Source organism: Streptomyces sp. NBC_01476 (assembly GCF_036227265.1).
Taxonomy (GTDB): domain Bacteria; phylum Actinomycetota; class Actinomycetes; order Streptomycetales; family Streptomycetaceae; genus Actinacidiphila.
The window spans coordinates 2818806-2874958 of record NZ_CP109446.1 but is presented as its reverse complement, the minus strand read 5'-3'; the positions used below and the strand labels follow the sequence as shown (position 1 = coordinate 2874958).

Annotated in this window: 55 protein-coding genes and 3 tRNA genes (2 of these 58 cut by a window edge); 37 read left to right on the top strand and 21 right to left on the bottom strand. The window is 72.5% G+C overall.

All coding sequences use genetic code 11. The annotated features are described in order from the left end of the window. Window positions 1–50, bottom strand: partial view of a nicotinate phosphoribosyltransferase gene (locus tag OG552_RS12875; RefSeq protein WP_329132374.1) — the beginning only. Its footprint begins 1279 nt before the window's first position; the window shows 50 of its 1329 coding nt (coding positions 1–50); the start codon lies at window positions 48–50; the stop codon falls past the left edge of the window. A gap of 135 nt (window positions 51–185) precedes the next feature. On the opposite strand from OG552_RS12875, the gene clpS reads away from it, so the two are divergent. The 11 genes from clpS (at window position 186) to rdgB (ending at window position 7442) form a co-directional block, all read left to right on the top strand. Beyond that, entirely contained in the window at window positions 186–497 is a 312-nt protein-coding gene (clpS, locus tag OG552_RS12870; RefSeq protein WP_329132372.1) for an ATP-dependent Clp protease adapter ClpS, read from the top strand. Next, the gene (locus OG552_RS12865; RefSeq protein WP_329132370.1) at window positions 497–1060 is read left to right on the top strand and encodes a DUF2017 domain-containing protein; all 564 of its coding nucleotides are present in this window, start codon (window positions 497–499) and stop codon (window positions 1058–1060) included. The genes clpS and OG552_RS12865 overlap by 1 nt, the downstream gene beginning before the upstream one ends. 46 nt (window positions 1061–1106) lie before the next feature. Then, window positions 1107–2567, top strand: coding sequence for an amino acid permease (locus tag OG552_RS12860; protein WP_329132368.1), 1461 nt, complete (start codon window positions 1107–1109; stop codon window positions 2565–2567). 27 nt (window positions 2568–2594) lie between these two features. Beyond that, complete coding sequence (locus OG552_RS12855) at window positions 2595–3005, top strand: M67 family metallopeptidase (protein WP_329132366.1); 411 nt, start codon at window positions 2595–2597, stop codon at window positions 3003–3005. 59 nt (window positions 3006–3064) lie between these two features. Further along, the gene (locus OG552_RS12850) at window positions 3065–3190 is read left to right on the top strand and encodes a hypothetical protein (protein ID WP_329132365.1); all 126 of its coding nucleotides are present in this window, start codon (window positions 3065–3067) and stop codon (window positions 3188–3190) included. Window positions 3191–3248: 58 nt separating this feature from the next. Then, window positions 3249–3536, top strand: a complete 288-nt coding sequence (locus OG552_RS12845) for a MoaD/ThiS family protein (protein ID WP_329132362.1) — start codon at window positions 3249–3251, stop codon at window positions 3534–3536. Beyond that, the gene (locus tag OG552_RS12840; protein ID WP_329132360.1) at window positions 3536–4486 is read left to right on the top strand and encodes a PLP-dependent cysteine synthase family protein; all 951 of its coding nucleotides are present in this window, start codon (window positions 3536–3538) and stop codon (window positions 4484–4486) included. The genes OG552_RS12845 and OG552_RS12840 overlap by 1 nt, the downstream gene beginning before the upstream one ends. Before the next feature lie 340 nt (window positions 4487–4826). Continuing rightward, window positions 4827–5579, top strand: coding sequence for an MBL fold metallo-hydrolase (locus OG552_RS12835; RefSeq protein ID WP_329132357.1), 753 nt, complete (start codon window positions 4827–4829; stop codon window positions 5577–5579). 147 nt (window positions 5580–5726) lie between these two features. Further along, entirely contained in the window at window positions 5727–5960 is a 234-nt protein-coding gene (locus OG552_RS12830) for a PTS glucose/sucrose transporter subunit IIB (protein WP_329132355.1), read from the top strand. 56 nt (window positions 5961–6016) lie between these two features. Next, on the top strand, window positions 6017–6751 hold the full coding sequence (gene rph / locus OG552_RS12825) for a ribonuclease PH (protein WP_329132353.1): 735 nt from the start codon (window positions 6017–6019) through the stop codon (window positions 6749–6751). Window positions 6752–6836: 85 nt separating this feature from the next. Continuing rightward, on the top strand, window positions 6837–7442 hold the full coding sequence (gene rdgB / locus OG552_RS12820) for an RdgB/HAM1 family non-canonical purine NTP pyrophosphatase (protein ID WP_329132351.1): 606 nt from the start codon (window positions 6837–6839) through the stop codon (window positions 7440–7442). Between the two features lie 73 nt (window positions 7443–7515). Here the strand turns inward: rdgB and OG552_RS12815 are convergent. Beyond that, window positions 7516–7599, bottom strand: a tRNA-Leu gene (locus OG552_RS12815). A 47-nt stretch (window positions 7600–7646) separates the two neighbouring features. Then, the gene (gene bcp, locus OG552_RS12810; protein WP_329132349.1) at window positions 7647–8126 is read right to left on the bottom strand and encodes a thioredoxin-dependent thiol peroxidase; all 480 of its coding nucleotides are present in this window, start codon (window positions 8124–8126) and stop codon (window positions 7647–7649) included. Window positions 8127–8226: 100 nt separating this feature from the next. On the opposite strand from bcp, the gene OG552_RS12805 reads away from it, so the two are divergent. Both OG552_RS12805 and OG552_RS12800 read left to right on the top strand, forming a co-directional pair. Next, window positions 8227–8553, top strand: coding sequence for a DUF3618 domain-containing protein (locus OG552_RS12805; protein WP_329132348.1), 327 nt, complete (start codon window positions 8227–8229; stop codon window positions 8551–8553). Between the two features lie 49 nt (window positions 8554–8602). After that, the gene (locus OG552_RS12800; RefSeq protein ID WP_329140780.1) at window positions 8603–8905 is read left to right on the top strand and encodes a GroES family chaperonin; all 303 of its coding nucleotides are present in this window, start codon (window positions 8603–8605) and stop codon (window positions 8903–8905) included. Window positions 8906–8972: 67 nt separating this feature from the next. Here the strand turns inward: OG552_RS12800 and OG552_RS12795 are convergent, their stop codons facing one another. Beyond that, window positions 8973–11306, bottom strand: coding sequence for a transglycosylase domain-containing protein (locus OG552_RS12795; RefSeq protein ID WP_329132346.1), 2334 nt, complete (start codon window positions 11304–11306; stop codon window positions 8973–8975). Between the two features lie 289 nt (window positions 11307–11595). Between OG552_RS12795 and OG552_RS12790 the strand changes: the two genes are divergently transcribed. The 3 genes from OG552_RS12790 (at window position 11596) to OG552_RS12780 (ending at window position 14303) form a co-directional block, all read left to right on the top strand. Continuing rightward, entirely contained in the window at window positions 11596–12399 is an 804-nt protein-coding gene (locus OG552_RS12790; RefSeq protein WP_329132344.1) for an ABC transporter permease, read from the top strand. 124 nt (window positions 12400–12523) lie between these two features. Further along, window positions 12524–13288 carry an ABC transporter permease gene (locus tag OG552_RS12785; protein WP_329140778.1) on the top strand — a complete coding sequence of 255 codons (765 nt, stop codon included), beginning with the start codon at window positions 12524–12526 and terminating at the stop codon, window positions 13286–13288. 7 nt (window positions 13289–13295) lie between these two features. Continuing rightward, window positions 13296–14303, top strand: coding sequence for an ABC transporter ATP-binding protein (locus OG552_RS12780; RefSeq protein ID WP_329132342.1), 1008 nt, complete (start codon window positions 13296–13298; stop codon window positions 14301–14303). Between the two features lie 113 nt (window positions 14304–14416). Here OG552_RS12780 and OG552_RS12775 read toward each other — a convergent pair whose 3' ends face one another. Together OG552_RS12775 and OG552_RS12770 are read right to left on the bottom strand one after the other, a co-directional pair. Continuing rightward, entirely contained in the window at window positions 14417–15571 is a 1155-nt protein-coding gene (locus OG552_RS12775) for a N(5)-(carboxyethyl)ornithine synthase (RefSeq protein ID WP_329132340.1), read from the bottom strand. A 91-nt stretch (window positions 15572–15662) separates the two neighbouring features. Continuing rightward, window positions 15663–16487: a helix-turn-helix transcriptional regulator gene (locus OG552_RS12770; RefSeq protein WP_329132338.1), complete on the bottom strand. Its 825-nt coding sequence runs from the start codon at window positions 16485–16487 to the stop codon at window positions 15663–15665. A 54-nt stretch (window positions 16488–16541) separates the two neighbouring features. Here OG552_RS12770 and OG552_RS12765 point away from each other — a divergent pair, with 54 nt between their 5' ends. Beyond that, the gene (locus OG552_RS12765) at window positions 16542–17810 is read left to right on the top strand and encodes an MFS transporter (protein ID WP_329132336.1); all 1269 of its coding nucleotides are present in this window, start codon (window positions 16542–16544) and stop codon (window positions 17808–17810) included. Between the two features lie 8 nt (window positions 17811–17818). Here OG552_RS12765 and OG552_RS12760 read toward each other — a convergent pair whose 3' ends face one another. After that, entirely contained in the window at window positions 17819–18940 is a 1122-nt protein-coding gene (locus tag OG552_RS12760) for an aminotransferase class V-fold PLP-dependent enzyme (RefSeq protein WP_329132334.1), read from the bottom strand. A 161-nt stretch (window positions 18941–19101) separates the two neighbouring features. On the opposite strand from OG552_RS12760, the gene OG552_RS12755 reads away from it, so the two are divergent. Further along, on the top strand, window positions 19102–20400 hold the full coding sequence (locus OG552_RS12755; protein WP_443071162.1) for a DUF445 domain-containing protein: 1299 nt from the start codon (window positions 19102–19104) through the stop codon (window positions 20398–20400). Between the two features lie 134 nt (window positions 20401–20534). After that, on the top strand, window positions 20535–21389 hold the full coding sequence (locus OG552_RS12750; protein WP_329132331.1) for a fumarylacetoacetate hydrolase family protein: 855 nt from the start codon (window positions 20535–20537) through the stop codon (window positions 21387–21389). Between the two features lie 113 nt (window positions 21390–21502). Here the strand turns inward: OG552_RS12750 and OG552_RS12745 are convergent, their stop codons facing one another. Together OG552_RS12745 and OG552_RS12740 are read right to left on the bottom strand one after the other, a co-directional pair. Further along, window positions 21503–22018, bottom strand: coding sequence for a heme-degrading domain-containing protein (locus OG552_RS12745; RefSeq protein ID WP_329132329.1), 516 nt, complete (start codon window positions 22016–22018; stop codon window positions 21503–21505). Next, a complete protein-coding gene (locus OG552_RS12740) occupies window positions 22015–23097 on the bottom strand; it encodes a Gfo/Idh/MocA family oxidoreductase (protein WP_329132327.1) in 1083 nt (360 codons plus the stop codon). The genes OG552_RS12745 and OG552_RS12740 overlap by 4 nt, the downstream gene beginning before the upstream one ends. Window positions 23098–23243: 146 nt before the next feature. Here OG552_RS12740 and OG552_RS12735 point away from each other — a divergent pair, with 146 nt between their 5' ends. From OG552_RS12735 to OG552_RS12705, 7 genes are all read left to right on the top strand, one after another. Beyond that, on the top strand, window positions 23244–24341 hold the full coding sequence (locus OG552_RS12735) for an ROK family transcriptional regulator (protein ID WP_329140776.1): 1098 nt from the start codon (window positions 23244–23246) through the stop codon (window positions 24339–24341). Between the two features lie 531 nt (window positions 24342–24872). After that, window positions 24873–25928 carry a hypothetical protein gene (locus OG552_RS12730; protein WP_329132325.1) on the top strand — a complete coding sequence of 352 codons (1056 nt, stop codon included), beginning with the start codon at window positions 24873–24875 and terminating at the stop codon, window positions 25926–25928. A 127-nt stretch (window positions 25929–26055) separates the two neighbouring features. Beyond that, the gene (locus OG552_RS12725; RefSeq protein ID WP_443071161.1) at window positions 26056–26796 is read left to right on the top strand and encodes an HAD-IIA family hydrolase; all 741 of its coding nucleotides are present in this window, start codon (window positions 26056–26058) and stop codon (window positions 26794–26796) included. Between the two features lie 141 nt (window positions 26797–26937). Continuing rightward, a complete protein-coding gene (locus OG552_RS12720) occupies window positions 26938–27570 on the top strand; it encodes a hypothetical protein (RefSeq protein ID WP_329132323.1) in 633 nt (210 codons plus the stop codon). A 6-nt stretch (window positions 27571–27576) separates the two neighbouring features. After that, window positions 27577–28248 carry a class F sortase gene (locus tag OG552_RS12715; protein ID WP_329132321.1) on the top strand — a complete coding sequence of 224 codons (672 nt, stop codon included), beginning with the start codon at window positions 27577–27579 and terminating at the stop codon, window positions 28246–28248. 64 nt (window positions 28249–28312) lie between these two features. Further along, on the top strand, window positions 28313–28891 hold the full coding sequence (locus tag OG552_RS12710; protein WP_329132319.1) for a Uma2 family endonuclease: 579 nt from the start codon (window positions 28313–28315) through the stop codon (window positions 28889–28891). 126 nt (window positions 28892–29017) lie between these two features. After that, window positions 29018–31927 carry an FAD-binding and (Fe-S)-binding domain-containing protein gene (locus OG552_RS12705; protein ID WP_329132317.1) on the top strand — a complete coding sequence of 970 codons (2910 nt, stop codon included), beginning with the start codon at window positions 29018–29020 and terminating at the stop codon, window positions 31925–31927. A gap of 70 nt (window positions 31928–31997) precedes the next feature. Here the strand turns inward: OG552_RS12705 and OG552_RS12700 are convergent, their stop codons facing one another. Then, complete coding sequence (locus OG552_RS12700; RefSeq protein ID WP_329132315.1) at window positions 31998–33155, bottom strand: PP2C family protein-serine/threonine phosphatase; 1158 nt, start codon at window positions 33153–33155, stop codon at window positions 31998–32000. A gap of 270 nt (window positions 33156–33425) precedes the next feature. On the opposite strand from OG552_RS12700, the gene OG552_RS12695 reads away from it, so the two are divergent. The 3 genes from OG552_RS12695 to OG552_RS12685 all read left to right on the top strand — a co-directional run bounded on the left by OG552_RS12695 (window position 33426) and on the right by OG552_RS12685 (window position 35876). Further along, on the top strand, window positions 33426–34820 hold the full coding sequence (locus tag OG552_RS12695) for a M1 family metallopeptidase (protein ID WP_329132313.1): 1395 nt from the start codon (window positions 33426–33428) through the stop codon (window positions 34818–34820). Between the two features lie 72 nt (window positions 34821–34892). Then, window positions 34893–35729, top strand: coding sequence for a pentapeptide repeat-containing protein (locus OG552_RS12690; protein ID WP_329132311.1), 837 nt, complete (start codon window positions 34893–34895; stop codon window positions 35727–35729). Window positions 35730–35802: 73 nt separating this feature from the next. Beyond that, window positions 35803–35876: transfer RNA gene (locus tag OG552_RS12685), tRNA-Lys, on the top strand. A gap of 63 nt (window positions 35877–35939) precedes the next feature. Here OG552_RS12685 and OG552_RS12680 read toward each other — a convergent pair. After that, window positions 35940–36695 (bottom strand): IclR family transcriptional regulator, encoded by a 756-nt coding sequence (locus OG552_RS12680; RefSeq protein ID WP_329132309.1) that lies wholly within the window; start codon window positions 36693–36695, stop codon window positions 35940–35942. Between the two features lie 325 nt (window positions 36696–37020). Here OG552_RS12680 and OG552_RS12675 point away from each other — a divergent pair, with 325 nt between their 5' ends. Further along, on the top strand, window positions 37021–38145 hold the full coding sequence (locus OG552_RS12675; RefSeq protein ID WP_329132307.1) for an LLM class flavin-dependent oxidoreductase: 1125 nt from the start codon (window positions 37021–37023) through the stop codon (window positions 38143–38145). 324 nt (window positions 38146–38469) lie between these two features. Further along, entirely contained in the window at window positions 38470–40215 is a 1746-nt protein-coding gene (locus OG552_RS12670; protein WP_329132305.1) for a glycosyl hydrolase family 18 protein, read from the top strand. Between the two features lie 110 nt (window positions 40216–40325). Here OG552_RS12670 and OG552_RS12665 read toward each other — a convergent pair whose 3' ends face one another. Next, entirely contained in the window at window positions 40326–42224 is a 1899-nt protein-coding gene (locus tag OG552_RS12665; protein WP_443070920.1) for a putative bifunctional diguanylate cyclase/phosphodiesterase, read from the bottom strand. A 481-nt stretch (window positions 42225–42705) separates the two neighbouring features. Between OG552_RS12665 and OG552_RS12660 the strand changes: the two genes are divergently transcribed. After that, the gene (locus OG552_RS12660) at window positions 42706–43920 is read left to right on the top strand and encodes a M6 family metalloprotease domain-containing protein (RefSeq protein WP_443071160.1); all 1215 of its coding nucleotides are present in this window, start codon (window positions 42706–42708) and stop codon (window positions 43918–43920) included. Window positions 43921–43924: 4 nt separating this feature from the next. Then, window positions 43925–45169, top strand: a complete 1245-nt coding sequence (locus OG552_RS12655; RefSeq protein ID WP_329132303.1) for a M6 family metalloprotease domain-containing protein — start codon at window positions 43925–43927, stop codon at window positions 45167–45169. Between the two features lie 11 nt (window positions 45170–45180). On the opposite strand, the gene OG552_RS12650 is transcribed toward OG552_RS12655, so the two are convergent. Continuing rightward, on the bottom strand, window positions 45181–45609 hold the full coding sequence (locus OG552_RS12650) for an OsmC family peroxiredoxin (protein WP_329132301.1): 429 nt from the start codon (window positions 45607–45609) through the stop codon (window positions 45181–45183). A gap of 81 nt (window positions 45610–45690) precedes the next feature. After that, on the bottom strand, window positions 45691–46485 hold the full coding sequence (locus OG552_RS12645) for a polysaccharide deacetylase family protein (RefSeq protein WP_329132299.1): 795 nt from the start codon (window positions 46483–46485) through the stop codon (window positions 45691–45693). 151 nt (window positions 46486–46636) lie between these two features. Here OG552_RS12645 and OG552_RS12640 point away from each other — a divergent pair, with 151 nt between their 5' ends. Beyond that, window positions 46637–48097: an alpha/beta hydrolase gene (locus OG552_RS12640; RefSeq protein ID WP_329132297.1), complete on the top strand. Its 1461-nt coding sequence runs from the start codon at window positions 46637–46639 to the stop codon at window positions 48095–48097. Here the strand turns inward: OG552_RS12640 and OG552_RS12635 are convergent. From OG552_RS12635 to OG552_RS12605, 7 genes are all read right to left on the bottom strand, one after another. Continuing rightward, entirely contained in the window at window positions 48071–50710 is a 2640-nt protein-coding gene (locus OG552_RS12635) for a phosphatidylglycerol lysyltransferase domain-containing protein (protein ID WP_329132295.1), read from the bottom strand. The two genes, OG552_RS12640 and OG552_RS12635, sit on opposite strands and share 27 nt — an antisense overlap. A 57-nt stretch (window positions 50711–50767) precedes the next feature. Beyond that, window positions 50768–50841, bottom strand: a tRNA-Lys gene (locus OG552_RS12630). A 56-nt stretch (window positions 50842–50897) separates the two neighbouring features. Further along, entirely contained in the window at window positions 50898–51575 is a 678-nt protein-coding gene (locus tag OG552_RS12625) for a bifunctional DNA primase/polymerase (protein ID WP_443071159.1), read from the bottom strand. 91 nt (window positions 51576–51666) lie between these two features. Continuing rightward, complete coding sequence (locus OG552_RS12620) at window positions 51667–52026, bottom strand: hypothetical protein (protein ID WP_329132293.1); 360 nt, start codon at window positions 52024–52026, stop codon at window positions 51667–51669. Between the two features lie 73 nt (window positions 52027–52099). Next, entirely contained in the window at window positions 52100–52573 is a 474-nt protein-coding gene (locus OG552_RS12615) for a hypothetical protein (protein ID WP_329132292.1), read from the bottom strand. A 3-nt stretch (window positions 52574–52576) separates the two neighbouring features. Continuing rightward, window positions 52577–53899 (bottom strand): AAA family ATPase, encoded by a 1323-nt coding sequence (locus tag OG552_RS12610; RefSeq protein WP_329132290.1) that lies wholly within the window; start codon window positions 53897–53899, stop codon window positions 52577–52579. Between the two features lie 26 nt (window positions 53900–53925). Beyond that, window positions 53926–54375: an ATP-binding protein gene (locus tag OG552_RS12605; RefSeq protein WP_329132288.1), complete on the bottom strand. Its 450-nt coding sequence runs from the start codon at window positions 54373–54375 to the stop codon at window positions 53926–53928. Window positions 54376–54538: 163 nt separating this feature from the next. Between OG552_RS12605 and OG552_RS12600 the strand changes: the two genes are divergently transcribed. The 3 genes from OG552_RS12600 to OG552_RS12590 all read left to right on the top strand — a co-directional run. After that, window positions 54539–55411, top strand: coding sequence for a helix-turn-helix domain-containing protein (locus OG552_RS12600; RefSeq protein ID WP_329132286.1), 873 nt, complete (start codon window positions 54539–54541; stop codon window positions 55409–55411). Next, entirely contained in the window at window positions 55408–55653 is a 246-nt protein-coding gene (locus OG552_RS12595) for a DUF397 domain-containing protein (protein WP_329132285.1), read from the top strand. Before OG552_RS12600 ends, OG552_RS12595 begins: the two co-directional genes overlap by 4 nt. A 197-nt stretch (window positions 55654–55850) precedes the next feature. After that, window positions 55851–56153, top strand: partial view of a hypothetical protein gene (locus OG552_RS12590; RefSeq protein WP_329132284.1) — the 5' portion only. The gene runs 63 nt beyond the window's last position; only the first 303 of its 366 coding nucleotides appear in the window; the start codon lies at window positions 55851–55853; the stop codon falls past the right edge of the window.

Genomic DNA, 56153 nt, shown 5'->3' with positions numbered 1-56153 from the left:
AGTGCGGTGGACGGCACGTCCACCGGCAGTCCCAGGTCTGCTGTGCTCATGGCCAGGATGCTACCCCTGATTTCGTCAGACTGACGAGATGTCGGGCGTGTGGGCGCCCTCACACGGGTGCCGTCCGGGGCCGCCGCTTCCCGGGGCGCGGGCCCATTTGTGCCAGGACCCCGGGGAGCGGCAGCATGGGAGACGTGAGTGTCGCACCAGTCGAGATCGAACGTCCCGAGTCGAGCGAAGCGCCGTTCCAGGTTCCCGAGCCGGACGTCCCGTGGGTGACTCTGGTGCACAACGACCCGGTCAACCTGATGAGCTACGTGACGTACGTCTTCCAGAGCTACTTCGGCTACTCCAAGAGCAAGGCCACCAAACTGATGAAGGACGTCCACTACAAAGGACGGGCCGTGGTCTCCAGCGGTACCCGCGAGGAGATGGAGCGCGACGTGCAGGCCATGCACGGCTACGGCCTGTGGGCGACCCTCTCGCAGGACCGCTGATGGCCCGCCGGCGTGCCCGCCTCGGCGTCTTCGAACCGGTCCGCGGCGGTGGTGCCTCCATCGCGCTCGACGAGGTCGAGATCTCCATCCTGCGCAGCCTGCTGGTCCAGCTGCTGGAGCTGATCGGCCCGGGCACCCAGAGCGCCGACGCCTCCGAGGACCCGCTCGCCGCGCTCTTCGCCGAGGGCCCCAGCAAGCCGCCGGAGGACCCGGCGCTGGCCCGGCTCTTCCCGGACGCCTACGAGCAGACCGAGGACGCCTCGGAGTTCCGCCGCTTCACCGAGAACGACCTGCGGACCCGTAAGCGCGACGACGCCCTGGCCATGATCCGCGGCCTGGACTCCGGCGGCCCGGTGCTCCGGATCACCCCCGACGAGTCCCGGCAGTGGCTGGGCGCCCTCAACGATCTGCGGCTGACGCTCGGCGCCCGGCTGGAGGTCACCGAGGACGCCGAGGATTCCCTCTACCGGCTGCCGGACGACGACGAACGCAAGCCGCTGGTCATGGCGTATCTGTGGCTCGGCGGGCTGCAGGAGTCGCTGGTCGAGACGCTGATGAAGTAGCCGCCCCGGCGTGCCGGGCGCCCGCCTCCGTGGTACGAATCCGCTTATGACGGACGTAACGGGCGGATCCCCTGCCCCCGAGGCAGCGGCGGCGGAGGAGGGCTACGCCCGCGGCCTGGGCAGCCGGCAGATCCAGATGATCGCCATCGGCGGCGCCATCGGCACCGGCCTCTTCCTCGGCGCCGGCCGCGCCATCCACCAGGCGGGCCCCAGTCTGATCCTGATGTACGCGATCGCCGGCGCGGTGATCTTCGTCATCATGCGGGCGCTGGGCGAACTGCTCACCTACCGCCCGGTCTCCGGGTCCTTCGCCGACTACGCCCGCGAGTTCCTCGGCCCGTTCGCCGGTTACGCGACCGGCTGGACGTACTGGCTGATGTGGGTGGTCACCGGCATGGCCGAGGTGACCGCGGCGGCCACCTACCTGGCCTACTGGTGGCCGGCGGTCCCGCAGTGGCTGGCGGCGCTGGGCTTTCTGGCCGTGCTCTTCCTGGCCAACCTGATCTCGGTGAAGCTCTTCGGCGAGGTCGAGTTCTGGCTGTCGATGATCAAGGTGACCGCGATCCTCGGCATGATCCTGATCGGCGTCGGCGTCCTCACCCTCGGGGTCTCGGCGGCCGGCGACACCGCGACGGTCACCCATCTGTGGCGCGACGGCGGGGTGTTCCCCAACGGCGTGGGCCGCTCGCTGCTGACCCTGCAGATCGTGATGTTCGCCTATGTGGCCGTCGAACTGGTCGGCGTCACCGCCGGCGAGGCGCAGAACCCCCGCGAGACGCTGCCCAAGGCCATCAACACCCTGCCGTGGCGGATCGTGCTCTTCTACGTCGGCGCGCTCGCGGTCATTCTCTGCGTGGTGTCGTGGACCGAATTCCAGCCGGGCGTCAGCCCGTTCGTGGCCGCCTTCGCCAAGATCGGCATCCCGTTCGGGGCCGGCATCGTCAACTTCGTGGTGCTCTCGGCGGCCCTGTCCTCCTGCAACTCCGGGATGTACTCCACCGGCCGGATGCTCCGCGACCTGGCCGCCAACGGGCAGGGCCCGCAGGTCTTCAACCGGCTCACCCAGCGCCGCACCCCGGCGCTGGGCACCGCCGTCTCGGTGCTCGTGATGAGCACCGGCGTCTGGCTCAACTACATCGACCCGGCAGGGGCGTTCACCTATATCACCGCCTTCGCCACGGTGGCCGGCGTGTGGACCTGGGGCGTCATCCTGCTCGCGCACATCCGCTACCGGGCCGCCGTACGGGCCGGCCGGGCCGCCCCCGCCTGGTTCGCCGCCCCCGGCGGGGCCGCCGCGAGCTGGTGCGCGCTGGCCTTCCTCGGCCTGGTCGTGGTGCTGATCGGCGCCGACTCCCAGGCCCGGATCTCGCTCTACGGGGCGCCGGTCTGGTGCGTGGCGCTCGCGGCCGGCTATCCGGTGCTCAAACGCCGCAACCCGGCCGCTTTCAGCCGCCGCCCGCACGTCGAACCGGTGCCGCAGCCGGCCTCCGACGCCGCCTCCCTCTGACCGGCGGGTCTTTGTTACTTTTCCGGCATGCTCACCATCACCCAGGACCTGTACGACGCGATCGTGGCCCATGCCCGCGCCGACCACCCCGACGAGGCGTGCGGGATCGTGGCGGGCCCGGAGGGCAGCGACCGCCCCGAGCGGTTCATCCCGATGCTGAACGCCGCCAGGTCGCCCACGTTCTACGAGTTCGACTCCACCGACCTGCTCAAGCTCTACCGGGACCTGGACGACCGGGACGAGGAGCCGGTGATCGTCTACCACTCGCACACCGCGACCGAGGCGTACCCCTCCAGGACCGACATCTCCTACGCCAACGAGCCCGGCGCCCACTACGTGCTGGTCTCCACCGCCGAGGAGTTCCAGTTCCGCTCGTTCCGCATCGTGGACGGAACAGTGACCGAAGAACCCGTGAACGTCGTGCCGTCCGCCGGCTGACATTCCGGATGGTGGGACGGCCGTCTCGGGCCGCGAAGGGGAATCGATACGATGACGTCATGGTTCTCTTCGACGTGAGCGGCGCAGGTGGTGGCGGGGGCGGCAGCGCGCCCGGCGCACTGCTCGTGGCGCGGCTGCACGTCGACCTGTGCCGCCGCACCGCGGCGGCCTGTCCGCGCGCCTGAACGTCCCCGTACCGCCGCAGCAGCCCGTCTTCGTACGTACTCACACAGGAGCGCCGTCATGGCCATCGAGGTCCGCATCCCGACCATCCTCCGCACCTACACCGACGGCCAGAAGGCCGTGGCGGGCGCCGGGAGCACGCTCGACGAGCTCTTCACCGACCTGGACAGCCGGCACGCGGGCCTGCGTGACCGCGTCGTCGACAACGGTGAGCTGCGCCGGTTCGTGAACGTCTACCTCAACGACGAGGACGTCCGCTTCCTGGACGGCATCGCCACCAAGGTCGCCGACGGCGACAGCGTAACGATTCTTCCGGCGGTGGCCGGAGGGGCCGGAGGCATGCGCTGATGCGCTACGAGTCCCCGCTCGCGGCCGTCGGCAACACCCCGCTGGTCCGGCTGCCGCGGCTGTCCCCCTCGGACGAGGTCAGCGTCTGGGCGAAGCTGGAGGACCGCAACCCCACCGGTTCGGTGAAGGACCGCCCGGCGCTGCACATGATCGAGAAGGCCGAGGCGGACGGGGTGCTCACCCCGGGCTGCACCATCCTGGAGCCCACGTCGGGCAACACCGGCATCTCCCTGGCGATGGCCGCACGGCTCAAGGGCTACCGCATCGTCTGCGTGATGCCGGAGAACACCTCGGCGGAGCGGCGGCAGCTGCTCGCCATGTGGGGCGCCGAGATCATCTCCTCGCCCGCGGCCGGCGGCTCCAACACCGCGGTCCGGGTCGCCAAGGAGCTCGCCGCCGAGCACCCCGACTGGGTGATGCTCTACCAGTACGGCAACCCGGCCAACCCCGGGGCGCACTACACCGGCACCGGTCCCGAGATCCTCGCGGACCTGCCCACCATCACCCACTTCGTGGCCGGCCTCGGCACCACCGGCACGCTGATGGGCGTCGGCCGCTACCTGCGCGAGAAGGTGCCCGGCGTCGCCATCGTGGCCGCCGAACCCCGCTACGACGACGTCGTCTACGGGCTGCGCAACCTCGACGAGGGCTTCGTCCCCGAGCTGTACGACGCGTCCGTCCTCACCACCCGCTTCTCGGTCGGCTCGGCCGACGCGGTCCGCCGCACCCGTGAACTCCTCCAGCAGGAGGGCATCTTCGCCGGTGTCTCGACCGGTGCCGCCCTGCACGCGGCCCTCGGCGTCGCCGAGAAGGCCCGCCGCGCCGGCGAGCGCGCCGACGTCGTCTTCGTCGTCGCGGACGGCGGCTGGAAGTACCTCTCCACCGGCATCTACACCGCGGAGTCCACCGAAGCCGCGGTGGAACAACTCCACGGCCAGCTCTGGGCGTAAGGGCGGACAGCCCCCCGGCGGCGGGACGGCGCGGGGCGGAGCGGGACGCCGCGGGCCAGGTGCGGGCGGGGTGGGGGCGGGGTGCGAGCGGGGTGCGAGCGGCCGAAAAAAGACCCCGCGTGGGGTTTGAATCCGCGCCGGCGCCATGGGGCAATCGAACACCGGCCCCGGGGCGTCAGCAGGACCCCCCGGACTGGTGATTCCGCCCACAACGGGGCGCCGTAACGGAGCATGCACAGCGCGCCGCGCTTACCCTTCGAAGAATAGGCGGGCCGTCCCGCCACCCCCCACCCGAGCCGGTCTGGGGCGATGCGGCGCGCCTACGGAGGTGTTTCCCGAAATGTTGCTCACCGTCGTCGGCTGCTCGGGCTCGTTCCCATCCGCGGAATCTGCCTGCTCGAGCTACCTCGTCGAGGCCGACGGCTTCCGGCTGCTGGTCGACATGGGCAATGGCGCCCTTGGCGAACTGCAGCGCCACTGCGGGCTCTACGACCTCGACGCGGTCCTGCTCAGCCATCTGCACGCCGACCACTGCATCGACATGTGCGGCTACTTCGTGGCCCGCTACTACCGGCACGACGGCGGCCCCGCCTCGGCCATTCCGGTCTACGGCCCGGCCGGCACCGAGCGGCGGCTGAACATCGCGTACGGCGACGTGCCGGACGAGAAGTGCATGAGCGAGGTCTTCGACTTCCGCACGCTGGAGCCGGGCACCTTCACGGTGGGACCGTTCACCATCAGCACGGACCTGGTCAGCCACCCGGTGGAGGCGTACGGCTTCCGGATCGAGCACGACGGCAGCACGCTGGCGTACTCCGGCGACACCGGGCCGTGCGACGCCCTGCAGGGGCTTGCCGAGGGGGCGGATCTCTTCTTGTGCGAGGCGTCCTTCACGCACGGCAAGGAGGACATCCCCGAACTCCACCTCAACGGCCGCGAGGCCGGCCAGGCGGCGACCCGGGCGGGTGCCTCCCGGCTGGTGCTCACCCACATCCCGCCGTGGACCAACCCGGCGGTCAACCTCCGTGACGCGCAGGCGGCGTTCGAGGGGCCGGTGGAGCTGGCGAAGGCGGGCGCGGTCTACGAGCTCTAGGCCGTCCTGATCCGTGGCCGCGGCAGGGCCGGGACCGGGGTGCCGGTCCCGGCCCCGCGCGCGTGGTCCGACCAAGTGAAGTCGGATGAACACTGAGTTAACGTGACAGAACGGACCCGCCGGTGGGTCAGGGAAACGGAGACTCAGATGGCCACCAAGGCTGAGAAGATCGTCGCCGGGCTCGGCGGACTCGACAACATCGACGACGTCGAGGGCTGCATCACCCGCCTCCGTACCGAGGTCAAGGACCCCGGCCTGGTCGACGAGGCCGCCCTGAAGGCCGCCGGCGCGCACGGCGTGGTCAAGATGGGCTCGGCGGTCCAGGTGGTCATCGGCACCGACGCCGACCCCATCGCCGCGGACATCGAATCCATGCTCTAGCCCCCCGTGAACGGGGGGTGAAACCGGGGCACCGTCACCCGGATAGGCTCTGGCGCATGTCACGATTCGACGGCCGCACCCCCGACCAGCTCCGCCCCGTCACGATCGAGCGGGGGTGGAGCAAGCACGCCGAAGGGTCCGTCCTGGTGTCCTTCGGGGACACCCGGGTGCTGTGCACCGCGAGCGCCACGCAGGGCGTGCCGCGCTGGCGCAAGGGCAGCGGGGAGGGGTGGGTGACCGCCGAGTACTCGATGCTGCCGCGCGCCACCAACACCCGCGGCGACCGCGAGTCGGTCCGCGGCAAGATCGGCGGCCGCACCCATGAGATCTCCCGGCTGATCGGCCGCTCGCTGCGCGCCGTCATCGACTACAAGGCACTCGGCGAGAACACCGTCGTGCTGGACTGCGACGTCCTGCAGGCCGACGGCGGCACCCGTACCGCCGCGATCACCGGTGCGTACGTCGCCCTGGTGGACGCGGTCGCGTACATGCAGGCCAACCACTTCTTCAAGGCGAAGGCGCAGCCGGTCACCGGCAGCGTCGCGGCGGTCAGCGTCGGCATCGTCGGGGGGGTCCCGCTGCTCGACCTCGCCTATGAGGAGGACGTGCAGGCCGGGACCGACATGAACGTGGTCTGCACCGGCGACGGCCGTTTCGTCGAGGTCCAGGGCACCGCGGAAGGCACCCCCTTCGACCGCGCGGAACTCGACACCCTGCTCGACCTCGCGCTGGCCGGCTGTACGGACCTGGCCGCCGCCCAGCGCGCCGCCCTCGCGGACCTCACCGGCTGACCCCCGCCCCCTGACCGGCACGCCCCCTGACCGGCGGGCCCGGCCCGCACGGCCGGCGGCCCCGGCGGCCGGGGATAATCCCGGTATGACCCGCCGCCTCGTACTCGCCACCCGCAACGCCCACAAGGTCACCGAACTCCGGGCGATCCTCACCGGGACCGGGCTCGACGTCGACCTCGTCGGCGCCGACGCCTACCCCGAGGTCCCCGACGTCAAGGAGACCGGCGTCACCTTCGCCGAGAACGCGCTGCTCAAGGCGCGGGCGCTGGCCGACGCCACCGGGCTGCCGGCCGTCGCGGACGACTCCGGGCTCTGCGTGGACGTCCTCGGCGGCGCTCCGGGCATCTTCTCCGCGCGCTGGGCCGGCCGGCACGGCGACGACGCCGCCAACCTGGCGCTGCTGCTGGCCCAGCTCGGCGACATCGAGGCCCCCAACCGGGGCGCCCACTTCGCGTGCGCGGCGGCCTTCGCGCTGCCCGGCGGTCCGGAGCGGGTGGCCGAGGGCCGGCTCCGCGGCACCCTGCGGCACTCGCCGGTGGGCACCAACGGCTTCGGCTACGACCCGATCCTGCAGCCCGAGGGCGACACCCGGACCTGCGCCGAGCTGACCCCGGCGGAGAAGAACGCCATCAGCCACCGTGGCAAGGCCTTCCGCGCGCTGGCCGAGCAGCTCCCCGAACTCCTGGGCTGACCCGCCCTCAAGCCGGCGCCCGACGGACAACGGCCCGCCCCCACACCACCGTTGGGGACGGGCCGGTCACGCGTGCGGCCGGTGGGACTCGAACCCACACGGGGTTTCCCCCACTGGGACCTAAACCCAGCTCGGCTGCCAGTTACGACACGGCCGCGCGGCACATCACCATGCTAGCGACCCGGCCGCCCGCGGGGGAGCCGGTCAGCCGGCCGCCGGCACGTTCAGGTCACGGATGAGCTTGGCCACGTGGCCGGTCGCCTTGACGTTGTAGAAGGCCTGCTCGACCTTGCCGTCCTCGTCCACGACGAAGGTGGAACGGATCACACCCGTCACGGTCTTGCCGTACATCGTCTTTTCGCCGAACGCGCCGTACGCGGTGAGCACCGACTTGTCCGGGTCAGCCGCGAGGGTGACCTTCAAGGACTCCTGCTCGCGGAACTTCGCCAGCTTCTCCGGCTTGTCCGGTGAGACGCCGATCACGTCGTAGCCGGCCGCGGCCAGCACATCGAGGTTGTCGGTGAAATCACAGGCCTGCTTGGTGCAGCCCGGGGTAAGCGCGGCTGAGTAGAAGTAGACGATGACCTTGCGTCCGCGGTGGTCGGCCAGCGAGACGGGCTTGCCGTCGGCGTCCGGAAGGGTGAAGGCCGGCGCGGTGTCACCGGGGACGAGACGCTCGGACATGGTGGATGGCTCCTCTGGCGTACGGGGTGCCGACGAGGCGCGTGCCCCGTCGTACTGACAGACTGTCCGAACGCTAACTGATTCGTGAGGGAGGCAGTGCGTGTCGGAGGTTGCCAGGACGCCCGCTCAGATCGAGGCGGAGATCGCCCGCCGCCGCCAGGATCTCGCGGCGACGCTCGACGAGCTCGCGGTACGGGTGCACCCCGTGACGATCGCCCGGGACACCAAGGCCAAGGCGGTCTCCGCGCTGGACCGCACCGTCGGCCAGGCGTACGTCGCGGCGAACCGCGCACTGACCCGGGTCCGCTCGGAGTTCGTCACCGAGGACGGCTCGCCCCGCCCGGAGCGGATCGTGCCGGCCGCGGTCGCCGCGGTGGTGCTGGTCGGGGTGGTGGCCGGTCTCTCGGCCCGGCGGCGCCGCCGGTAACGTCTGCGCTGTGAGTTCGAACAGTGAGCACGACAAGCTGCCCATCCGCATGCTGCACGACCGGGTTCTGGTGCGGCAGGACAGCGGAGAGGGCGAGCGGCGCAGCGGCGGCGGCATCCTGATCCCGGCGACCGCCGCCGTCGGCAAGCGCCTGGCCTGGGCGGAGGTCGTCGCGGTCGGCCAGAACGTACGGACCGTCGAGGTCGGCGACCGGGTCCTCTACGACCCGGAGGACCGGGCCGAGGTCGAGGTGCAGGGCGTCGCGTACGTCCTGATGCGCGAGCGCGACCTGCACGCGGTGGCCGCCGAACGGCTCCAGGACACCGACGACTCCACCGGGCTCTACCTCTGACCCGATAACCGGCCCGCGGCCCCGGCCGCCGCTCCGCAGGCCCGGCCGGCCCGGTGCGCGGGTCCGGTCAGCCGTCCCGCGGGAGGACGACGCCCTCGTCCGGCGCGACCCCCGGGCCCGTCCCGCCGCCGTCGCCGCTGCCTCCCCCGCCGCCGTTCCCGCCTCCGCCGTCCTCCGTGCCGCCCGTCAGCCCGCCGATCGGATTGAGCGTCCCGGTGTCGGACGGGGTCGGCTCGGTCGGCGCGGTGGTGGGCGGCTGCGTGGTCGGCGTCGGCGGGGTGGTCGGCGGCTCGCTGGTCCGCGGCGGCGTGGTCCCGGTCGGCGGCGCCGTGGTGTCCGGCGGCTCGGTGGTCTCGGTTTCGGTCGGCTCTGCGGAGTCCGACGGCCGCTGCGCGCCGCTCTCCAGCCGGAGGTCGAAGTCCGTCTGCGGCACCCCGCTCAGCGCGTCCGCGGTGTACTGGGCCCAGACGTTCCCGGGCGGGCCGCCGCCGTTCATCCGGCCGCCGCCGAGCGCGCCGCTCAGGGACTTCTGGGCGCCGGTGTCCGGGTCCATGCCGAGCACCGCGACCACGGTGGCCAGCTTCGGCGTGTAGCCGGCGAACCAGGCTGCCTTGTCGTCCTCCGCGGTACCGGTCTTCGCGGCCGACGGCCAGCCGGAGTTCTGCGCCGCGACGGCGGTGGCGCCGGGGCTGTTCACCACGCTCTCCAGCACCGAGGTGGTGGTGTCCGCCGCGGTCCTCGGCACCGACTGGACCGGGTCACGGGACGGCAGCTTGATCGCGTCCCCGTCCTTGCTGACCTTGACCACCAGCGAGTACGGGATGGTCCGCCCGTGGTTGGCCAGCGTCGCGTAGACCTGCGCCATGTCCAGCGGGCTGGCGCCGAACGCGCCCAGCGCCATGGCCGGCGTCCTGGGGATCTTCACGCTGCCCGGCATCCCCAGGTCGTGCGCGGTGCCGATCACCTTGGAGGTGCCGACGTCCTGTGCCATCTGCGCGAAGACCGCGTTCACCGACTTGTCCATCGCCTTGGTGACCGTGATGTCCCCGTAGTCCACATCGTCCTCGTTGCCCGGCCGGTAGCCGGTCGGGCCGTCCGGGCCGATCACCTCGCGCTTGTTGGACCCGTCGTAGACGGTGTTCGGCGTGATCGTCTCGCCGTCCTGGGTCTGCGAGCCGTTCTGCACCGCCGAGGCGAAGAGCACCGGCTTGAAGGTGGAGCCGGGCTGATAGGTCTCGTTGGTGGCGCTGCTGACGTACTGCTTGGTGTAGTCGACGCCGCCGTAGAGGGCGACGACATCGCCGGTCGCGGGATCGATGGAGACCCCGCCGGCCCGGACGTACTTGTCCGCCCTGCTCGTGCCGCGCTTGTCGTAGACGTTGTCCTGCGCGGCCTCGACGAAGGCGTCCTCCTTCGGCTTCTGGATGGTGGTGACGATCCGGTAGCCGCCGGCCGCCAGCTGGGCGCTGTCGACGATGTGGTTGTCGGTCAGATAGCGGTTGACCGCCTCGATGATGTAACCGCGCTGGCCGGCCTTGCTGGCGATCGGCTTGGGCTTGCCGATCTTCGGGAAGGCGGTGGCGGCGCGCTCACCCTGGGTGAGCCAGCCCTCCTTGACCATGCCGTCCAGTACGTAGTTCCAGCGGGCCTTCGCGGCGGGCGCGTTCTCCGGGTGGGCGGCCAGGTCGTACTCGCTGGGCGCGTTGAGCAGCGTCGCCAGATACGCGCCCTCGGCGGTGGTGAGATCCGCGGCGTCCTTGTTGAAGTACGCCTGGGCCGCCGCCTGGATGCCGTACGCGTTCCGCCCGTAGTAGCTGGAGTTGAGGTAGCCCTCCAGGATCTGGTCCTTGGACTCGTTGCGATCGAGCTTGATCGCGATGAAGAACTCCTTGACCTTCCGCGTCGCGGTCTGGTTCTGGTTCAGGTAGTAGTTCTTCACGTACTGCTGGGTGATGGTCGACCCGGACTGCCGGCCCTTGCCGGTGAGGGTGTTCCAGGCGGCGCGGATCATCGCCTTCGGGCTGACCGCCGACTCGTGGTAGAAGTTCCGGTCCTCGGCGGAGAGCACCGCGTACCTGGCGGTCCTGGACACCTCGCTGAGCGGCACGTTCTGCCGGTTGACCGCGCCGTCGCGGGAGAGCTCGGTCGTGCCGTCGGCGTAGAGGTAGACGTTGTTCTGCGCCACCGCCGCCGCGTTCGGGTCCGGCACGGAGACCAGCGCGTAGCCGGTGAAGAAGGCGCCGAGCAGCAGCACGGCCACGGTCAGCACCACGGTGGCGGTGGTCTTGAAGGAGGGGAGGACCCGCAGCAGACCGGTCCGGCGCGGGCGCCCCTGGCGGTCGGTCGCCGCCGGCCGGGGGCCCCAGCCCTGCTGCGCACGGACGCTCGGCACATCACTCATGTCTAGTGGGACTCCTCCGCCGCCGCCGAGGTTGGTCTGCGGCGGAACATGATGGACCAATCGTTACGTACGCTCCCGTACACCCATGAAGACTCCACTCCACACTGTCGCATCATCGGCCCGGACGGATCAGCGGCGCGCATCCGTGACAGGGCTGTGACAGGCCGTACGGCGGAACCGGCGCACTCGAACGGGCGAAATCCATTGGTGGGACGGGCGCGGTCGGCGCTACTGTCGGCGGCTTGTGTGCCGGACGGTGGTCCCGCGACGGGTTGCAGGAGGTGGCGGGATGGGCGGGTTCTACGCCGCGGTCGTGGTCCGCGGCTTCCGGCGGTACGCGACCTACCGGACGGCGACCGCGGCGGGCGTCTTCACCAACACCGTCTTCGGCCTGATCATCTCCTACAGCTACATCGCGCTGTGGGACCAGCGCCCGCACCTCGGCGGTTACAGCGAGGCGCAGGCGCTGAGCTATGTCTGGATCAGCCAGGCGCTGCTGATGACGATGGCGCTGATGGGCGGCGGCGGCGAGGCCGAGCTGGTGGAGCGGATCAGGTCGGGTGACATCGCGGTGGACCTCTACCGGCCCGCCGACCTGCAGACCTGGTGGCTGGCGGCGGACCTCGGCCGGGCCGCCTTCCATCTGCTCGGCCGCGGTGTCGTGCCGCTGACCGCGGGCGCGCTGCTCTTCGACCTGGCGCTGCCCGCCGCCCCGCTGACCTGGCTGCTGTTCCTGGCGTCGGTCGCGCTGGGCGCGGTGGTGAGCTTCGCGGTGCGCTTCCTGCTGGCGCTCAGCGCCTTCTGGCTGCTGGACGGGACGGGGGTCTCCCAGATGGCGATGCTCTCCGGGCTCTTCTTCTCCGGGATGCTGCTGCCGCTGACCGTCTTCCCCGGCTTCCTGGGCGAGGTGGCGCGGGCGCTGCCCTGGGCGGCGATGCTCCAGGTGCCGGCCGACATCCTGCTCGGGCGGCACCGGGGGAGCGGGGCGGCGCTCGCGCTGGCGTTCCAGGCCGGCTGGGCGGTGCTGCTGCTGGCCGCCGGGCGGGCGCTGCAGGCGGTCGCGACCCGGCGGGTGGTGGTGCAGGGTGGCTGAGTCCGCGGGCCGCACCGCCGCCCCGGCGGCGCCGGCCGCCCACTACGCCCCGTCCGGCGCCGCCCCCGACGGGCCCTGGCGGCGCACCACCGAGTCGGTCCGCGCCTACCGGCTGATCGTCGCCATGTGGGTGCGCTCCACCCTGGCGTACCGGGTGTCCTTCCTGCTCACCACGGTCGGCAACCTCGCCGCCACCGGCCTGGACTTCATCACGATCCTGCTGATGTTCTCGCACATCACCGTGCTCGGCGGCTTCACCCTCCCCGAGGTGGCCTTCCTCTACGGCACCTGCAGCACCTCCTTCGGCCTCGCCGATCTGGTGATGGGCTCCATGGACCGGCTCGGGCAGCGGGTGCGCGACGGCACACTGGACACCCTGCTGCTGCGGCCGGTGCCGGTGCTGGCCCAGGTCGCCGCCGACCGGTTCGCGCTGCGCCGCCTCGGCCGGATCATCCAGGGGCTCGGCGTGCTGGGCTGGTCGCTGGCCCGGGTGGACGTGCACTGGACGGTGGGCAGCGTGGCGCTGCTGCCGCTGATGCTGCTGAGCGGCGCGGCCCTCTTCAGCGCGGTCTTCGTGGCCGGCGGCGCCTTCCAGTTCGTCGCCGGCGACGCGGCCGAGGTGCAGAACTCCGTGACGTACGGCGGCGCCACGATGCTGCAGTACCCGCCGGCCGTCTTCGCCCGCGACCTGGTGCGCGGGGTGACCTTCGTGGTGCCGCTCGCCTTCGTCAACTGGCTGCCGGCGCTGCACATCCTGGGCGAACCCGACCCGCTCGGCCTGCCCGGCTGGCTGGACTTCGCCTCGCCCGCGGTCGCGCTGGTCTGCTGCGCTCTGGCCGGCCTGGCGTGGCGGGCCGGCCTTCGTTCGTACCGCAGTACAGGGAGTTGAGTGTGCGATGAACGACGGACCGGTATCCGTACCCCCACCGCGGTCCGGCCGCGGGCCGCAGGAGCCGGTGATCGAACTCGACGGTGTGCAGAAGGTGTTCGACGTCCGCCGCAAGGCCGGCCGGCTGCGCCGCGAACGGCACCAGGTGCGCGCCGTCGACGGCATCTCCTTCAGCGTGCCGCGCGGTGAGATCGTCGGCTACATCGGCCCGAACGGCGCGGGCAAGTCCACCACCATCAAGATGCTCACCGGCATCCTCAGCCCCAGCGCCGGCCGGATCCGGGTCTGCGGCATCGACCCCACCCGCGAACGCGCCCGCCTGGCCCGCCGGATCGGGGTCGTCTTCGGCCAGCGCACCACGTTGTGGTGGGATTTGCCGCTGCGCGACTCGTACGAGCTGGTGCGCCGCATGTACCGGATCGCGGACGCGCGGTACACCGCGAATCTGGCCGCCTGCGTCGAACTCCTCGACCTCGGGCCCCTGCTGGACGTGCCGGTACGCCAGCTCTCGCTCGGCCAGCGGATGCGCGGGGACATCGCGGCGGCGCTGCTGCACGACCCCGAGGTGCTGTACCTGGACGAGCCCACCATCGGTCTCGACGTGGTCAGCAAGGCCCGGGTGCGGGACTTCCTGCGCGACTTCAACGCCGACCACGGCACCACGATCCTGCTCACCACCCACGACCTCACCGACATCGAGACCCTCTGCCGCCGGGTGATGGTGATCGACCACGGCCGGGTGATGTACGACGGCGACCTCGGCGGGCTGCACGCGGTCGGCGACAGCGAACGCACCCTGGTGGTGGACTTCGCGTACGAACTGCCGCCGGTCGACGTCCCGGGCGCCCGCTGCGTCCGTGTCGAGGGCCCCCGCCAGTGGCTCGCCTTCCCGGCGGCGGCCAGCGCGGCCCCCCTGGTCGCGGCGGTCGCCGCCGGCCACCCGCTGGTGGACCTCTCGGTACGGGAACCCGCGATCGAGGACGTGATCGCCCGAATGTACGGCGGCACCAGCTGACCGCGCGCCGCCCGGGTCCGGCCGGCACGGCACGTGGCCACGGGTGAGTCGGATCGTGGTGCCCGGCCGGGCGGTGGCGTTCCTGGTGGGGGCCGCCGGCCGGGCGGGGGTGCTCAGAGCAGTTCGTGCGGGTACTGCTCGGCGCGGTGCTGGAAGGCCAGGACCGCCGGGTTCTGGACGGTGCCGCCGCGGATCTCGATCGCGCGGCGGATGGTGTCGTCGCCGTCCCAGCCTTGCTCACCCGCCAGGACGGGCCGCAGGAAGGGGATCAGGGCCTCGCTGTTCTCCCAGGTGGCCGCGTCCCACAGATAGGACGGGCTGTGGTCCACGCCGTAGTAGTGGACCTGGTCGCCGACGGTGAACATCGGGTCGTTGAAGGTGGTGGGCCGGGCCCAGGCGAAGCCCATGCCCTCGTCGCAGGAGACGTCGATCACGAGGGTGCCGCGGGCGAGCTTCGGCAGGTCGTCCGCTATCAGGAACATCAGCGGCGCCGCGGTGTCCTGGAGCACGCAGTTGACGATGATGTCGTGCCCGGCGAGGAAGTCGGCCAGCGGCTCCGGCCCGTCCTCGGTGAGCGCGACGCTGCGGCGCGGGTCGAGGGTGTCGTCCGCCGCGTCGTGGTCGAAGTGCACGATCCGCGCGGAGTGGATCGGTGAGCTGACCGCGGTGACGCCGCGGGCGGTCAGCACGTCCACGTCGTGCACGCCCAGCGCGCTGAGCGCGGTGACCGCGCCGCGGGCGGTCGCGCCGAAGCCGATCACGACGGCCCGCCGGCGGCGCCCGTAGTCACCGGTCGCCCCCGTCAGCTGCATGGCGTGCAGCACCGAGGAGTAACCGGCCAGTTCGTTGTTCTTGTGGAAGACGTGCAGACTGAACGCACCCTCGCGGGTCCAGTGGTTCATCGCCTCGAAGGCGATCACGGTGAGCCTGCGGTCGATGGCGGCCTGCGTGACCTTCTCGTCCTGCACGCAGTGCGGCCACCCCCACAGCACCTGCCCCTCCCGCAGTTCCGCCACGTCCTCGGCCAGCGGTTTGGCCAGCAGGATGACGTCGCACTCCGCGATCAGTTCTTCGCGGGTACGGAAACCGGCGACCATCGGCGCGAGCCGGCTGTCCGGCACACCGAAGTGCTCGCCGTACCCGGTCTGCAGATAGATGCTGGGCTGGAGGTCCGCGTCGACGCGCTCGAAGTGCGCTGGGTGGATCGGCAGACGGTGCTCGTTCTCTTTGCGGGTCTGCGACATGATGCCGAGCTTGAGCTGCTGCAAAATACCCCTTTGGTTACTCCCTGTCTAACACACCCCTGCCCGCGCCGACCCGCCCCTGCCGCCCGGGGGGCGCGGGCCTGGCCCGGCCGGCCTACGGTCCGGCGGGACCTGTCCGGTTCGCCGCGGCCCGGTACGCCCCGGGGGTGCGGCCCATGGTGCGGGCGAAGGTGTCGATGAAGGCGCTGGTCGTGGCCCAGCCGCAACGGCGGGCCGCCTCGGTGACGGTGGCCCCCTCGGCGAGCAGGATCATCGCGTGGAAGACCCGGGTGGTGGTGCGCCACTGGGGATAGGTCGTGCCGAACTCGGTGCGGAAGAGGCGCGTGAGGGTCCGCTCGCCGACACCGGCCCGGCGCGACAGCCAGCTCACACTCCTGGGCCGGCTCAGGTCGTCGACGACCAGGCGGCAGGCGTGCGCCAGCCGCGGGTCGTGGGCGGTGGGCAGCGTCAGGGGCTGCACATGGGCGCGCCGCAGCCGGTCGTTGAGAACCGCCCGCAGCCGCTCGGACTCAGGCCCCGGCAGACCGGGTTCGGTGCAGGCGATCAGGAGTTCACGCAGCAGGCCGTCGACCGCCACGATGGTCGGCGAGCCGCCCGGGAGCGGGGAGCCGCCGCCCGGGGAGCCGCCCGCTGGGGAGCCGCCGCCCTGGGAGTCGCCGGCCGGGAAGCCGACGGTGTGGACCGAACTCTGCCCGTAGACGCGGTGCTCGTGCCACATGCCGGCCGGCGTCCAGACCGCGCGGTCGGCAGAGGCGACCCAGGCGCCCTCCTCGGTCTGGACGGCGAGCACGCCGGTGCTGACATAGATGAGCTGGTGGTAGTCGTGCTGGTGGCGGCCGATGACCTCGCCGGCGACGTGATCACGGGTGCGGGCGGGTGCGTCCGGCCGGCGAAGGTCCGGCTGGCTGTTCTGCGACACAATCAGGCAGATTAACGGAAGTGCGACGGTGGGTGCGCATGACAGCGTGGCGCCATGACCACGTCGATCGACGAACCGCCAGGCCCTCCGGCCGGCGTCGCGGGCCGGCTGCGCCGGGCGGCCGTCGACACCCGCCCGCTGGCCGTCCCGGCCTACCGGCGGGTGCTCGCCGGGCAGGGTGCCTCACTGATCGGCACGATGGTCACCGAGGTCACCATCCCGGTGCAGATCTTCTCCCTGTCGCACTCGTCGCTCTACGTGGGCCTGGCCGGCCTCGCCGGCTTCGTGCCGATCGTGGTCTTCGGCCTGTACGGCGGCGCGGTCGCCGACGTGGTCGACCGCCGCCTGCTGTGCCTGTGGTCGTCCGTGGTGACCTGGGTGGTGACGGTCGTCCTGCTCGCCCAGACCCTCCTGAACCTGAGGTCGGTGGCGCTCGTCCTGGTGCTCGTCGCGGTCCAGGGGGCCGGCTTCGCCATCTCCTCCTCGACCCGCGGCGCGATCATCCCCCGTATCGTGCCGCCCGAGCTGGTCCCCGCCGCGAACACGCTGAGCTTCACGGTCAGCAATGTCGGCCAGATCCTCGGGCCGCTCCTCGCCGGGATCCTGGTGGGTCTCCCGCACGGGTTCGCCTATGCCTACGGCGCCGACGCGCTGCTCTTCACCGCCTCGCTCTACTCCACCTTCCGCCTCCCCGCCATCAGACCGGCGGGCGCCGCGGCCAGGTCGGGCATGCTCGCGGTGCTCGACGGACTCCGTTTCATCGGCGGCAATCCGGTGCTCATGATGTCCTTCGCGGTGGACATCGCGGCCATGGTGCTGGCCATGCCGAACGCCCTCTTCCCGCAGGCCGCCGAGACCCGCTTCCACGGCGGCATCGGCCTGCTGTACTCGGCGGTCGCCATCGGGTCGGTGCTGGCCGGTCTCGCCAGCGGGTGGATCGGCAGAGTGCGGCGCCAGGGCGTCGCGCTCACCTGCGCGGTGGTCGGCTGGGCGAGCGCCATCACCCTGGCCGGCTTCGCCCGCGCGCTCTGGCTCGCGGTGGTCCTGCTCGCCCTGGCCGGCGCCGCCGACCTGGTGAGTGCCGTCTACCGGCAGACGATCCTGCAGACGTACGCCCCCGACGAGATGCGCGGCCGCATGCAGGGCGTCTTCACCGTCGTCGTCTCCGGCGGCCCCCGCCTCGGCGACCTGCGCGCGGGAGCCATGGCGGCGACGACCACGCTCGGCATCGCGTGGTCGGGCAGTTCCGTGCTCTGTATCGGCCTGGTGATCGCCGGGGCTCTCGCGGTGCGGCCGTTCTGGCAGTACACCACCGGCGGGTAGCGGCCGGGTCAGCGCAGCGAGGTGAGGGCCGCGTGGACGCGGTCGACGGCGGCGAGGGGGGTGGAGGCGTGGGGGGAGAGCCGCAGCGAGGTGGCGCGGAGGGTGGGGGTGACCTCGTGGCCGTGCAGGGCTTTGGCGACGGTGGCCGGGTCGGTGCCCGGGAGGGTGAAGGAGAGGATGCCGGCTCGTTCCGCGGGGGCGGTGGGCGAGAGGACCTCGCCGCCGCAGCCGCGGACGGTGTCGATCAGCTGCCCGACGCGGGCGGCGACGTGCGCCTCGATGGCCGGCACGGTGGCCTGCTCCACGATCCGCAGCGCCGCGGCGAACGCCGCCGCGGCCACCGGGCTGAGGTTGGTGATCGACCAGCGCTGGGCGCCGGCCGCCGGCGGGTGCTCGACGTCGTCGAAGCCGGCCACGTCCTCGACGCCGGTCCAGCCGGTGAGGGTGGGTTCGAGGCGCTGAAGGGCCAGGTCGGACAGGGCCGCGAAACCGGTGGACCAGCTGGCGCGCAGCCACTTCTGGCCGCCGGCCACCACCACGTCCGCCGCCTGCCACGGCAGGTCGGCGACCCCGAACCCCTGGATCGCGTCCACGATGAGCAGCCGGTCAGGGCCGATCACCTCGCGCAGCGCGGCGAGGTCGGCGCGGTAGCCGGTCCGGAAGTCCACCGCGCTGACCGCGAGCGCCACCACGTCGTCGGTGAGGGCGGCGCGGACCAGGTCGGCGGTGACCCGGCCGGCCGGACCGGGGGCCAGCCAGCGTGGGACCGCCCGGCCGAGCGCCGCGGTACGCCGCCAGGGGTAGTGGTTCGCCGGGAAGTCGGTGGCCGGCACCAGAACGGTGCCGGCCGGAATGCCGAAGGCGGCGTGGAAGAGGCCAGTGGAGGCGTTGGGGAGCAGCACCGTGTGGTCGGCGGACACCCCGGCCAGCCGGGCGGCGGCCTCCCGGGCGCTCTGCTCGGCCCGCATCAGCTCGTTGACGGTGTCATGGCTTGCCCGCGCGGACCGCTCCAGCGCCCCGGCGGTGGCGGTGAGCACATCGGTGGACGGCGGCCCGTAGCGGGCGTAGTCCAGATAGCCCTCGGGTGCCTGGAAGTGGTCCGCGTAACCGGGCAGGCCGTCGGTGCGCATGGGTGAGGGGTCCTTCCGTGGTCCGCTGGGGGCTTCCGCGAGGGTAAACGACCTGGCCCCGGCCGCCGGGCGGCGGGTGAGGTGGGCGACACCGGGAGGCGCCGGGGGCACTTCGTACGTTCAACAGCGGCAAGGGCGGTGAGAATACGCACGTGGAGCACGTGGAGCACAAGGACGCGGCGAGAACGACCGGACCGGCCGACCGACCGGGGGAGGCAGCCGACGCCGACGCCGTACGGTGGCGCGGCGTCCGGCGGATGAAGCTGATCGCCGCCGGGTTCCTGCTGGTGGCGACGGTGGTGTACGTACTGGCGAAGTGGCTCGGCTCCGGCGGCTGGCCGGGGTACGTGGCCGCCGCCGCGGAAGCCGGGATGGTGGGCGCGCTGGCGGACTGGTTCGCGGTGACCGCGCTCTTCCGGCACCCGCTCGGGCTGCCGATCCCGCACACGGCGATCATTCCGACGAAGAAGGACGCGCTGGGGGCGAGCCTCGGGGACTTCGTCGGCGAGAACTTCCTGTCGGCCGCGGTCGTACGCACCCGGCTGCGGGCGGTCGGCATCGGGTCCCGGCTCGGCGGCTGGGTGGCCGAGCCGGCCAACGCCGACAAGGTCACCGAGCAGGCGGCGGCCACGCTGCGCGGCGCCCTGACCGTGCTGCGGGACTCCGATGTGCAGGCGGTGGTGAGCGAGGCGATCACCCGGCGGGCCGAGGCGCAGGAGGTGGGGCCGGGGCTCGGCAAGATGCTGGAGCGGATCGTCGCCGACGGCGGCCACCGCCGGGTGGTGGACCTGGTGTGCGTGCGGGCCCACGACTGGCTGGTGGAGCACGGCGATTCGGTGATGGGTGCGGTGCAGGACGGTGCTCCCGGGTGGACGCCGAGATTCGTGGACCGGAAGGTCGGCGAGCGGGTCTACAAGGAGCTGCTGCGGTTCGTCACCGAGATGCGGGACTCGCCCGAGCACCCGGCCCGGGGCGCGGTGGACCGTTTCCTCGGTGACTTCGCGGTGGAGCTGCAGACCGACCCGGACACCCGGGAGCGGGTGGAGCGGCTGAAGAAGGACCTGCTGGCCCGCGGCGAGGTGCAGGACCTGATCGCGTCGGTGTGGGGCGCGGTACGCGGCATGATGGTGGCCGCCGCGGAGGACGAGCAGAGCGAACTGCGGCTGCGGGCCCGGGCGTCGCTGCTGTCGCTGGGCGGCCGGCTGACCACCGACGCCCGCCTGCAGGCGAAGGTGGACAGCTGGCTGGAGGACGCGGCCACCTATCTCGTGACCACGTACCGGGACGAGATCACCTCGCTGATCAGCGAGACGGTGGCGGGCTGGGACGCCGAACAGACCTCGCGGAAGATCGAGGCGCACGTCGGGCGGGACCTGCAGTTCATCCGGATCAACGGCACGGTGGTCGGCGCCCTGGCCGGCCTGGTCATCTACGCGGTCTCGCAGGCGGCCGGCGGCTGACCGGCTGGTCCGATCTCTGGGCGGCGCAGGGCGGGGCGGAGCCGTCCACGTGCTGAGCGGGGCTTGCGCGAGCGGTGCGGGAAATCGGAGGATCGGACAAGACATCCGATGATCTCGTACGACGGAGTACCACTGTGAAGCTGCTGCGTGTCGGACCCGCCGGGGCGGAGCGCCCGGCTCTGCTGGACCACGAGGGCGTGCTGCGGGACCTGAGCGGCCTCGTACCGGACATCGACGGCGCGCTGCTCGCCGACGGGGCGGCGCTGGAGCGGATCGCGGCGGCCGGGGCGGACGGCTCGCTGCCGGCCCTGGACGCCTCGCTGCGGGTCGGCCCGCCGCTGGCCCGGATCGGCAAGATCGTCTGCATCGGGCTCAACTACCACGACCACGCCACCGAGACCGGCGCCCAGCCGCCGAGTGAGCCGGTGGTCTTCATGAAGGCGCCGGACACCGTGGTCGGCCCTGACGACACCGTGCTGGTGCCGCGGAACAGCGTGAAGACCGACTGGGAGGTCGAACTCGCCGTCGTCATCGGCCGGGAGCTGCGGTACGCGGCCTCGCACGAGGAGGCGCTGGCGGCCGTCGCGGGCTACGCGGTCGCGCACGACGTCTCCGAGCGGGAGTTCCAGATCGAGCGCGGCGGGCAGTGGGACAAGGGGAAGAACTGCGAGACCTTCAACCCGCTGGGCCCGTGGCTGGTCACCGCGGACGAGATCGCCGACCCGCAGGCGCTGCCGCTCAAGCTCTGGGTCAACGGTGAGCTGAAGCAGGACGGCAACACCGCGAGCCAGATCTTCCCGGTGGCCGAAGTGGTGCGCTACCTCAGCCAGTTCATGACGCTCTATCCCGGGGACGTGATCAACACCGGTACGCCGGCCGGGGTGGCGCTGGGGCAGCCGGAGCCGAAGCCGTATCTGCGGGCCGGTGACGTGGTGGAGCTGACCATCGAGGGCCTCGGGCGGCAGCGGCAGGAGCTCAAGTCGGCCTGACCGCCGGGGGGTTGGGGCCGCCCGCGGATGTCGCGGGCGGCCTGCCGGGTGCCGTCGGCGGCCGGCTGCCGGTTCCCGGCGTGAGCCGCCGGCCGCTGCCAGTTGCCGGCGGCTCAGGTGTGCCAGGACGTCCTGACGTCTTCGAGGAAACGTGTCAGGCCGGCCACCACCAGTGCGTGGTCCTCCAGTTGGGGCAGGCCGGAGACGCCGGCCACGCCCACCACCCCGGCGCCGGTCACCCGCAGCGGGAAGGCGCCGCCGTGCGCCGCGTAGAGGTCAGGGTCGAGCCGCGAGGACTCCTCGAAGGTGCTGCCCTTGGCCCGGAAGCGCTCGCCGATCATGAGCGAGCTGGCCCCGTACCGCTCGACCACCCGCGCCTTGCGCTCCAGCCAGGCGTCGTTGTCGGCGGTGGTGCCCTCCAGCGCGCAGTGGAAGAGCCGCTGGGTGCCGCGCCGCACCGAGACGGTGACGGCCGCCTGCTGTTCCCTGGCCATCTCCACCAGCAGGCAGCCGAGCCGCCAGGCGTCGTCGTGCGTGAAGCGCGGAAGGACCAGGGTCCTTTCCTGCTCGGCGAGTTCGGACAGATCGGCGAGAGAGGCGAGCGGGGTGGGGGTCGTGGCGTCACTCATAGCTGGACCACCTGTCCGGTGCGGGCGGCGAGGCGCGCGGCCTCGATGACTTCGAGCGCGGCGGCGGCCTCCAGGGCGGTGACCGGAGGTTCGGTGCCCTCGCGCAGGGCCGAGGCGACGGCCGCGTAGAAGGCGGGGTAGTCGCCGGGGACGGACGGTACGGGCCGGGCGTTCTCGTCGGTGCCGAGGGTGCCCCAGGAGGACTCGGGCTCGGCGCCCCAGGCGATGCCCTCACCGGGCCGCAGCCCCTCGCGCAGCGCGCCCTCCTGCGGGTCGAGGCCGTAGGTGACGTAGCCGGCGGTGCTGCCCAGCACCCGGAAACGCGGGCCGAGGCGAGGAGCGGTCGAGCTCATCCACAGGTGGGAGCGGACGCCGTTGGTGTGGGTGATCGCGATGAAGCTGTCGTCGTCGGCCGCGGCGCCGGGCCGCCGCACGTCGGACTCGGCGTAGACCAGCTGGGCCGGGCCGAAGAGGGCGAGCGCCTGGTCGACGAGGTGGCTGCCGAGGTCGTAGAGCAGCCCGCCGATCTCGGCCGGGTCGCCGGACTCCCGCCAGCCGCCCTTGGGCTGCGGGCGCCAGCGCTCGAAGCGCGACTCGAAGCGGTGGACCTCGCCGAGCCTGCGGTCGCGGATCAGCCCCTGGAGGGTCAGGAAGTCGCTGTCCCAGCGGCGGTTCTGGAAGACGGTGAGCAGCAGGTCCTGCGCGGCGGCGAGACGGGCCAGTTCGCGGGCCTCGGCGGCGGTCCCGGCGACCGGCTTGTCCACCACCACCGGCAGCCCGGCCCGCAGCGCGGCGGTGGCCAGCGGCACATGGGTGCGGTTCGGCGACGCCAGCACGACCAGGTCCAATTCCGCCGCCCGGCCCCAGAGTTCGTCCGCGGTGGCGGCGAACCGCACGCCCGGGTGCTCGGCGAGGGCCTGCTTGCGGCGGTCGTCGTTCCCGGTCACGACGGTGTCCAGGACCAGGCCGGGGGTGGCGGCGATCAGAGGGGCGTGGAAGAAGGACCCCGACGGGCCGTAACCGACGAGGGCGACGCGGAAGGGGGCGGGTTCCGTGGCGGGGCTGTCCTGGCTGCTCATACGGCCTACTTTTGCAACAGTGTTGCCGAAGTGCAAGCGGGAGAGACAATGGGACGGTGAACCCGCTGCCCGCCACGCCGTCCGCCGGGGCCGCCCCGGCCGCTGCGCCTGCTCCGCCTGCTCCGCTCGCTCCGCCCGCTCCCGCGATCCCGGCCGGGGGCCGGATCGGAGGGCCGGGACCCGCTGGGGCTAACCTGCCCGCTCTGCGCAGTCACAATGCGGCGCTCGTGCTGGACCTGCTGCGGACCGCCGCGGCCGGCGGGGACGGCGGCCTGAGCCGGACCGAGCTGGCCGGGCGGACCGGGCTCACCCCGCAGGCGGTCAGCAAGATCACCGCCCGGCTGATGGCGGCGGGGCTCGTCGAGGAGGCGGGGCGCCGTGCGTCGACCGGCGGCAAGCCGTCCACCGGGCTGCGGCTCGCCGCGGACGCGCGGCACGCGCTGGGGGCGCACCTGGACGGGGAGACGCTGACGGTGGTCCGCACCGACCTGGCAGGCCGTACGCTCGCCGCCCGGTCCGTCCCGCTCGACCTCGGCCGGCCGGTCCCGGACGCGCTGGCCGCGATCGCCGCCGAACTGCGTACGGTGCTGCTGGCCGGGCCCCGGCCGGTGCTCGGCATCGGCGTCGGGATGCGCGGGCCGCTGGACCACGCCACCGGCACGCTGCACCGGATCACCGGCTACCCGCACTGGGCGGGTACGCGTCTGGGCGAGGAACTGACCGCGCGGCTCGGCGTGCCGGTCGCGGTGGACAAGAACACGAACACGGCCGCCCTGGCGCTGCTGGCGGTGCCGGGGCCCGCCGGGTCCTTCGCGTACCTGCACCTCGGTACGGGGCTCGGGGCCGCGCTCGTCCTCGGCGGGGCGGTGTACCGCGGGGGGCGGACCGGGGCGGGGGAGTTCGGGCACCAGGTGGTGGAGCTGGGCGGTCCGCGCTGCGCGTGCGGCAACCGGGGCTGCCTGGAGGCGCTCTGCCTGGCGGCGGTCCGCCGCGGTGACGAGGCGGGCGCCGCCCGCCTCCTCGGCGTCGGCGCGGCCAACCTCGTGGCCCTCCTCGACATCGACCGCGTCGTCCTCGGCGGCCGCACCCCCCTCGCCTCCCCCGACCTCTTCCGCCACGAGGTCGCCACCACCCTCACCGCCCACGGCCACCCCACCCCCGTCACCACCGCGCCCCTCCTCTCCACCCCCCACGGCGCCGCCCTCCTCGCCCTCACCCCCCTCTTCACCACCGCCACCCTCTGACCCCCGGCGGAGGCCGTGCCTTTGGGCCGCCGGAACCCGGCGGCGGGTCGACCGGAGGAGGCCGTCTTTAGGGGCGCGGGGAACTGCGCGGGAACCCCCGCGGCGGGTTGGCCGACCGCGTACCGCCCGACGGCGGAGGGCGGTGGCCCGAGGTTTTGCAGGGGCTCGGGGAACTGCGCGGGAACCCCCACGGCGGGTTGGCCGACCGCGTACCGCCCGACGGCGGAGGGCGCCGGCCCGAGGTTTTGCAGGGGCGCGGGGAACTGCGCGAGAAGCGGCCACCGGCGCGCGGCCGGGCGGGGACCGCATGGGGCGGAGGGCGCCGGCCCGAGGTTTTGCAGGGGCGCGGGGAACTGCGCGAGAAGCGGCCACGGGCGCGCGGCCGGGCAGGGACCGCATGGGGCCGGGGGACCCGGGGGTTCAGCACCCCGCAGGGGAACCGCGGAGGACCCCGGGGCTCAGCACCCCGCAGGGGACCGGTGGGAGACTTGCCCCACCACCCCCCACCCGGTCACCCCCGAAGGGCCCCGCATGCCGTGGCACACCCGCCTCACCACCGTCCGCCGGGCCGAAGGCCAGACGTTCCTGTGGCGACGCAAGCGCCACCACCCCGAGATCGACCCCTCCTTCGGCGACCCCCGCCTCAAAGAAATCCGCGCCGCCGCCACCGAGGGCCCCACCGCGTGGCCCGCCATCCGCCCCCACCTCGCCGCCGCCGCGCAGGCCCCCGCGCAGGCCCCCACCCCGGCCCCCACCCCCGCCCCCGAGCACGCCCCCGAAGACCTCACCTTCCTCACCGAGGCTCTGCAGACCGCCGCCGGCCTGGAACGCTGGATCGGCGAGGTGATCGCCGCCGCCCCCGGCGACCCCCTCCCGCTGCTGGCCTCCGGCGCCCGGCACATCGGATGGGCCTGGCACGCCCGCGGCGGCCCCGACGCCCCGCACGTCTCCGAGGAGCAGCGGAACCTCTTCCGCGCCCGGCTGGCGACCGCGGAGGAACACCTCTCCGAAGCGGCCCGGCTCGCACCCTCCTGGGCCACACCCCGCTACTTCCTCCAGATCAGCGGCCGCGGCCTGGAACTCGGCCCCGAGACCGCGCGGCACCGGTTCGAGGAGACCCTGCGCCGCGCCCCCGGCCACGCCGCCGCACACCGCGAACACCTGCGGCAGCTCGCCCCGAAGTGGGGCGGCTCCGAGGAGGAGATGCTCGCCTTCGCCCGGGAGGCGATGCTCGCCGCCCCCGGCGGCAGCCCGCTGGGCGAACTCGTCGCCCTGGCCCACCTGGAGAAGTGGCTCGCGCTCGGCGCTGACCCGCTGTCGGCCTACCTCGGCGGCCCCGCCGTACTCACCGCCCTGCACGACGCCGCCGCCCGCTCGGTCTACCACCCGGCCTTCGTACGCCACCGTGACTGGACCCTGTCCTTCAACACCTTCGCGATGGCGTTCTCGCTGGCCGGCGACTACGCCGCCGCGCGCCCGCTCTTCCGCGCGCTGGGGACCCGGGCGACCGAGACGCCCTGGCAGTACCTCGACGAAAGGTCCCCGCTGGTCCCGTTCTTCGAATGGCGCACCCGCGTCACCCACTGACCCCGAGGACCCGGGCCTGCCCGGGCGCCCTGCCCGGCTACGCTGGGAAACCGCAAGACGGAACCCCCGGGAACAGGAGAGCTCATCCGTGTCGACACGCAGGCACATCGAGTCGTGGCTCACCGACATGGACGGAGTGCTGATCCATGAAGGCACCCCCGTTCCGGGCGCCGACGCCTTCCTCAAGGGCCTCAAGGAGTCGGGCAAGCCCTTCCTGGTGCTCACCAACAACTCCATCTACACCCCGCGTGACCTGCACGCCCGGCTGACCCGGATGGGCCTTGACGTGCCCGTCGCGAACATCTGGACCTCCGCGCTGGCCACCGCCAAATTCCTGGACGACCAGCGGCCAGGCGGCACCGCCTATGTGATCGGCGAGGCCGGCCTGACCACCGCGCTGCACGACGTCGGCTACGTCCTCACCGACTCGGAGCCGGACTACGTCGTCCTCGGGGAGACCCGCACATACTCCTTCGAGGCGCTGACCAAGGCGATCCGGCTGATCAACGACGGCGCCCGCTTCCTGTGCACCAACCCCGACCAGACCGGCCCCTCGCCGCAGGGCGTGCTGCCCGCCGCCGGGTCGGTGGCCGCGCTGATCACCAAGGCGACCGGCAAGGAGCCGTACTTCATCGGCAAGCCGAACCCGCTGATGATGCGGGCCGGGCTGAACGCGATCGGCGCGCACTCCGAGACCAGCGCGATGATCGGCGACCGGATGGACACCGACGTCCTGGCCGGCCTGGAGTCCGGCATGCTGACGTACCTGGTGCTCACCGGCCTGACCAGCCGTTCGGACATCGACCGCTACCCCTTCCGGCCCTCGCACGTGGTCGATTCGATCGCGGATCTGGTCGCCGAGATCTGACCCCCGGGCGTCACCGTGGGTATACCGCCGCTCACCCCGATGGGCCAGTGAGCCGCCGCCCGGGGTGCGGGCGGCGGTGGCCGGCGGAATCTTCGTAAGCACCGGGCGCGGTCCCCGCTCCCGGCCGAGCGGAGGTTCTCCATGTTTGGTCTGAAAGTTCCTGCCATCGCCGCTGCCGGCGTCGCGACCGTTCTCGCCGTCGGCGGGATGTCCGCACCCAAGCAGGCTGTCGCCGACGAGGGCGGCGGGGGATCGAGCAGCTCCAGCAGCAGCAGTTCGAGCAGTTCGTCGTCGAGTTCGGCGTCCTCGGGCTCGATGGATGTGAATCCGCGGACCGTCGCGCCCGGTGGCGTGGTGACCCTGCACCTGGAGACCTCCTGCAAGGCCGGGCAGAAGGCCAAGGCCAGCGCCGAGGTCTTCGTCGACACCGTGACGCTGGCGCCGGCCGGTGACGGCCGCGGGCTGGAGGGCAGCGCCTTCATCAAGTCCGACGCGGTCGACGGCTCGTACGCGATCTCCGTCGAGTGCGACGGCGTGACCAGCTCCGCGCAGGCGTCCATCACGGTCACCGCGGGCGGCGTACCCTCCGTGCCGGACTCCCCGCTGACCCCGGTCAAGCCGGTGCCGGCCGGTGGCGGCGGCACCGCGCAGCTCGCGGCCGGTCCGACCGCCTCGGGCACCAGCACCGGCCCGCTGCTGGTCACCGGCGGTTTCGCGGCGGCCGGCCTGGCCGGCCTGGTCATCCACCGGCGGCGCAGCGCGTCCCGCGGCTGACCGGCGATGATCGAAGGGGCGACGGAGACCGGTACCGAGGCAGGGGCCGGTACGGTCGGCCGGAAGTGGACGGCCTTCGCGGTCGGGCTGCTCCTGCTGGCGGCCTGGCTGGTCGGTCACGACGGGGGCGGCGGCGCACCGTCCGCCGCCCCCCGCGCGATGGCCGCCGCGGCCGGCGACCACCCGCCGCGGATCTACGCCCCGCACGAGCCGCTGCCCGCCGCCGTGCCGCGGCACCTCGACATCTCCTCCATCGGCGTGCACGCCGATCTGGTGGGCCGCGGGCTCACCGACGGCACGATCGAGCCGCCGCCGTACGACACCCCGGAGGTGGCCGGCTGGTACCGCGACGGCCCGTCCCCCGGCGCGGACGGCGCCGCCCTCATCGTCGGCCATGTCGACACCAAGACCAGGGCCGCCGTCTTCTACGGCCTGAGCACCGTCAAGCCCGGCGCGCTGGTCGATGTGACCCGCGCCGACGGCACGGTGGCCGAGTTCTCCGTCGAGGCGGTCGAGGTCGTCGAGAAGGACCACTTCGACGCCACCCGCGTCTACGGCTCCACCGGCCGCCCCGAACTCCGCCTCATCACCTGCGGCGGCTCCTTCGACCGCACCGCCCAGTCCTACTCCGCCAACGTCGTCGTCTACGCCGCCCTCACCGGCTCCCACCCGGTGTGAAGCCCGTGACGGCTAGAGTGCGGATGCCGGTTTGACCTGCCCGGACGGAGAACGGAGGGGTTCCATGACCGCGATCGAGGATCGGCCGCAAATGCTGCCCGAGGCGTTCGAGCAACTCGCCGCCACCGCCGAAACCCTGGACGTCCGGCTGGAGTTCATTTTCGGAAGGCTGGGGGTCAAGGCGGTGCCGGACGGGGTCCACGACGAGATCATCCGCTGGGTGACGCAGCAGTGCATGCAGCAGCGCCCCGACCTGTGGCTCTATCCGGAACGCGGGCTGAAGGTGGAGATCTCTGGTCAGGGCCACGCCAAGCCGGACGGCACTCTGGCACCCCAAGGCAGCTTCGTCGGTGACGGCCAGTGGTCGGACCCCGACCAGGTCCTGATGACCGTCGAGGTCACCTCGTACGACCGCGACACCGACCGGCGGGACCGCCATGACAAGCCGCGGGCCTACGCCCGGACCGGCATTCCGGTGTACCTGCTGATCGACCGGGACGCCGGCGAGGTCGTCGTCTACAGCAGGCCGGAAGACGGCGTGTACAGCTTCCGTGAGCGTCACCAGTTCGGAAAGCCCGTCGAACTCCCCCAGCCGGTCGGCATGACCCTGGACACCGGGCTCCTCAAGACCTGGGCCCCCTGACCGGTCGCACCCCCCGGGCAGGGGCCCGTGGGCGGGGGGTGACTCCCGTGCGTCGCTCGGCGGGCGGCGCGGGGGTGGGGCGTTTATGTTGGGCTCCGCTGTGTGATCCCCGTCATGGAGGTCCGGATGCCCGTCCAGGAGGAGAAAGAAGCGCCCGTCACCGACCCGCCCGCGGAAGGCGCGGGCGACCGGGTGGAGGAGACACGGGCGGCGGGCAGCCCGGCCGGGCTGACGCGGGAACTGGGCGAACTGCTGGGCGCGCGGAAGGTGCTCGGCCGGGTGGCGGACCTGGTCAGATACGCCTCGGACGCGAGCCCGTACCGCTTCGTGCCGCAGGCCGTCGTGGTCCCGGAGAGCGTGCAGGACGTCGTGAAGCTGATGGGGTACGCCCGCCGCCAGCGCCGCCATCTGGTCTTCCGCGCCGCCGGCACCAGCCTGAACGGGCAGGCGCAGGGCGAGGACATCCTGGTGGACGTACGCCGGCACTTCAGCGGGATCGAGGTCGAGGCCGGCGGCGCCCTCGCCAGGATCCTGCCCGGCACCGTACTGGCCAGGGCGAACGCCACGCTGGCCCGGCACGGGCGGATGCTCGGCCCGGACCCGGCGAGCGCCGCCGCGGCCACCGTCGGCGGCGTGCTGGCCAACAACGCCTCCGGCACGGCCGCGGGCACCACCCGCGACTCCTACCGCACGGTCGCCTCGCTCACCGTCGTCCTGCCCTCCGGCACCGTCGTGGACACCGGCGACCCGGAGGCGGACACCGCACTGGCCGCCGCCGAGCCCGAGCTGTGCCAGGGGCTGCTCGACCTGCGGGACGAGATCGAGGCCGACCAGGAACTGACCGCCCGGATCCGGGCCAGGTACGCGCTCAAGAACACCAGCGGCTACCGGCTCGACGCCTTCCTCGACGGCGAGACCCCGGTGCAGATCCTGCGCGGCCTGATGATCGGCTCGCAGGGCACGCTCGGCTTCGTCACCGAGGCGGTCTACCGGACCCTGCCGGTGCGCACGGCGGCCTCCGCCGCCCTGCTCTTCTTCCCCTCGCTGGGCGCCGCCGCCGCGGCCGCACCGCTGTTCACCCAGGCCGGCGCCGAAGCGGTCGAGCTGATGGACGGTCAGGTGCTGCGGCTCACCGGTGTGCCCGAGGCGCCGGACCTGCCGGCCGACTGCGCCGCGCTGCTGGTGGAGTTCCGGGCCGCCGACGACGTCGAACTGACCGGGTACGAGCGGTCCGCCCGCCGGATCTGCGACGACCTCGGGCTGATCGGCCCGGCGCCGGCCGCCGGCGGGTTCACCCGCGACCCGGACCGGATCGCCGCGCTCTGGCGGGCCCGCAAAGGCTTCGTTGCGGCCGTCGGCGCCGCCCGCCCGCCGGGCACCACCCTGGTCACCGAGGACTTCGCGGTGCCCCCCGACCGGCTCGCCGACGCCTGCGCCGAACTGCTGGACCTGCAGACCCGGCACGGCTTCGACGCGGCGGTCGCCGGGCACGCCGCCCACGGCAACCTGCAGTTCCTGCTCGCCATCGACGCCGGCGACCCGGCGGACGTGGTGCGGTACGCCGCCTTCATGGACGACTTCTGCCGCACCATGACCGAACGTTTCGCCGCGTCCCTGAAGGCCGAGCACGGCACCGGCCGCACCATGGCGCCCTTCCTGGAGCTGGAGTGGGGCCCGCAGGCCACCACCGTGATGTGGCGGGTCAAGGCACTGCTCGACCCGGACGGCATCCTCGCCCCGCGGGTCGTCCTGGACCAGGACCCGCGCGGCCATCTGCGCGGCCTCAAGACCACCCCGGTGCTCGGCACCGCCGCCGACCCGTGCACCGAGTGCGGGTTCTGCGAACCGGTCTGCCCCAGCCGCGACCTGACCACCACCCCCCGGCAGCGGATCGCGCTGCGCCGCGAGATGCTGCGCCAGCCGCCCGGCTCCCCGGTGCTGCGCGAACTGCTGGCGGGGTACGGCTACGACGCCGTCGACACCTGCGCCGGTGACTCGCTCTGCAAGCCGGCCTGCCCGGTCGGCATCGACACCGGCGCCCTGATGAAGGACCTGCGCCGGGCCGGCCACTCCCGTACCGAGGACCGCGTCGCCGCCTCGCTCGCCACCCACGGCCGGACCGCCGAGCGTGCCGCACGGGCCGCCGTGGCCGCCGCGGCAGCGGTACGCGGCCGGCTCGGCGACCGGCCGCTGACCGCGGTGGCCGGGCTGGCACGCAGGGCGGTACGGCCCGGGCTGGTCCCGGACTGGCTGCCGGAGATCCCGGCCGCGGCCCCGAGGCTGCCGCGCACCGAGCAGCAGGGCGCGACCGCCGTCTACTACCCGGCGTGCGTCAACCGCATCTTCGGCCCGCCCCACGGGGGCGGCTGGCTGCCGCAGGCACTGGTGACGCTGGCGGCCAGGGCCGGGATGCCGGTGTGGATCCCGCCGGACGTGGCCGGCACCTGCTGCGCCGCGATCTTGCACGCCAAGGGCCACGACGCCGGGAACGCGGTGATGGCCAACCGGATCGTGGAGCACGCCTGGGCCTGGACCGGCGGCGGCCGGCTGCCACTGGTGGTGGACGCCGGGTCCTGCACGCTGGGCCTGGCCAGGGACGTGGTGCCGTACCTCAGCGAGACCAACAGGGAGCTGCACGGCGATCTGACCGTCGTCGACTCGGTGGCGTGGGCGGCCGGGCACCTGCTGCCCGGGCTCACCGTCTCCGGGCCGGTGGGCTCGGCCGTCCTCCACCCGACGTGCTCGACGCGGCATCTCGGCGAGGAGGCCGCCGCGGCGCTGGAGGTGGTGGCCAGGGCCTGCGCCCGGGAGGTCGTGGTGCCGGACGACGCGGGGTGCTGCGGTTTCGCCGGGGACCGCGGGATGCTGCACGAGGAGCTGACCGCCGCCGCCACCCGCCGGGAGGCCGAGGAGGTCGCGGCCCGCGGCTACGACGCCTACCTGTCGGCGAACCGGATGTGCGAGCTGGGGATGGAGCACGCCACCGGGGAGCGGTACGAGTCGGTGCTGGTCGCGCTGGAGCGGGCCACCCGCTGAGAAACGCCGGCGCGGGCCACCCGCTGAGCCGCCGGGGCGGGTCCTGCGCATCGCGCCCGCCCCGCGGCGCCTAGGGCCGCGCGAACGGCGGGTCCTGCGGGTGGACCGGCAGAGGGCGCGGCACCGGGGAAAGCAGCAGCAGCACCACGTCGTCGGAGAGCGACCCGCCCGCGTGCCGCAGCAGGTCGGCGTAGAGCCGCTCCACGGCCGCCTCAAGATCGGGCCCGGAGCCGGCCACCAGCGCCCCGGCCCGCTCGCCCAGCGGGTAGAAGGAGCGGTCCACCGGACTGCGGGCCTCGATCACGCCGTCCGTACAGAGCACCAGCACGTCGCCGGGCAGCAGCGGCACCCGCCAGGGGGCGGGCCCGCCGGTGACCAGGTCGGCCAGGCCCAGCGGCACCCACGGCTCGGCCGGGTCGAGCGTCTCCACGGTGCCGTCCCTGGACACCCGCAGCGGCGCCACATGTCCGTAGTGCAGCAGCTCGACGGTGTCCGGCTTCTCGAACTGGGCGAAGAGCGCGGTGATGAAGTCGCCGGTGGTCACATGCCGCCGCACGCTGGTGTCGACCCGCTCGGCCACCCGCTCCAGACCGCCCTCGTCGTACGCGGCCTCCCGGAAGGAGCCGAGCACCACCGCGGCGGTCTGCACCGCCGACAGTCCCTTGCCGCGGACGTCCCCGATCAGCACCCGTACGCCGTGCGGGGTCTCCAGTACGGCGTAGAGGTCGCCGCCGATCTGGGCGGCGTCGGCGGCCGAGACATAGCGGACCGCGAGCCGCACCCCGCCCACCCGGTGCTCGGGCGGGCGCATCAGCGCGTGCTGGGCGGCCTCGGCGACGGAGGCGATGGCGGTGAAGGCGCGGGCGCCGGTCTCCCGGCGCCAGGAGATGTAGACGCTGAAGAGGCTGACCAGGGCGTAGGAGACGAGCTGGCCGAAGAGCACGTCGTGGTCGGGGATGTGGGTGATGCCGTCGTAGGGCGCCAGCGCGGCCTGGACGGCGGCGCCCAGGAGGCAGATGAAGACGGTGCCGCGCCAGCGGACGGTGATCGCGGCCAGCGGCGGAGCGACGATGATGCCCGGGGTGAGGAAGTGGTCCCGTCCGGCGATCAGGTCGGAGAGGACCACGACGCCGATCGCGGCCAGCGGCAGGGACAAACCGACCCGTGACATGTAGTCGGACTCGAACCGCTGCAGGGCTCCGATGAACTTCGACCAGACATTCTTCACATGGGGAACCTATCCGGCAGTCCGATGGCATCAGGACCAGCGTTCCCACCTTCGCCGTGGAACGCAACCGCAAAATGCCCCGCCCCGCGCGCGCTCCGGCGCTTTCCGGTCGCATGTGTTGCGCCGGGTGAAGGTTGTGCGACAGACGGGGCGATCGGGGTGGCTGAGGTGCCCGGGGCTTCCTAGGGTCGCCGTGTACCTGCCAGCGATCGAGCCGATCCCCTCGGTTCGAGCCCGCCGGCTCGATTCGTCCCGTTCTGGAGGACCTCTGTGCGCACGAGCGTGATCGCACCCGTCGCCGCCGCCCTCGGCCTGCTGCTGGCGATCCCGGCAGCCGCCGCCGACACCGGCCCGGGCGCGCCCGGCATCGGCGACCCGTACTACCCGACCTACGGCAACGGCGGCTACGACGTCTCCCACTACGCCCTGGACCTCGGCTACCAGCCCGCCACCGACACCCTCACCGGTACCGCGACCATCAGCGCCGCCGCCACCCAGAGCCTGACCAGCTTCGACCTGGACTTCGCCCTCACCGTCAGCAAGGTCACCGTCGACGGCCGCCCGGCCCGCTTCGCCACCAGCGGGGAGCAGGAACTCGTCGTCACCCCGGCCCGCACGATCCCCCGCGGCCGGCACTACACGGTCGCCGTCACCTACTCCGGGGTGCCCTCCAGCGTCCAGCGGTACGGCTTCACCTCCTGGCAGCGCACCCCCGACGGGGGAGTGGCGGCCAACGAGCCCGAGTCGGCCTGGTGGTGGTTCCCCAGCAACGACCACCCGCTGGACAAGGCGACCTACGACGTGAACATCCGCGTGCCCAGCGGCGAGCAGGCGATCAGCAACGGCCTGCTGCTCTCCCAGCGCACCGGCGGCGGCTGGACCAGCTACCACTGGCGGCAGGACGCCCCGCAGGCCACCTACCTCGCCACGCTCGCGGTCGGCCACTTCGACATCACCCAGGGCCGCACCAGGTCCGGCGTCCCGGTGATCAACGCCTACAGCAAGGACCTCACCGACCCGATCGCCGCCAACGCCCGGGCGAGCGTCGAGCGCACCGGCGAGATCATCGACTTCCTCAGCGGCTACTTCGGCCCCTACCCCTTCGACGCGGCCGGCGGCTACGTACCGAACGTCCCCTCGCACTTCTCCCTCGAAGCGCAGACCCGGGTCTTCTACAGCCCCGCCACCTTCGCCCAGGTGAACACCTCCGTCGTCGCCCATGAGCTGGCCCACCAGTGGTGGGGCGACAGCGTCTCGCTGGAGCGCTGGTCGGACATCTGGCTCAATGAGGGCTTCGCCAGCTACGCCCAGTGGCTGTGGGCCGAGCACGAGCACACCGGCACCCCGCAGCAGCTCGCCCAGCAGGTCTACGACGCCCACCCGGCCGACGACCCGTTCTGGACGGTCGAGCCGGGCGACCCGGGGCCGCAGAACCAGTTCGACGACGCCGTCTACGACCGCGGCGCCCTGGCGATCCAGGCGCTCCGCAACACCATCGGCGACCGCGCGTTCTTCCAGCTGCTCAAGGCGTGGCCGGCCGCCCACCGGCACGGCAACGGGACGGTCGCGGAGTTCCAGCGGCTCGCCGAGCGGCTCTCCGGCAAGAAGCTGGGCGGCTTCTTCACGGTCTGGCTCTACACCGCCGCCAAGCCGGCCGCTTTCTGACATAGGGCACCATGGACCGCGGCGGCCCCGGACCCGGGGCGCCGCGGTCGGGTGGCTGGGGAGCGGGCGGACGTGAACGAGCGGGTGCGCCCGGCGGGGCGCCCGGAGGAGGCAGCGGGACGGCTGCGGGCGGACTGCGGGAACTGCTTCGGGCTCTGCTGCGTGGCCCTCACCTTCACCAGGTCCGCGGACTTCGCCGCGGACAAGAAGGCCGGCGACCCCTGCGGCCATCTCGACGACGGACACCGCTGCTCGATCCATGCCGGGCTGCGGGCCGGCGGTTACGCCGGCTGCACGGTGTACGACTGCTTCGGCGCCGGCCAGCAGCTCTCCCAGGTCACCTTCGGCGGGCAGGACTGGCGCGGCGCCCCGGAGACCGGCCGGCGGATGTTCGCCGCGCTGCCGCTCCTGCGCCAGCTGCACGAACTCCTGTGGTATCTCGCCGAGGCCCGTACCCACGATGTCGCCCGGGAGGAGATCGACCGGGCATGGGACCGGGTCGACGGCCTCACCCGGCTCGGCCCCGAGGCGCTGCTCGCGGTCGACCCGGCGGCCGAACGCGCCCCCGTCGGCGCCCTCCTGCAGCAGGTCAGCGAGGCGGTACGGGCCGCGGGGGCGCCGGGCCGCCGCCGGGACCACCGGGGCGCCGATCTGATCGGCGCGCGCCTGCGCAAGGCCGCGCTGCGGGGTGCCGGGCTGCGCGGCGCCCTGCTGATCGGGGCCGATCTGTGCGGCGCCGACCTGCGGCTCGCCGATCTGCTGGGCGCCGATCTGCGGGATGCGGATCTGCGCGGCGCGGACCTCACCGGCGCGCTCTTCCTCACCCAGTCCCAGCTCAACGCGGCCCGCGGGGACGCCCTCACCCGTATCCCGGCGGCCCTCGCCCGGCCGCCGCACTGGGCCCGCTGAGGCGGCGGGTCCTGCGGGGACCGCCGATTTTTCTCCGCCGACCGTCATCAGGTACGATCTTCCACGTCAGCAGGCGCCGCTAGCTCAGTTGGTTAGAGCAGCTGACTCTTAATCAGCGGGTCCGGGGTTCGAGTCCCTGGCGGCGCACCTGAGATGCCGAAGGCCCTCCGTTCACGCGGGGGGCCTTCGGCGTCGTGCCCCGGAGCTTCGTCACAGGGCCATCGAGAGCAGCATCGGCGCCGCCCGCTCGTGCAGGGCGTCCACCGCGGGCCGCAGCCGGTGCGCGCCGGCGGCGGGCATGGAGAGCGCCAGGCAGGCCACCGTCTTGCCGATGGTGACCGGGATGGCCGCGCACACCGTGCCGACCGCGTACTCCTGCAGGTCGAGGGAGGGGACCGTGGCCGGGTGCCGTTCGAGCTTGGTGAGCAGGATGTTCTCGTCGGTCTCGGTGCGCGAGGTGAGCCGGATCGGCCGGTGCCGGGCGAAGTGCTCGACCCGGCCGTAGTGGTCGAGCTGGGCGAGCAGGCACTTGCCCGACGCGGTGGCGTGCGCGGCCGACCGGAAGTCGATCCACTCGTTGACCCGGGGCGTGGTCGGTCCGTCGGCGATGTCCACGACGGAGACCTCGCCCTCCTCGTAGCGGCAGAAGTAGACCGCGGCGCCGACCTCGTCGCGCAGTTCCGCCAGCGTCGCCTGGAGCCGCTCGGCCAGCGCGGTCTCCCGGTCGGCCGGGGTGAGCGAGGGCATCGCGTCGCCGATGACATAGCCGCCGCCGGGCAGGAACTCCAGATACCGCTCCCGGCGCAGCATGATCAGCAGCCGGGTGAGGTAACCGTGCGGTACACCGAGCTCGCGCGCCAGCTGTTCCGCGGTCACACCGTGCCGGTGCGCGTCCACGGACTCCAGTACGCGCAGGGCGTACTGGACCTCGTACACCGGACCGGTCTGTCGGTGCTCTGTCGCCACGGCGTCCCCCCTGAAGGTGTGACCGCTTGCGTACTCTCACGATAGCCCCAATGGCCTTTTCCGTAGCGGCTGTTGGTGAGGTGTACGGCCGGCCCCGGACGGATACGCAGGAACGGAACACCACGGCATATGCCAAGGTCATTGGCCTTCGAAGAAGTGTCCCCATTGCCCCGGGACCGCCCGTGCGGTCCGTCCCGGCGGGCCGGAGGACGGCGGGGAACAAGCGGACGCCGGGTCCGGTTGTTCTTCCAGCGGGTCCTGTGCCCGTGGCACCAGGGTCCGCGAGAAGGTCGCGGGCGGCGAGACGAGCAAGGAGGCTCCCGCAGTGGGTGAGCAACGGCAAGGCAGCGACGGCTACGGCATCAGGGGTACGGCCCGCGGCTCCGCGCCCGTACCGCTGTCGGTACTGGATCTGGCCACCGTCGGCAAGGGCCTCACCGCCTCCGACGCGCTGCGCACCAGCGTGGAGATCGCCAAGGCCGCCGAGACCCGTGGCTACCACCGGATGTGGGTGGCCGAGCACCACTCGATGCCCGGGGTCGCCAGCTCCTCGCCCGCGGTGATCCTCGCCCACCTGGCCGCGCACACCAGCAGCCTGCGGCTCGGCTCGGGCGGCGTGATGCTGCCCAACCACGCGCCGCTGGTGATCGCCGAGCAGTTCGGCACGCTGGAGGCGCTGGCGCCGGGCCGGATCGACCTGGGCCTGGGCCGGGCGCCCGGCACCGACGGGGCGACCGCGGCGGCGCTGCGCCGCGCCGACCGGCTGCACGAGGGCGCCGACGACTTCCCGCAGCAGCTCGCCGAGCTGACCCGCTTCCTGGACGACGAGTTCCCGGCCGGCCATGCCTACGGCCGGATCCACGCCATCCCCGGCCCGGTGCAGGGCAGCGCCGAGGGCGGCGTGCAGTCCGCGTCGAGGCCGAGCATCTGGCTGCTGGGCTCGTCGGGCTTCAGCGCCCAGCTGGCCGGTCTGCTGGGGCTGCCGTTCTCCTTCGCGCACCACTTCTCGGCCGCCAACACGGTGCCCGCGCTGGCGCTCTACCGCGAGTCCTTCCGCCCCTCCGAGGTGCTGGACCGCCCGTACGCCTCGATCGGAGTGGCCGCGCTGGCCGCCGAGGACCCGGAGGAGGCCCGCCGTCAGGTGCTCACCGGTGCGCTGAGCATGCTGCGGCTGCGGACCGGCCGGCCCGGCCTCGTCCCCACCCCCGAGGAGGCCGCGGCTTACCGGTTCAGCGCCGCCGAGCGGGACTTCGTCGACTCCTGGCTGGTCAACATCGTCCACGGCACCCCCGAGACGGTCCGCGGCGGCCTCGACGAACTGGTGGAGCGGACCGGCGCGGACGAACTGGTGATCACCGCCAACGCGCACACCCCGTCCGTGCGGCTGCACTCCTACGAGCTGATCGCGGACGCGTACGGCTTCCCGAAGGACATCACGCAGGAGGTCTGACCGCCCGCCGGCGCGGCCGTGGCCGCCCTTCCGGGCCGCCGCGGCAGGTTAAGGCCCGATTTCCGGGATCCGGTGGTCCAATGCCGGACGGACCGTTGGCCTCTGCCTTAACCCAGCGTTAAAGCCGCTCGTCACCCGGTTGACGAGCGGCTTTGCTCATGTCGTGAAAGATCCGCGGGCGGCCACATCGCCCCAAATTGGTCTAGTCCAAGTCTGGTTCAGACCATTGACGTGCACTTGACGAGGGCTTATCAATTCAGCAGCCCCCTGTTGTTCCTCCCTCTCCCCCCGGAGGTACTTGTGCAGTCCCGGAAGAGAGCGCTCGTGGCCGCCGTCACCAGCGCCGCCCTCGCGGTCGGAGCGCTCACCGCGCTCGCCGCCGGTGTGGGCACCGCCCAGGCCGACCCCGCGCCGGCCGCCGCCAAGCCCGCGGCCGCCGCCGCGAGCAGTGGCGGCGTGAAGATCGCGTACTACGACCAGTGGAGCGTGTACGGCAACGCGTACTACCCGAAGCAGCTGGACACCTCGGGCGTCGCGGGCAAGCTGGACATCCTCAACTACTCGTTCGAGAACATCGATCCCACCAACCTGACCTGCTTCGAGGCCACCAAGGCGTCCGACGCCACCAACGAGAGCAACCCCAACGCCGGTGACGGCGCGGGGGACGCCTTCGCCGACTACCAGAAGTCGTTCGGCGCGGCGGACAGCGTGGACGGTGTGGGCGATGTCTGGAACCAGCCGATCGTCGGCAACTTCAACCAGCTGAAGAAGCTGAAGGCCAAGCACCCGCAGCTGAAGATCGTCGCCTCGATCGGCGGCTGGACCTTCTCGAAGTACTTCTCGGACGCGGCCAAGACCGACGCCAGCCGGAAGAAGCTCGTCAGCTCCTGCATCGACATGTTCATCAAGGGCAATCTGCCGGTCCAGGGCGGTTACGGCGGCGCGGGCTCGGCGGCCGGCATCTTCGACGGCTTCGACATCGACTGGGAGTACCCGGGCTCGCCCGACGGCCACGTGGGCAACCACTACAGCGCCGACGACAAGGCCAACTACACCGCGCTGCTGGCCGAGTTCCGCACCGAGCTGGACGCCTACGGCGCGGCCAACGGCGGCAAGCACATGCTGCTCACCGCGGCCCTGCCGGCCGGCCAGGACAAGATCGCGCACATCGAGACGAACAAGATCGGCGCGTACCTCGACTACGCGAACATCATGACGTACGACATGCACGGCTCCTGGGACACCACCACCAACCTCCAGGACCCGCTGTACCAGTCGCCGAACGACCCGTCGACGCCGATCTCCCCCGGCACCGAGAAGTACAGCACCGACGCGGCGATCAAGGCGTGGACCACCGGTGACCCGGCCTACGGGATCGCCGGCGGCTTCCCGGCCAACAAGGTCACCATGGGCTATCCGCTGTACTACCGGGGCTGGAGCGGGGTGCCGGCCGGCAGCAACCACGGCCTGTACTCCTCGGCCACCGGTCCGTCCTCGGCCCGCAGCCTCAGCGCCACCGCGGGCACCGCGTACTACAAGGAACTGACCGGGATCGTCGACAACCCGGCGGACACCTTCTACGACGCGGCCAGCCAGGCCAACTACTTCTACAACGGCAGTGAGTTCTTCACCGGCCTCGGCGCCCAGTCGATCCAGGCCAAGGCGGATTACGCGCACTGCAAGGGGCTGGCCGGCTCGATGATGTACTCGCTGCTCGACCTGGACGCGGGGACGACGCTCTTCAACAAGATCGTCACCGCGACCAACGGGTCGGCGTCCAGCTGCTCCGGTGGCGGTACGACGCCGCCCACCACGCCTCCCACGACGCCGCCGACCACCCCGCCGACGACGCCCCCCACCACGCCTCCCACGACACCGCCCACCACGCCCCCCACGACGCCTCCTGCCTCGTGCGGCGGTGTGCCCGCCTGGTCCGCCTCCGCGATCTACGTCAACGGCGACCAGGTCTCGTACGGCGGCCACAAGTGGAACGCGAAGTGGTGGACCACGAACGAAGTGCCGGGCACGACCGGGGAATGGGGAGTCTGGCAGGACCTGGGAGCCTGCTGACGCGCTGACCGTCCCCGCCTGAACCAGGGCCCGCGTCCTCACTCCCCCCGAGGATGCGGGCCCTACCCGTTGTCCGGCGGCCGGCCCGCCGATCCGGCAGGCCGGCCGCCCTAGCGGAGCAGGCCGGAGATGACCTCGGGGGTCACCGGGCGGGAGTAGTGCCAGCCCTGGCCGGTGTCGCAGCCGATCCGCCGCAGCCGCTCGGCCTGCTCCGCGTTCTCCACGCACTCCGCGGTGACGGTCAGGCCGAGCCGGTGGGCGAGGTCCACCAGGGCCTCCACGATGGTCTCGTCGGCGGGGTTGGGGTGTTCGGCCGAGCGGAAGCCCTGCACGAAGGAGCCGTCGAGCTTGAGCGCGGAGACCGGCAGCCGGCTCATGTAGGCGAGGTTGGAGTAGCCGGTGCCGAAGTCGTCGATGGCGATCCGTACGCCCATCTCGTGCAGCGCGTGCAGTGCCTGCAGCGGCCGGCCGGCCGAGCCCATCACCGCGGACTCGGTCAGCTCCAACTGCAGCAGCCGGGCGGGCAGTCCGGTCTCGCGCAGGATCGTCTCGACATCGGCGACCAGGTCGGAGTCCCACATCTGGCGCACCGCGACATTCACGCTGACCACCAGCGCGGTCTCCGGGTTGGCCTGCTGCCAGGTGCGGGCCTGGCGGCACGACTCGGCGAGCACCCAGCGGCCCAACTGGACGATGGAGCCGTCCTCTTCGGCCAGGCCGATGAAGCGGTTGGGTGCCAGCCGCCCGAAGTGCGGGTGCTCCCAGCGCACCAGGGCCTCCACGCCCCGCAGTTCACCGGTGGCCAGGGCCACCAGCGGCTGGTAGTCCAGTACGAACTCGCCGCGCTCCACGGCCTGCCGGAGGGTGCGGGAGAGCGCCTGGCGGGTCATCCGGTGCTCGTTGCGCTCCGGGTCGAAGAGCGTCCAGCGGGCCTTGCCGTCGGCCTTCGCCCAGTACAGCGTGGTGTCGGCGGCCTGCATCAGGCCGGTCGCCGAGGTGCCGGACGCCTCCCGCTCGACCACGCCGATGCTCGCCGAGACCGCGAGCCGGTGCCCGGCGATGTCGAACGGCTGCTGGAGCGCGGCCAGCACCGACTCGGCGAGCGTGGTGGCCTGGCCGGTGCCGGTGGAGTCCCGCAGCAGCAGGGCGAATTCGTCGCCGCCGAGCCGCGCGACCAGGTGTCCGCCGGGTTCCGCGCAGGCCAGCAGCCGGGCGGCCACCGCGGCCAGCAGTTCGTCGCCGATCCGGTGGCCGAGGGTGTCGTTGACCGCCTTGAAGCCGTCCAGGTCCAGGTAGCACAGGCCGATCCGGCCGGTGGCCCGGGACCGGGTGTGCTCCCGTGCGCCGGGCGCCCGCTCGCAGGCTTCGGTGAGGCGCTCGAAGAACAGCGCCCGGTTGGGCAGCCGGGTCACCGGGTCGTGCATCCGCAGATGCCGCAACTGCTCCCGCAGACCGTCCCGTTCGCCGACGTCCTCGACGGTGAGGAGCAGCGGCCTGGTGCCGGTGCGGGCCAGCGTGATCTCGGCGCGGACCGTGCTGCCGTCCGGGCGGCCGATCCGGCGGGTGCAGCGCAGCTTCTCCCGGCGGCCGGTGAGCACCTCGTGGAAGGCGGCGCCGGCGTGCGGGTCACCCGTCAGGCCGAGGAGTTCGCCGGCGCCCGCGGATGTCATACGTTCGGGTGAACTGCCCAACAGGCTGCCCAGCGCGGGGTTCGCGGCCAGCACGGTGCCGTCCGGATCGACCAGGGCCATCGCGGACTGGGCGATGGTGAAGGCGGCCCGGAAGTCCCGGAGCTCGCTCTCCCGCCGCCCTGCCTCCCGCCGTGCCGTCTTCCGGTGCCCGGTGTCCGCCGAGGTCCCGGCCGCCACCTGCGCCACGTCCAAGGCCACGCCGGCCGGCGGTTCGCCGCCCCGCGAAGGTGAGGGCGAAGCGTGACTCTGCGTGATGACGTGTGCCGTGCCCTCGGGGCTTTCGGGCTCGACGCCGGGGCCGCCCGCGGGTCCGCCCATGGCCTGCTCCCTGTTTGCGCTCGTCTGGGAGACGATCATATGGGCTGGCGGAGTTGGTGTTCCAGCGCCTTCGTGGTGATTCTTGGCACGGGTGACGGTCAGTTGACCGTTGGCGCGCGTTTGGATCGATCAGGTGAACGCCATCCGCACATCATTACGGTGCGTAGTTGATCACGGTGGATGAGTGCTTGGGCCCCCGGCCGTCCCGGGCGGTCCCGGCCGCCACCCGCACGGACCAGCCGAACACCGCAAACCCGCGCAATGCATAGCAAGGTGAGGGAGGCGTCCGGAAGGGCGCGCTCATCCTCCGGAGGTCAAGGTGCGGTGGTCAGGCAGTCCGTCCGGCTTCGCGCCCGGCGACCCGTCGGATTCCGCTCCGGGCCACGCCGCCGCGGGCCATGAGGCGGGCCACGCCGCTCCGGGCCACGCCGCCGCAGGCCATGCCGCCGGCCACGCAACCGGCCGCCGCAGCCGGAGGGTGCTGCGTTCGGCCGCCGCCGCCGTCGCGGGCTTCGCCGGTCTGGTCGCGTGGACGCTGATGACCGGGCCGGCCGCCAAGGCCGCCGAAGGGGCCGCCTGCCTGCTGCCGCGCACCGCGGTGCACCACTCCGAGGGCGTGGACAGCTGGGAGGGCGGCTACGCCAGGCCCAGCGGCGACGTCAAAGCACTGATGATCTTCCTCTCCTTCCCCGACAGCCCGCCCGACTTGAGCCCCGCGCAGGTCGCCGCCGACCACTTCCCGTCGACCAGCGACTTCTTCGACGAGGCGTCCTACGGGAAGTTCCGGCTGCACGTCCACCCGGAGACCCGCTGGCTGATGATGCCGCGGCCGTCCACCGACTACCTGATCAGCCGGGACTGGGGCGCCGTCGAGCGGACCGAGTACCTGCGCGACGCCATCGCCACCGCCGACCCGGTGGTCGACTTCAACGGCTACGACGTGGTGTATCTCGTTGCCGACCCGGACGCCCCCGGTGTGGACTCCGACGCCACCAAGGTGGTCAACCTCGCCTCGCCGGTCACCGTGGACGGCTATCCGCTGCGCCGGCTGGTCACCGTCTTCGAGCACCATCCGCCGGACCGCAACGTGCTGGCGCACGAGACCGGTCATGTCTTCGACCTGCCCGACCTGTACTACCGGCCGCCGGCCGGCAGCGACGCCGACTGGGACACCCATGTCGGCGACTGGGATCTGATGGGTAGTCAGTTCGGCCTGGCGCCCGAGCCGTTCGCCTGGCACAAGTGGAAGCTCGGCTGGATCGGCCAGGACCAGGTCGGCTGCATCTCGCGGACCGGCATCACGTACCACGACCTCAGTCCCGACGAGACCAGCGGCGGTACGAAGCTGCTGGTGGTGCGGACCGGTGCGGACACCGCGCTGGCGATCGAGGCGCGGACCAGGACCGGCAACGACCGGAACGCCTGCCGGGAAGGCGTGCTGCTCTACGAGGTCCGCTCCGACCGGGAGTCCGGCGACGGCCCGATCGACGTGCTCGACGGCCACCCCGGCACCTCCGCGTGCGCCGCCACCTCCGTCTACCCGCCGCTGGCCGACGCGCCGCTGGGCGTGGGGGAGTCGTACGCGCTGCCCGACGGCTCGACGCAGGTCACCGTCATCAACCACGCGACCGACGGCACCTGGACCGTGCGGGTCACCCAGAGCGCTCCGCACAGCGGCTCCGGCCGCGGGGCTTAGCGCCGTGCCGTGGGTCGCCCGGCACGGGCTGCGGATCCTGGCGATGTGCGCGGTGGGGCTGCTGGCGGTGGGTTCGACCGTGTCCAACGGGCCGCACGGGCCGGCCGTGCACGCCTCCCCGCCGCCCGCCGGCCGCCCGTGCGCGCTGCGGGCCACCCCCGGCGTGGCGATGTCCGAGGGCTTCCCCGACCACGTGCAGCACGGCCCCAACGGGGAGTTCGCCCCCTCCACCGGGGTGGTGCGCGCCCTGACCTTGATGATCGACTTCCCCGACGCGAAAGCCCCCTACAGCGCCAAGGCCCGGTACGGCGAGTTCTTCCCCGCGGTCAGGCAGTGGTACGCCCGCGCCTCCTACGGGAAGCTCGACTACCGCTCCACCCCGGTGCTGCGCTGGATACGGATGCCGCGGCCGTTCAGCGCGTACGGGATCGGCCGCGGTTACGGCTGGGACGCCCACACCGCGATGATGCGTGACCTGCTGAAGGCCGCCGACCGGGACATCGACTTCAGCGGCTACGACATCGTCAACGTCCTGGTCACGCCGAACGCCGGGCCGCCCGCCGACGAGGCGGTGCTCTCGGTGACCTGGACCGGTGCCTCGGCCGCCACCACCGACGACGGCGCCCACCTGGACAAGGTCTCGCTCATCTACGGCCACGACCAGTCGGGTTCCCGGGTGCTGAGCCACGAGAACGGGCACGCCTTCGGCCTGCCGGACCTCTACTCGGCCGACGACTTCGCCCGTACCGACGTGCTGGCCGGGCAGTGGGACACCATGTCGCTCGACTGGGGTCTGCAAGGGGACATGTTCGCCTGGCACAAGTGGCGGCTCGGCTGGCTCGACGACAGCCAGATCGCCTGCGACACCGGCCGCGGCCAGGACACGTACACGCTCCGCCCGCTCGAAGTCGGCGGCGGCCGCAAGGCGGTGATCATCCCCTACGGGCCCACCCGCGCCTATGTGCTGGAGGTACGGGCGGCGGCCGGCAACGACGTGGACGCCTGCCGGGAGGGCGTGCTCGCCTACCGGGTGCGCACCGATGTGGACTCCGGGCAGGGGCCGGTGACCGTCACCGACGCCCATCCGCTCACCTCCGCCTGCGACTTCAGCAGCGGGGCGTTCAACTCCCTGAACGACGCGCCCTTCGGGGTCGGCGAGGGCACGAAGGACGCACCCTCCGGGGTGTCCTTCAAGGTGCTGTCGCACAGTGCGGCGGGTGCGTGGGTGGTCCGCGTCACCCGCCGCTGAAGTGCCGTGGCTCAGCTGAGCAGTTCGGCCTCAAGGGTGATGTCGACACCGGCGAGTGCCTTGCTGACCGGGCAGTTGGCCTTGGCGTCCTGCGCGGCGGCCTCGAACGCCTCGGCGGTGATGCCGGGGACGCTCGCCTTGACCTGGAGGGTGATGCCGGTGATGCCCTCGCCCGGCTGGAAGGTCACGTTCGCGACCGTCTGGACGCTCTCCGGCGGGGTCCCGGCGCCTGCCAGGCCGTGGGAGAGCGCCATCGAGTAGCAGGAGGAGTGCGCCGCGGCGATCAGTTCCTCGGGGCTGGTCTTGCCGTTCGCGGCCTCGGCGCGCGAGGGCCAGGAGACCTCGTAGGTGCCGACACCGGAGGTGTCCAGCGAGACGGTACCGGCGCCGCCGATCAGCGGACCCTTCCACTGAGTCGTCGCGGTGCGGGTGGTTGCCATGATGAGCCTCCAAGAGGGACGTACCGGGCCTGCGGTTGAACGCTACCCCGCCCGGGGCGCCGGGCGGTAAGGCGCCTTGCGTCACTTGTAGACCTTGCCGGGCTGCGGCTTTCCCGGGGCGAGGAGCTGGGAGACGGTGACGAAGGTGTAGCCCTTGGCCTGCAGGGCGGTGATGATCGGCTCCACCGCGGCGACCGTGCCGTTGTAGCCGCGGTCGGTCGGGTCGATCAGGTCGTGCAGCAGGATGATCCCGTCCCGCCGGGTCTTGCTCAGCACGCGCCTGGTTATCAGCTTCGAGTCGGTGGTCTTGTAGTCGGCGCCGTCCGCGCTCCACACCACCTCGGACATGCCCAGGTCGCGGACGACCGAGGTGACCGTGTCGCTGGTGCGGCCCTGCGGGGGGCGCAGCAGGGTCGGGCGGACGCCGGTGACCTTCTCGACGGCGTCCCGGCCCTCGGTGATCTCCTTGCGGACGTCGTCCTTGCTGATCTTGGTGAGTATCCGGTGGGACCAGGTCAGGGTCTCTATCTCGTGGCCCTGGGCGGCCATCTGCCGGACCGTGTCCGGGTAGACCCTGACGTGGTTCTTGCCGAGCGTGAAGAAGGTCGCGTGCACGTGGTACTTGCTGAGGATGGCCAGGATCTGCGGAGTGCGCACGGTGGGCCCGGCGTCGAAGGTGAGCGCCACGCACTTCAGCTTGCGGCAGTCGACCGGGGCGCCGCCGGGACCGGAGCCGAAGGCCGCCTGCGCGCCTGTGGCGGTGTGCTTGCGCGCGTCGGCGGGCGAGGTCGGGTCGTAGCCGTTGCAGGCGGTCAGGCCGGCCGCCATGGCCGCCGTGACGGCCAGGACGGCCAGGGCACGGCCTCGGCGTGCCATGATCGTGCTCCGCATGTGAGTGTTCCCCCATGGAGGTGTCCGGGCCCGCCGGTCTGCGGGCCGCGAGGCACTATACATAGGGGGTATACACGAGGTGTACTGCGGGTGGCCGTGAAATGCGGGGCGGGCCGCGGCCGCTTACGTTGGGGTCATGGCCGGATGGCGTTGGCTTCGGCGGCCCACGGCCGCGCTGGTGGGAGGCGTGATCGGGATATCCCCGGTGACGCCCGCGGTGGCCGGTCCGGGACCGGCGCCGGACCTCGGACAGTTCTACGGGCAGCAGGTGGACTGGGGCCCGTGCCCCGATCCGAAGGCGCCCGCGCGGGCGCAGTGCGGCACGGTGAGCGTCCCCAAGGACTACCGCAGGCCCGGCGGGACCACGCTCACCCTCGCCGTCAACCGGCTGCCCGCCACCGGGCCGGGCCTGAAACTGGGCGCGCTCGCGGTGAACTTCGGCGGACCCGGCATCTCCGGGGTGACCGAACTGAACGGCCGCACCAAGGACTTGGCGGGCCTCAACCGCCGCTACGACCTGATCGGCTTCGACCCGCGCGGCGTCGGCCGCTCCTCGCCGGTCGACTGCGGCGACCTCTCCTCGATCACCAACCCCGCCGAACTCGCGCGGGCCTGCGTCCGCGCCTCCGGCTGGCTGCTGCCCTGGGTCGGCACCCCGGACGCCGCCCGCGACCTCGACGTCATACGCCAGGCGGTGGGCGACGACCGCCTGGCCTACCTCGGCTTCTCCTACGGCGCCCGGCTCGGCGCGGCCTACGCCCACCAGTTCCCGGCCCGCGCGGGCCGGATCGTGCTGGACGGCGTACCCGACCCGACGCTGGACGACGCCGGCACCGCGCTGGGCCAGGCCCGCGCCTTCCAGAAGGCGCTCGGTGACTTCGCGGCGGACTGCGCGGCCCACGACTGCCCGGTGCCGGGCGGCAGCGGCGCGGAGGTGCTGGCCGGCATCACCGAAGGCGCGGGGCGGCTCGGCAAGGGATTGATGACCGACAGCGGCATGCTGGACCACGCCGGTTACCTCCAGGCCCTGCAGAACTCCCTGTACTCCAAGGACAACTGGCCCTACCTCCGCCGGGCCCTCGGCGATCTGCTGCGCAACCGGGACGGCGACCTGATGATGCAGCTCGCCTACCCGGAGGAGTTCGGCGGGCAGGCGGTGACCGGCTGGCCGGGGCAGCCGCAGGGCAACTCGCAGATCTCGAAGCTGGCGATCGACTGCCGGGACACGGCGGAGCGGCGCACCCCGAAGCAGGTGCACGCCCTGGACGCGAAGTTCGCCGCCGCGTCGAAGGTCTTCGGCGCGGACATCGAGGCGACGCTGCTGGCCTGTACGGGGTGGCCCCGCGGCACCGAGTCCACCCGCCAGGTCGCCGCGCCCGACGCCCCCCAGATGCTGACGGTCGGCACCACCGGTGACCCGGCGACCCCGTACTCCGGCACCGGACGGATGGCCAAGGCGCTGCGCAACGGCAGCCGCGTGCTCACCTACCGGGGCGAGGGCCACGGCGCGTACTTCGCCCACAGCGCGTGCGTGCGCAAGGCGGTGGACGGCTACCTCCTGGAAGGCGCCCTACCGCGCGAGGGAGCGGTTTGCTAGCCGCTGGGCGAGCAGGACGCGGGGGAGGTCGGCGCGGCGGGTGAAGAGCAGGAAGCGGGGGCGGGTGCGCCGGGCGAGGGCGGCGAAGGGCTGGTGGGGCGGGACGTTCAGCGAGACGCGGGTCACGCCGGCGGGCGGGTGCCGCAGCAGGGTGGTGAGGGCGAGGTCCAGCGGGGCCCGGCCCGAGTCCGGGTCCGCCCTTGCCAGGTCGAGCGTCAGGCCGTCCGCGCCCCACGGGACGAGGCGCAGCAGCGCGCAGGTGCGGCCCTGCGGGTCCAGGCACTCCGCGACCACGCACTCCCCGTCCGCCGGGTCCCCCAGGCGCCCCAGCTCCACGCCGCCCCCGGCCCCCCGCCAGGCCCCCACCAGCCGTCCCAGCCGCCGCCACTCCTCCCCCCCGACCTCCACCCCCCGCCGCACCACCACCCGATACCCCCCTTCAGCCCCCACCGCCCCCTCCTGGCCGGCCTCGTCCTCCGTTGGGCCCGAAGTTTTGTCCGCGCCCTCCGGGGTGCTGTGGTTGCCGTGTGCGCGGACGGGGGCGGGGGTGCCCTGGGGGGCCGGCAGGGGGCGTGGGGGGTCCGCCGGGCCCTCCGGCGCGCCCTGGGGTTCGGGGTTGCCGGGCCGGGTGGGCCGTGGCTGCGGCGCCTTCTGGCCGGCCTCGTCCTCCGTCAGGTCCGAAGTTTTGTCCGCGCCCTCCGGGGTGCCGTGGTTGCCGTGGGCGCGGACGGGGGCGGGGGTGCCCTGGGGGGTCGCCGGGGCCTTCGGGGTGCCGCCGACGGTCAGGATGGGCTCCTCCGTGGAGGTGAACGCGTGGAAGCCCTGCCGGGCATAGGCCGCCGTGCTCGCGCGGCCCGCGTAGGCCACCGCCGGCACCCACGCGTGGCGGGCCGCGAAGGTGAGCCAGTGGGCGATGGCGGCCGGCCAGGACGCGGTCGGCCCGAGAGGGTCACCCGTGGCGAGCGCGACCCCGTTCGTGACGCGGTAGGCGATCGCCGCCGTACCGTCCGGCGACCAGCACACCGTATGGTCCCGGCGGAGCGCGAAGTACCCGAAGGAGTCGAGCCCGTCGCCCCCCGCCCGCAGCAGCGCCCGCAGCCGCCGCTCGTCCTCCTCACCGAGCCGCGCCCTGCCCCGCGGGCTGCGGAAGAACGCCAGCAGCACGACCAGCATCAGCGCCACACTCAGTACATTGACCGCGAAGTCCGTCCAGGCCGGCACCCGCACCCCCGAGGGCGCGAACATCCGCGAGACCGTGAGCACCCGCGCCCCCGCGTACCCCGCACTCACCCCCCACCGCCGCGGCGGCAGCTGATCCGTCGCGTGCACGATCAGCGTCCCCACACCCACCGCCACCACCGCCCCGACCAGCAGCGACACCGCCCCCAGCGCCACATTCCGCCGCTCCCCGCGGACGTTGAACCGCACCCGGGAGACCAGCAGCGCGCCGAGCAGCAGCAGCGTCAGACCCAGCGAGACCCAGTTCAGCGGGTGCTGCCGGGACTCGGGGACGCCCAGCAGCGTCCCCGCGGTCACCAGCGCGTACGCGGCGACCAGCACCACCGTCACGACCCACGCCGCCCGCTTGCGCCGCCGCAGGCTCACCGACAGGACGAACGCCAGCACCGCCGCGGTGAACCCCGGGCTGACCAGGAACGCGTTGACGTACTCCCCGGTGTCGCCGGCCTCCACGCTGCGGCGGAAAGGGGAGACCAGGCCGGTCACGATGTCGACCCCGGCGGCGATCCGCAGATACCAGACCGCCACCTCCGCGCCCGGCCGCTGCAACGGCCGCAGCACCCGCCCGAGCACCACCTCCAGCCGGGACGGCGGCAGGTCGACGATCGTCGGCCGCGGCCTCGGTGCCACCGGCCGGGTGATCGTCGGCGCCCCCGCCACCGCGTCGATCACCTTCGTCTTCAGCGCCATCGCCCGCCGGTGCGTCCCGTCCTCGCGCCGCTCCGACTTCGCCATCCGCCGCGGCCTGGCGCCGTACCGCCAGCGCGCCCACGGACTGTGCGGCCGGGCCAGCCGCAGCGCGCCCACCACCGCGAGCACCGGCAGGAAGACGCCCAGCAGGCCGGTCCACACCTTGCCCTTCATCAGGCAGAGCACCACGAAACCCAGCAGCAGCGCCCTCGCCACATAGGAGGTCCAGGAGCGGCCCCCCACGTACCCGCCCAGCGGCAGCTGGCCGACCAGCAGCAGCCCGATCACCGACACCGCGAGGATCACCGCGTCGACCGACTGCCGCCCCTCCTCCTTCCAGTACACGTCCTCCAGATGGAGCACCAGCGCGAATTCGTCCAGCACCAGCCCGCAGCCGATGCCGAAGACCACCGCGAGCACGGCGTACGTGACCCGGCCGCCGCTGCGCACCGCGAAGACGCCGATGCCGCCGATCATCATGAACGCCTGGCCGAAGACGACATGGTGGATGTGCTGGCCGCCCGGGGTGACGTTGCCCGGCCACCAGCTCGTGCCCCGGCGGATCATCCGGACGCTGAAGCGGATGAAGAGGAAGGAGCCGAGCAGCCCGAGGAGCAGCAGGAAGAGGGACTCGCGGCCGGTGTCCACGATCCTCGTGCGGTACGCGTCACCGAGCCACTCCATGGAACAAGGGCACGACGAAAGCCCCCCACTCGCAAGTGGAGGGCTTCCGGCTTCAGGTGCGCCGCCAGGGACTCGAACCCCGGACCCGCTGATTAAGAGTCAGCTGCTCTAACCAACTGAGCTAGCGGCGCCTGCTGACGTCGTAGACCTTAGCACCCGGTCCGGGGCGTAGGAAAATCGTTATCCGTTACGCCGTCCCGTCCGGGCTGACCAGCGGCGGAACCGACTTCTGCGGGGCGCCGCGGGCCGCCCGCACGCAGGCCCGCAGCAGGTGGTCGGCGGTGGGCAGCCACGGGTGCCGGGTGTCGGGAGCGACCGCCCACCGCGACGGTGTGCCGAACGTGCCCGGTGCACCCGGTGCACCCGGCGTGCCCGGCTCGCAGGCGTCCCCCGCGGACACCGGCTCGGGCGCGTACAGCGGGGGCACGGTCACCGCGTCGCCGGCGCCGTGGCAGAGCATCGGCGGCATCGCGTCCCGCCACTCCTCCCACTCCAGCAGGGACGGCAGCCGGTGGGCGGTGCCCGGTGCGGTGAAGAGCAGGACGCGGCTCCGGTGCAGGGCCACCGGGCCGCTGCCGGGGCCGGCCGCCCACAGCTGCTCCAGCACCCGGCGGCCGAAGAGAGCGGGCAGGTTGACGACGTCGAAGGCGGTGCCGCAGGGGAGCACGCTGGGGGCGGTGGGGCGGGCGGACCACAGGGCGGTGACGCTGCGCGGGAAGGCGCTGGCGGAGGCGAGCCAGGCGGCCCCGTCGGCGGTGACGTAGGCGGTGTGCTGTCGTCGCTGGGCCTCGGTGACGATGTTCAGGGCATGCCATTCATCCATGGCATCTACAAGTACGCGGTGAAAGGTTGCCCCGGTGCGGATCGGCCGAAGCCGGGACGGGAGGGGTGCAAGGGGAGTACCTTGGCGCGCGGTGACGGTACGCGTACGGAGTGCGATCGGGCGCCGGGCCGGCCTACAGCGGGCCGCCGCCCTTGATGAGTCCCTCGCCGTACTCGACCATCCGCCGGGCGTAGTCCTCGGTCCAGCCGGCGCGTTCGGCCAGGACGGCGTAGGTCAGCCGGTCGAACCGGCGCGGATCGGTGAGCTGGGCGGCGGCGATGGCCTGGAAGTCGGTGGCCCGTTCGGCCGCGGCGCGGAAGGCCACGGCGAGCTCTGTCGCGCGGGACAGCAGCTGCTTCGGGTCGTCGATCGACTCCAGCTCGAAGAAGCGGTCGGCGCCCTCTTCCACGGGCGCGCCGGGCTCGAACAGCAACGGAACGGGCCGTCGCGGCTTCTCCCCGCCGGATCGCTGAGCCGGCTGCGGCTCGGTCATTCCACTACCTCCCGATGACGTCCAACGCCCTCCATTGTCCCGCCTCCCCGCAACCCCCGTCCCGGGGGCGGGCTCAGACATACGAACGCAGCAGCTCATCGAGGGTCCATACCCCCGCCTCGACCCCGGACGTACGGGCCAGGTAGCGATCCCGCTCGATGAGGATGTTCAGATCACCGCACCCGAGCCGGTTGCAGGCGTGCTCAACGAGACTGCTGCCCGTGGTGCCCCCGGCGATCAACGCGCTCAGATGGGCCGCATCCCACTCGACCGCGTTGAGCGCCCAGGGGGCCTTGCCCTCGACGACCGACTGGAGCACCTTGGCGAAGATCTCGGCGTGCGTGCGCCGCTGGCGGCCGTCGGGTAACTGGGCGATGTGATTACCGGTCTCGATGACGGCGGTCACCGGGAGCAGGAGGTCACAGTCCCGGGCAGCCTCTTTGCGTTTCAGCTCGGCGGCGACCCGCTCGCGGTCCTGGCATTTACCGGGTATCCCGAGCAGATTGCAGAGGACGGACGTGTCGACAAACTCAACCCTGCGTGCCACGCCTTACTCGATTCCCAACAGGCGGTTGAACTCGGTGTAGTCGCGGTCGCCCCGCCGCTGGCGGTTGTCGAGGCGGCCATGGGTGATCACGTCACCGAGGGAGCCGGCCGCCATCGCGGCGGGGTAGCCGTCGAGCTCGGTGAGGCGGGTCAGGCGGCTGCGGCCCGTGGCACGGTCGCGCCAGCAGACGACCACTCCTTCGTGGTCCGCGCCGTCGAGGGCCGAGAGCAGGGCCGGGCTGTGCGTGGTGATGAGCGCTTGCGTACTGTTCTCGGCGCTGGCTTCGCGCACGAGCTTCAGCACTTCGGCGGCCTGGGAGGCATGCAAGCCGTTCTCCAGCTCCTCGATCACCAGCATCAGCGACCGCTCGGCCGCCTCCGTACGGGACGAGCCCAGGTCGAGACCGTCGCCGCCGGTGAGGAGCGCGGTGGTGACGGCGAGGAAGCGGAGCATCCCGTCGCTCATCTCCCGCGCCGGGGTCAGTCCGAGATCCCCCTCGTCCAGCGCGAGCATCACGTCACCGAGGTCGGACCGGGACACCGCGAGGGTGTCGATGTCGTGATCGGCGAGGCCGCGCAACAGGCTTACGAGCCGCTGGAAGAGGGCGGGGTCAGCGCGCTCGATCCTCCCGACGGCCGCGGAGAGATTCTCAGCGGTACGGCGCAGGTTGGCGTCGCGGGCCGGGACGTACTGGCGCATCAGGTGCGGGACGGGGTCGAGGTGGAAGACGTTGCGGAGCGCGGAGAGCATGGTGTCGGCGCACCAGATCGTGCTCTGCCAGTCCGGCGAGACGTTGGCGAAGGCCGAGATCTGCGAAGACAGCAGTTGCCATCTGGAGAGGGTGGCCTGCTCGGTGCCGGTGCCGGTGCCGGTGCCGCCGTCCTCGTGCAGATTCACTCGGGCATACCCCGACTGAGGGTTGCGCGGGCTGCTCTTCAGCACATCCCGGTGCCCCTCGGCCGTGGGGCCCGACAGGCATTCCTCGACGATCCGCACATCCGGTGTGACCTGCACCGTCACGTCGAGGTGGACCGGCCCGCGCTCCGTCCCGACCGTGCACCCGAGGGAGAAGCGGTCGGAGCCGTGCGGGACGCATCCGGTGAGACCCCCGCGCACCGACCCGGCGGGACCGCTGCGGCTTTCCAGGGCGTCCACGATGTCGTCGCCGTGCGCCAGGCGGGAGAGCACTTCGAGGCCGTCCAGGGCATTGGACTTGCCGCTGCTGTTGCGACCGATCAGCACGGTCAGCGGGGCGAGCGGGAACGCCTCGTCACGGAAGCTCTTGAACGCCGTCAGGCGGACCTCTTTGATGCGCTGAGCTGTCACGTCGGTCAACGTATCGCGTGGGGTGGTCAGGGGGAGGGGAGGTCGAGTTCGGCGTGGAGGGTTTTGCCGATGCCGGCGCGTTCCAGGACGGTCCAGCGGGAGGCGAGGGTGTCGACGAGGAAGAGACCGCGGCCGGACTGGGCCAGGGGATCCGCGGGCGCGACGGTGCCGGGCGTGGGCGGGCGGCGCTCGCCGCGGGCGTCGGAGACCTCGATGACGAGGGTGCCGGCGTCCAGGGAGAGCCGCAGTTCGATGTCGCGGCCGGGCACATGCCCGTGGGTGACCGCGTTGGCGGCGAGTTCGGCCACGAGCAGGGCCGCGGTGTCGGAGGGGTCGGAACCGCGCGGGACGCCCCAGCCGTCGAGTTCGGCCACCGCCACCTGGCGGGCGAGCCTCGCTCCGAGCTCGGTGGCTCGGAAACACTGCACGAACGTACGTACGGTGAGCGGGGTTTGGGGGAGGGAAGGTACCTTCATGAGCCCAATGTGGCCTGCCGGAAATGCCTCTTACCAGGACCGGGCCGCGTACGCTGCGGTACCGTACGAGCACTTGGGGTGGACGGTACGCGTAACGCCCCGTGAGCATAGGTGCCTTGAAAGCGAGCTTTGGCGGCGGGGCGGGACGTGAGAGGTGGCCGGGATGACCGAGGGTACGTTCGGTCCGGGCGGTACGGGTGCGGCGGGCGGCAGCGCGAACGGGGGTGGTGAACCCGAGTCCTCCGACAGCCTGCGGACCTTCGGCGCGGTCGTCCAGGCGTTACGCGAGCACGCGGGCCTGAACCGGGAGCACTTCGGCGCGGCGGTGCGGTTCTCGAAGCACACGGTGGCCTCGATCGAGCAGGGACGCCGGATGCCGGACCGGGACTTCGTGGAGCGCGCGGAGGGGGTGCTCGGCAACACGGGTGCGCTCCGCAGGGCGTTCCAGCACCTCTCGCGGCAACCGGGCCTGGCGGCGTGGTTCCGGCAGTGGGCGAGGCTGGAGGCGGTGGCCGCGACGCTCTACACGTACGAATGCCGCCTGATCCCAGGGCTGTTGCAGACGGAGGCATACGCGCGGAGGTTGTTCGAGGACCAGCTGCCGCCACTGAACGACAAACAGATCGAGACGCAGTGGGCGGCGCGCGCGGAGCGTCAGAAGCTGCTCTGGGAGCGGCCCAACACGGCATACGGCTTCATCCTGGAGGAGCAGTTGTTCCTCCGGCGGACGGGCGGGGTTGAGGTGACCCAGGGGCTTATCGACCACGTGCTGGAGGTGGCGGCCCGGCGGAACATCGAGATCCAGGTGATGCCGCAGGTGCGGTTCGCACATGCGGGACTCGCCGGCCCCATGCGGTTGCTGGAGACTCCCGAGGTCCGTTGGTACGCGTACTGCGAAGGGCAGGAAAGCGGGCAATTCGTTGCTGACCCGAAGGTGGTCAGCACCCTTCAGGCGCGGTATGCCAGGATGCGCTCACAGGCTCTCTCGCTCGAAGACTCGGTGAGCCTGTTGCAGCGGATGCGAGGAGCGCTATGAGCACGTCCGGTCTGGCCTGGTTCAAGAGCAGCTACAGCAGCGGTTCCGGAGACGACTGCGTCGAGGTCGCCGTCACGTGGCACAAGTCCAGCTACAGCAGCGGCAGTCAGGGAGACTGCGTCGAGGTCGCCGCATGCCCCGAAGTCATCCACGTACGGGACTCCAAGGACAAAGAAGGCCCGCAACTCGCCTTCTCCCCTGCCGAATGGGCCGCCTTCACCGCCTACGCCGCCCAGCTCTGACCGGCACCCCCCGTGGCCCGTACCGAACCCCTCGGTACGGGCCACGGCCGTCGGCGGCCACCTTCGTGCAGCTACGGCCAGCCGTCCGCCAAGGCCCGGCGCAGCCGCCCGCCCGCCCGGGTTTATGGCGTTGCGAGGGGCGGTACGGCGCGCCTAGCGTCCTCTTGGCGGGGGGCGGACGGACACGGGGGAAAGCGATGGGTGTTTACGTCAGTGTGCGGGGCTGGCTGGAGTGCGACGACCGGCAGCTCGTGCGGATCAGGGAGATCGTCGACACCCGCGCGGCGGGCCGCTCCTACGGCGGGGGCTGGGTCTTCCCGCCCCGCCAGTACAACTGGACGAACTGGGTCTTCTTCGGCGCGGACGTCCGCGAGCAGAACGTCGACGGCATCCTGACGGAAATGCGGCTCCTCGCCCGCGTCCCGGGCGCCGACGAGGAGGACCCCGTCACCGGACTCTTCCTGGTCAGCCACGAGACCGGCGGGATGCACGAGTGGCAG

Coding starts and splice junctions, on each gene's coding strand:
- OG552_RS12760 (WP_329132334.1), bottom strand. CDS start 18,940: ATGCGCACCGACGGCCTGCCCGGTTACGCGGACCACTTCCAGGCACCC.
- OG552_RS12730 (WP_329132325.1), top strand. CDS start 24,873: ATGCCGTGGCACACCCGCCTCACCACCGTCCGCCGGGCCGAAGGCCAG.
- OG552_RS12715 (WP_329132321.1), top strand. CDS start 27,577: ATGATCGAAGGGGCGACGGAGACCGGTACCGAGGCAGGGGCCGGTACG.
- OG552_RS12790 (WP_329132344.1), top strand. CDS start 11,596: ATGGGCGGGTTCTACGCCGCGGTCGTGGTCCGCGGCTTCCGGCGGTAC.
- OG552_RS12725 (WP_443071161.1), top strand. CDS start 26,056: ATGGACGGAGTGCTGATCCATGAAGGCACCCCCGTTCCGGGCGCCGAC.
- rdgB (WP_329132351.1), top strand. CDS start 6,837: ATGACCCGCCGCCTCGTACTCGCCACCCGCAACGCCCACAAGGTCACC.
- OG552_RS12720 (WP_329132323.1), top strand. CDS start 26,938: ATGTTTGGTCTGAAAGTTCCTGCCATCGCCGCTGCCGGCGTCGCGACC.
- OG552_RS12705 (WP_329132317.1), top strand. CDS start 29,018: ATGCCCGTCCAGGAGGAGAAAGAAGCGCCCGTCACCGACCCGCCCGCG.
- OG552_RS12785 (WP_329140778.1), top strand. CDS start 12,524: ATGTGGGTGCGCTCCACCCTGGCGTACCGGGTGTCCTTCCTGCTCACC.
- OG552_RS12835 (WP_329132357.1), top strand. CDS start 4,827: ATGTTGCTCACCGTCGTCGGCTGCTCGGGCTCGTTCCCATCCGCGGAA.
- OG552_RS12800 (WP_329140780.1), top strand. CDS start 8,603: ATGCTGCACGACCGGGTTCTGGTGCGGCAGGACAGCGGAGAGGGCGAG.
- OG552_RS12855 (WP_329132366.1), top strand. CDS start 2,595: ATGCTCACCATCACCCAGGACCTGTACGACGCGATCGTGGCCCATGCC.
- OG552_RS12600 (WP_329132286.1), top strand. CDS start 54,539: ATGACCGAGGGTACGTTCGGTCCGGGCGGTACGGGTGCGGCGGGCGGC.
- OG552_RS12710 (WP_329132319.1), top strand. CDS start 28,313: ATGACCGCGATCGAGGATCGGCCGCAAATGCTGCCCGAGGCGTTCGAG.
- OG552_RS12640 (WP_329132297.1), top strand. CDS start 46,637: ATGGCCGGATGGCGTTGGCTTCGGCGGCCCACGGCCGCGCTGGTGGGA.
- OG552_RS12650 (WP_329132301.1), bottom strand. CDS start 45,609: ATGGCAACCACCCGCACCGCGACGACTCAGTGGAAGGGTCCGCTGATC.
- OG552_RS12595 (WP_329132285.1), top strand. CDS start 55,408: ATGAGCACGTCCGGTCTGGCCTGGTTCAAGAGCAGCTACAGCAGCGGT.
- OG552_RS12830 (WP_329132355.1), top strand. CDS start 5,727: ATGGCCACCAAGGCTGAGAAGATCGTCGCCGGGCTCGGCGGACTCGAC.
- OG552_RS12645 (WP_329132299.1), bottom strand. CDS start 46,485: ATGGCACGCCGAGGCCGTGCCCTGGCCGTCCTGGCCGTCACGGCGGCC.
- OG552_RS12780 (WP_329132342.1), top strand. CDS start 13,296: ATGAACGACGGACCGGTATCCGTACCCCCACCGCGGTCCGGCCGCGGG.
- bcp (WP_329132349.1), bottom strand. CDS start 8,126: ATGTCCGAGCGTCTCGTCCCCGGTGACACCGCGCCGGCCTTCACCCTT.
- OG552_RS12850 (WP_329132365.1), top strand. CDS start 3,065: ATGGTTCTCTTCGACGTGAGCGGCGCAGGTGGTGGCGGGGGCGGCAGC.
- OG552_RS12605 (WP_329132288.1), bottom strand. CDS start 54,375: ATGAAGGTACCTTCCCTCCCCCAAACCCCGCTCACCGTACGTACGTTC.
- OG552_RS12845 (WP_329132362.1), top strand. CDS start 3,249: ATGGCCATCGAGGTCCGCATCCCGACCATCCTCCGCACCTACACCGAC.
- OG552_RS12865 (WP_329132370.1), top strand. CDS start 497: ATGGCCCGCCGGCGTGCCCGCCTCGGCGTCTTCGAACCGGTCCGCGGC.
- OG552_RS12665 (WP_443070920.1), bottom strand. CDS start 42,224: ATGGGCGGACCCGCGGGCGGCCCCGGCGTCGAGCCCGAAAGCCCCGAG.
- rph (WP_329132353.1), top strand. CDS start 6,017: ATGTCACGATTCGACGGCCGCACCCCCGACCAGCTCCGCCCCGTCACG.
- clpS (WP_329132372.1), top strand. CDS start 186: ATGGGAGACGTGAGTGTCGCACCAGTCGAGATCGAACGTCCCGAGTCG.
- OG552_RS12860 (WP_329132368.1), top strand. CDS start 1,107: ATGACGGACGTAACGGGCGGATCCCCTGCCCCCGAGGCAGCGGCGGCG.
- OG552_RS12745 (WP_329132329.1), bottom strand. CDS start 22,018: ATGAGTGACGCCACGACCCCCACCCCGCTCGCCTCTCTCGCCGATCTG.
- OG552_RS12635 (WP_329132295.1), bottom strand. CDS start 50,710: ATGGAGTGGCTCGGTGACGCGTACCGCACGAGGATCGTGGACACCGGC.
- OG552_RS12740 (WP_329132327.1), bottom strand. CDS start 23,097: ATGAGCAGCCAGGACAGCCCCGCCACGGAACCCGCCCCCTTCCGCGTC.
- OG552_RS12795 (WP_329132346.1), bottom strand. CDS start 11,306: ATGAGTGATGTGCCGAGCGTCCGTGCGCAGCAGGGCTGGGGCCCCCGG.
- OG552_RS12840 (WP_329132360.1), top strand. CDS start 3,536: ATGCGCTACGAGTCCCCGCTCGCGGCCGTCGGCAACACCCCGCTGGTC.
- OG552_RS12765 (WP_329132336.1), top strand. CDS start 16,542: ATGACCACGTCGATCGACGAACCGCCAGGCCCTCCGGCCGGCGTCGCG.
- OG552_RS12620 (WP_329132293.1), bottom strand. CDS start 52,026: ATGACCGAGCCGCAGCCGGCTCAGCGATCCGGCGGGGAGAAGCCGCGA.